This is a genomic window from Corynebacterium sp. HMSC075D04, assembly GCF_001815635.1.
Taxonomy (GTDB): domain Bacteria; phylum Actinomycetota; class Actinomycetes; order Mycobacteriales; family Mycobacteriaceae; genus Corynebacterium; species Corynebacterium coyleae.
In genome coordinates, this window is record NZ_KV821332.1 from 1 (window position 1) to 56,440 (window position 56,440).

A 56,440-nucleotide genomic window follows, 5' to 3' on the forward strand; every position below is an offset into this window, starting at 1 on the left:
GAGAGTAGGTTACCGCCGACCCAACAACTTCACAACACTAAAACATCCAGGACCAACCGCATGGTTGCTCCTGGGTGTTTTTCCGCATACCTACACTTCCTGTACCCCGACACGATTCGTTGGTGGACACCCACTAGTCCGCAAGGCAGAGTCAAGAACGTGATCGGGCGTGACTATGCCACCGCATAGTCGTTGGGGTCCACCCACTAGTCCGCAATGCAGAATCAGGAACAGTGCGGGCGTCACTATGCCACTGCATAGTCAATGGGTGTGCGCCAACTTGTCCGCAATGCAGAGTCGATCAAACGGTTATTCATTATGTTCGTGTGAGTGCTCTTCGAAATGTAGCCCACTGGCGCTCTTTGAAAAGTAGCCCACTCGAGACCCGGAATTCATTGGTGTGCACCCACTTGTCCGCAATGCGGAGTGAGAAAGTCCGCAACCAGGCCGCCGACAGCGGAATCGTTGGGGTTCACCAACTTGTCCGCAATGCGGAGTAACAATGTCCGCAACCAGGTCGCCGGCAACGGAATCGTTGGTGAAAACCAATTTGTCCGCAATGTGAAGTGGGAAACAGAACGAGTTTGACTATGCCGCCGCATAATTGGTGTTTACCAATTAGTCCGCAATGCAGAGCCGATCAAACGGTTAATCATTGTGCTCGTTGAAAAGTAGCCCACTCGGTACCCAGAATTTGTTGGTGCACACCAACTAGTCCGCAATGCGGAGTAACGATGTCCGCAACAAGGCCGCTGGCAACAGAATCGTTGGTGGACACCCACTTGTCCGCAATGCGGAGTCAAGACTCGAACCTGCCGTAGACGCAGCCTCGCAGTTGGCGAACCGCCATCAATGCAAAATGACGCCTGATCGGCTGCAGGTTCTTACACTCCACCCAGGTCGGCGAAAGGTGTGATGTGCGGTTTTACACTCGAGGCCCGGTAAGCCACAAACGGTCGCTACGGAATAGAGCAGCAGGCCCGAGCCGGTGGCCGGGAACATCCCGCCTCTAATTCAGCGCGAAGGAGCGATCTTCGCCGGTCAATGGATCTACAAACCCTAAGCGGATGCAACGTAACCGCATGGGACGGGAGAAGTCTTCGGCGTCGGCGGGGAGTAGGACTGGGTAGATGGTGTCGCCAAGGATGGGGGCGGCTTCGGTCATCATTTGCAGTCGTAGTTGGTGGGTGCGGCCGGTTGTTGGGTGGAGAACGTAGCGTCCCAAAGGATCGGTGACGCCATAGAGTGACTGCAACTCCTGCTCCTCTTCAACAGGCAGCCGAGTAACGGAAGCTACCTCGGTGTGGGAGTTCGGCTCCTCACCCACGAGTACAGAACCAGCGGCTTCGCCAGCAACCTTGACCAGGTGGTGGGACCACTCCGTAGGCACAGGAAGAGAAACATACGGTGCGATCGCCTCGTACATCTTGTCCACCTCCCGGCGGGCAAAAAGTTCCTGGTAGGCGCCACGGACTTCGCGGCGTTTGGTCAACAGCAACAAACCAGAGGTGCCGCGGTCCAATCTGTGAGCGGGGGTGAGTTCTTCGTTCCCGGTGGCGCGACGGAGACGCACGGTGGCGGTTTCGGTGATGTGGGAGGCACGCGGCATCGTCGCCAGGAATGGTGGCTTGTCCACGACGAGGATGTTGTCGTCTTCGAAGACTGGAACGATGTCGTAGGGGACGGGGGTTTCGGGGGCGGGACGTCGGTAGAAGAAGACGTCGGTGCCGGGTTCGAGCCAGTCCTCGGGAGAGATTGGGGTGGTGTCGCGGTGAACGACGAGGGAGTCGTCGAAACGCTGTTGTACTGCGGAAAAGTTGTCTTCGGGGTGGCGGTGGCGCTGAGTGGAGACGAGGTGCCAGATGAAGTCGATGGCGCGGATGCCGTCGCCTTCGGGGACGCGGGCGCGGGATGCGCCGAGGCCGCCGCGGGGTGGCAGCGGCATTGCTGGTGGACCCTTCTTTCTCGCCATAGTGTGTAGTAGATTAGCCCGCATGGATTTAGGAGCATTGGTTGAGCCGTTGATGGGCTTCTTTTCGCAGGGCATTGGTAAAGCGATCGCGGACGCGTTGACCCTGATTTACAACTTGCTGTATCCGGCGAATGCGCCGGCAGCAACCCCGGTGGAGATTCCCCGCTAACTTGCGCTTGCGCGACTAGAATGTGGGTATAACCAGCTGTCTAGCTCAGAAAGGCTGAGATAATGACCCAGGAAGAGACCCGCGAAGACATCGTCGTTGTCGCTGTCGATGGCAGCCCCGCTTCAGATAATGCGGTGCGTTGGGCGGCGAATACGGCGATGAAGCGTGGTATTCCGCTGCGTTTGGCTGCGAGCTACACCATGCCGCAGTTCCTGTACGCGGAGGGCATGGTTCCGCCGGCGGAGATTTTCGACGAACTCCAGCGCGAGACGATGCAGTCCGTGGATCGTGCCCGCGATATCGCACTTGAAGTGGCGCCGGACCTGCACATTGGCCACGCGGTGGCTGAGGGTTCTCCGATTGACATGCTGCTGCGTATGTCGAATGAGTCCACGATGATCGTGATGGGCTCCCGTGGTCTGGGCGGCCTGTCTGGCATGGTGCTGGGCTCCGTTTCTGGTGCTGTGGTGTCGCACGCGAACTGCCCGGTTGTGGTGGTGCGCGAGGATAGCGCGGTGACCGAGGAGAACAAGTACGGCCCGGTCGTGGTCGGTGTGGATGGCTCTGAGGTTTCGCAGCGCGCAACAGAAGTTGCCTTCGAGGAGGCGGCGGCGCGTGGTGCGGAGCTGGTTGCGGTGCACACTTGGGTGGATACGCACATCCAGGGCCCTGGTGCTGGATACGCGGTGGCTGAGGATCACTGGGAAGCTGTGAAGCAGGATAAGCAGCAGCTTCTCGACGAGTTGTTGGCCGAACTGATCGAGAAGTACCCGGATGTCCAGGTGAAGAAGGTTATTGCACGTGACCGTCCGGTGCGCGCACTGACCAACGCGGCAGAGAACGCCCAGTTGCTGGTGACCGGTTCGCACGGGCGCGGCGGCTTCAAGGGCATGCTGCTTGGGTCCACTTCGCGTGCGCTGCTGCAGTCGGCGCCGTGCCCGATGATGGTGGTCCGTCCGGAGGAGTAATAGATTCGTTACCCAAAAGTCCGAAAAACGAGGGACAATGGTAGGGGTAACTGACAAAATCTATTTATAAGGACGGATTTCAACATGACTCCAACACTTGGTTTTATCGGCTGGATTATTATCGGCGGCCTTGCTGGCTGGATCGCATCCAAGATGCAGAACCGTGACGCACAGATGGGCATCGGCCTGAACATTCTGGTCGGTGTTATCGGTGGTTTCATCGGTGGCTGGCTGCTTGGCCTGCTCGGCTTTGATGTGGAAGGCGGTGGACGCTTCTTTAGTTTCCTGACCTGCCTGATCGGTGCGGTGATTCTGCTGTGGATTGTGAATAAGGTGACAGGTAGTCGTCGATAAGCAATCTGCTTTGAGCCCCCGGAGTGAGCTGCTCCGGGGGCTTTTCGCTGGAATAGACGAACCGTTTTGTCTATATTGAGATGGTCCTGTTTTAGGCGCGCGAAAGGAGTTCCTATTGGCCGCCGCCACGAGTAAGAAGAAGGCGCCTGCGCGCCGCCGCGATCGTCCGAGTCCTCGGCAGCGTCTGCTGGATGCCGCGACGAAGCTGTTTACAGAAGAAGGCATCCGCGTCATCGGCATTGACCGCATTTTGCGTGAGGCGGATGTGGCGAAGGCGTCGTTGTACTCGCTGCTGGGGTCGAAGGACAACTTGGTTGTTGCGTACCTGGAGGAGCTCGACGAGCAGTACCGTTCACGTTGGGGTGAGCGTGCGGCGAAGGCGCCGGATGCGGATTCGAAGATCCTCGCCTTGTTCGATATGGCGATCGAGGAGGAGCCCCAGAAGGAGTTCCGTGGCTCGCCGTTCCTCAACGCTGCGGCCGAGTACCCGCGCCCGGAGACGGAATCCGAGGAGCGGATTGTGGAGACCTGCAGGAATCACCGCCTGTGGATGCATTCCACGATCACGGAGTTGCTCAATGAGAAGAATGGCTACGATTCGTCCTCGTTGACGGATGAGCTGCTGATCTTCCTGGAAGGCGGTCTGGCGGGGGCGCGCATTTTGCGTGATAGCGCACCCCTGCACACTGCTAAGGCTCTGGCCAAGTCCAAGTTGGGCGCGCCGCCACCGGATTACTCCATTTAGTTATGGCTGGGAAGAATCGTGTCAGTGTCTCGCAGGTGATTGGCGAGGTCCTGCTGACGGTTGGCGTGCTGCTTTTGCTGTTCGCGTTTTATGAGTCCTATTGGACGAACTTGGCGTCGGCGAAGATGCAGGACGAGGTGCAGTCGAAGCTTGAGGAGCAGTGGGTGAACCCTCGTCAGGCAAAGCAGGCTGAGTTGGGGGACGCGCTTGCGAAGATGTATATCCCGGCGTTTGGGCAGGACTACCAGTTCGCCATCGTCGAGGGCGTGCAGGAGGCGCAGTTGCTCACGGGTCCGGGCCACTACCCGGATACGCAGTTCCCGGGCCAAGATGGCAACTTCGCGGTTGCCGGTCACCGTGTGGGCAAGGGTGCGCCGTTTAATGATCTTGGCGCGCTGAAGGCCTGTGACGCGATCGTTGTGGAGACGCAGAAGGAGTGGGTGACGTATCGGGTGATGCCGTTGTCGCCGGATCCGGCGGCTCGTCACGCGGAGGGCGCCGGATGCTTGCCGGAGCAGATGAATGAGCGCATCGCGTCGGGCGATTACCAGCACGTGCTTGGCCGGGAGATCACGCTGCCGGGCAACATTGAGGTGGTCAACCCGATGCCGGGGTCGAAGTCTACGAAGGTGGAGCCCGGCATGGAGGGCTTGATTACATTGACCACGTGTCACCCACAGTTCTCTAACGCCGAGCGCATGATCATTCACGCGGTGCGCACGGAAGTGACGCCGAAGGACCAGGCGGGCGCGCTCCCGCCGGCGATGACGGAGGTGGATTAGCCCATGTATGCAGCGTTGTGGCGTAAACTGCCCGGCCCGCCGGTGGTGAAGTGGCTGCTCACCGCCGTCATTTTGGTGTTGCTGTTCCTCCTGCTCATGGAGGTTATTTACCCATGGGTGTCGGCGCAGATGCCGTATAACGACGTCGCGGTGTAGCCCTTAGAGCCAGCGCGGTACCGGTGGGTGCCAGGCGCGCAGTGCTGCGATGAGTTCGTCGGGGTCGTCGGCGACGATGAGGTGTGCCCGGTCGGTGGCGCGCACAAAGCCGTGGGCGACCATGTGGTCCACCATGGCGATGAAGGGGGCCCAGAAGTCGCGGCCGAGCAGCCCGATGGGTTTGCGGTGGAGGCCGAGTTGTTGGTTGGTCCATTCGTCGAAAAGTTCGTCGAGGGTGCCGGCGCCGCCGGGCAGGGCCACGATGGCGTCGGAAAGTTCGCTCATGCGTGCTTTGCGCTCGGCGAGGGTGTCCACCATTTCGAGGCGCTCGAGCCCGTCGTACTGGATCTCGTATTGCGCCAGGTGGTGTGTGAGGACGCCAATGCTTTTCGACGACCCCCTCGCCACCTCACCCATCAACCCGAGCTTGGATCCGCCGTAGACCAGAGTGATGTCGTGGCGGGCCAGTGCCTCGCCGAAACTGCGGGCGAGCGTGGCGTTGTTCGGGTCGGTGCCCTCGCGGGCGCCGGCGAACACGGCGATGGCGTTGATGTTCGCGGGGGTTAGCGCGGGAAAGATTTGGGTGCGCAGCAGGGGCGCGATTTCAAAGTCGGCGTGGTTCGTGGGGTCGATCCAGGTGGCTTCGGCGATCTCGGCGGCGGGGGCCGGATCGGCGGGTAGGCCGGGGTGGAGGAACACCGTGGAGGTCACGCTGTGGCCGGGCTCGTTGGAGGCCTCGGCGGTAAACGTGCCCAGGTAGCTCAAGTGTTCGGGGTCGACGTCGATGCCGACTTCTTCGCGGGTTTCGCGCATGGCGGTTTGCAGGCGGGTCTCGCCGCCTTCCGGCTTGCCCCCGGGGAGTTGGTAGCGCGGGCTGGAGTGTTTGCGTACGCACAGGACGCGCCCGGCGTTGTCGGTGAATACGATGGCGGCGACGTTGATGGTGTTCATTACAGCCCTAGGTTAGTGATTGCTTCGGTGGCGACCGCTTCGGCTTTGACCGACTCGTCTTGGTTGGTAAACACCGTCACGGCCACGTTGCCTTTGGCCACGGAGTATGCGGCGCCGATGCGGTTGGGGACGTCCCCGCCGCCGTGGCGGCCGCCGTCCCAGCCTGCGGGGTGGTCGGCGGGTTGGGTGAGGTCCACTGGGGTGGCCCAGTCCACCACCGCCATGGCCTGTTCGGGGGAGTCCATGTGGCGCACGATCACGGTCAGTTGGGGTTCTTCGGGGTAGGACCAGAACTGGCAGGCGGGGGTGTCGAAACGGGTGTCGGTGCCCACCCCGGTGACACGTTGGCCGTTGGTGCGCGCTACCCACTCGGTGTCCAGGTAGGGGCATTCCTGCCATCCGTCGCGTGCGGTTTCCGGCAGTGCTTCGACGGGCAGGCCGGAATCGGGGGCGGGTGCGGGTTCGGGGGTGGGGGTGTCGTCGTTAAGCGATTGCTCCCCGCAACCGGCGAGGGCGAGCACGAGCAGCACGATGGGTAATCTCGAACGCATGAGCTCCAGATTAGTGCTGCTGGAGCAGCACCCCGGAAAACGTACCGAAAACAGCGCGCTTGATTCCGGCATCACCATTTTGGCCGTGTGCCTGATGGTGGTGTCGCTGGGCGCGCTGGCGCGGATGCCGCTGAACGAGGCGCTGCTGCACATTCTGCTGACTGCCGGGTTCGCGTTTCTGCTGTTCTACGGCATGGTGGAGATGTACCGATGGGGCAAATGGGGTCGCATCGTGTGGGCGTTTAGCGCGACTGCGCTGTGGGTGGCGGATACGACGGTGTCGCCGGTGGCAGTGTACTGGGTGTTTGTGCTGTTCTTCGTGTACCTGCGGGCGATGCGCGGCTGGCTCGGCTACGCCTGGGTGGTGGTGGGGCTGGCGATCAGTATCGCGGTGCAGATCCCGGCGGGGCTCACGCTCGGCGGGGTGATGGGACCGGCGCTGTCGGCGGTGGTGGTGATGGCGATTGATTGGGCGTTTTTCACGATCAATAAGGTCAGCCAAGAGCGCCAGCAGCTTATCGACGAACTCCTGGCCACCCGCGACCTTCTCGCCGAAACTGAGCGCGCCGCCGGTGTAGCGCAGGAACGCGAACGATTGGCTCACGAGATTCACGACACGGTGGCGCAGAACCTGTCCTCCATTCAGATGCTGCTGCACTCCGCCGAGCGCGACATCCAAGCGTTGGGTGTGGACGCGACGCAGCCGTTGCGCAAGATGGAAACTGCGCGGCGGGCGGCGTCGAACAACCTGGCAGAAACGCGGGCGATGATTGCGGCGTTGGCGCCGGCGCCGTTGACGGAGTCGTCGTTACGTGAAGCGCTCGAGCGGGTCGCGGGTGACTTTGCCGCGGCAGGCGAGTTGGACATTGAGGTGGAGACAGACGGCGAGGCTATCCAGCTGCCCATGCGCGTGGAGGCCGGCCTGCTGCGTATCGCGCAGGGGGCGGTGTCCAACGTGGTCAACCACGCCGAGGCCACCCGTACCCGCATCACGCTGACCTACGCGCCGGACGAGGTGCGCCTGGACGTGGTGGACAACGGACGCGGCTTCGACGTGGACGGTCAGGAACTCAAACCCAGTGGGTTGGGGCATTTGGGGCTGGACGCGATGCGTTCGCGTGCGGCAGAACTGGGTGGGAAGTTGGACATTGAGTCCGCGCCGGGCGGGCCTACGGCCCTTTCTGTCGCCGTGCCGGTTAATATCAACCAAAAGACGTAAACGAGGAGGTCCCCGGTGATTAGAGTCCTGCTGGCAGACGACCACGAGATCGTTCGCCTCGGCCTGCGTGCCGTGCTCGAAGAAGCGGACGACATCGAGGTCGTGGCAGAAGTTGCCACCGCGGAAGGCGCGATCGCCGCAGCGCAAGCCGGCGGCATTGACGTGGTGTTGATGGACCTGCGCTTCGGCGCCGGTGCGGAAGGCCAGCGTGTGACCACGGGTGCGCAGGCGACGGCGGAGATCCGTTCCCGGATGACCAACCCGCCGAAGGTGCTGGTGGTGACCAACTACGACACGGATGCGGACATCCTCGGCGCAATCGAGGCCGGCGCAGTGGGCTACCTGCTGAAGGACGCCCCGCCGGAGGAGTTGGTCGCGGCGGTGCGCTCGACCGCCCGCGGTGATGCCACCATGTCGCCGGTGGTGCGCGACCGTTTGGAAACCCGCGAGCGTGCGCCGCGTTCATCGCTCACACCGCGCGAGTTGGAGGTGCTGCAACTGGTGGCTGCTGGCTCGTCGAACCGCGAGATCGGCCACGAACTCATGCTGTCTGAGGCCACCGTGAAGTCCCACCTTGTCCACATTTACGACAAGTTGGGTGTGCGCTCGCGTACCTCTGCCGTGGCGTCGGCGCGCGAGCAGGGTGTGCTCTAACTAGCGGGAGAGGCGCTCCTGGACATCGCCGGCGAGGACGTTGAGGTCCTCGTCGATGGAGTTGTGGGCCAGGCGGCGCTGCTCCGGGTTGGCGTGTTCGGCGTTGCGGACGGCCTGCTCGAGCTCGTCGAGACGCACGCTCGCGTCACGCTTGAAGCTCTCGGTCAACTCGCCGGAGCCGGACACGCTTGCGCGGATCGCCTCGATGCGGGCCTTGAGCTCGGCGCCGCGGCCGGAGTGGCGCGCCAGATCACCTGCGGACAGGCCGAGGCCTGCTGCGTTGGCGTTCACCTGGTTCTGCTGCAGGGAGGTCAGCGCCTTGTAGATCAGCGGCAGCGCGACGGGGACAATGACGCGGGCGGCGCCGGTCCACTGCTTGGCCTTCTTCTTGGTAATGCCGGCTTCTTCGATGCGCTTCAGGTGCGCCTTGGCCAGGTCCTTTTCGTGCTTACGCTTGCGCTTGAGGCCCTTCTTCTCTTCCTTCAGCAGACGCTTTTCTGCCTTGTCCAGCAGTTCGGCGGTGCGCTTGTCGGCCTTCGCCTGATCCTTGGCCAGTTGGCGTGCGTGCACCTCAGCGGCCTTAATTTCGGCCTTGACGTTGCGGCGTGCTTTGCGGATGATGCCCAGGACACCCATGGTCGGTACTCCTTGCGTTTTCGTTTGCGTTAACTCCAAACAACTGTACCTGTCGGTCCGGCAACGCTGCCCGGGTATCGTGGCAGGCATTGTGAAACCTCCCACCGTGGGCGGGACTGCCCAACCAGCGCAGCCGGTGCGGGCATCCGATCTTGTCGGGTGCCGCTACCGGCTGCGTCAGCGACGCGCGCACCCGGATACGCCAGAGCTGCCGGATGCGCTGCTGCGCCAACCGCAGATTGATGCGGGGCGTGCAGCGGTGTTCGATGCGTTGCCGGTGAAGCGGGCGGTTGGGGATGGCCGCGGAAAGGCCTTTACGCGTATTGATATCGATCCGGGTGCGGGGGTGGATGCGCGGATCGTCGAGACGCGAATGGCGCTGAAGCGGCGCGCGCACCTGATCACCAACGCGGCGCTCGAGGGGGAGGTTGACGGGGTGCCCACCCTTGCGGAGGTCGACGTGCTGGTGCGCACCGAACGCGGGTACGCGCCGGTGATCATCTCGAACCACCGGGTAGCGCGGGAGCATCCGACGAACGAGATGTTGATGGTGCCCACCGCCAGGCTCGGATTGGGGCGCGCGATGACGGTGAAGGCGAAGGGCCGCCACCACACGGTGGACGGGTACCGCCTGGCCATGGCGCATGTCCTGCTGGGCACGCTTGCGGATGGTCGCGGCGGAGCGGTTGGGCAGGATCGGGCGCGCGTGTACGTCGTCGACCCCGCCCGCTACGTCCCGCAGTTGCATGAGGCGCTCGCCGTGGAGATCCCAGACGAGCCGAAGCGGATGAAGCAGTGCGCATCCTGCCGATTCTGGCCGCTGTGCAAGCCGCGCCTGGAGGAACTCGATGACATTTCGCTGCTCCTGCCGGGCGGCCGCGGGGACGTGTGGCGCGAGGAAGGGATCACCACGGTGCAGTCGCTTATCGACGACGGCCCCGCCGAACCCGCAGCCATCGCCCGCGCCTGGCGCGCCGGTATCCCGGTGCTGCGGCGTGAGAAGTTAGCGCCGGTGCCGCGCGCCGACGTGGAGATCGACATCGACATGGAGGCCTACCTCGACCAGGGCGCCTACTTGTGGGGCGCGTACGACGGCGAGGAGTACCGCGCGTTTGTCACCTGGGAAGACGTTGGTGGTGCGGCCGAGGAGGCGAACTTCAACGCGTTCTGGTCGTGGCTGATGCAGCGGCGTCGCGACGCGCGCGAGGCCGGCCAGACCTTCCGCGCTTACTGTTATGCGGCGGGTGGGGAGAACCACTGGCTGCGGTCGTCGGCACGCAGGTTTGCCTCGGTGGACGAGGCGGAGGTTGCGGAGTTCATCGCGTCTGAGGATTGGGTCGACGTGTTCGCCCTGGTGCGACGTTCGCTCGTCGGCACGGATGGGCTCGGCCTGAAAGTACTCGGGCCTGTGGTCGGCTTCGCGTGGGAAGACGACGACGTGGATGGGGAGCGCTCCGTGGCACTGCGCCGCGCGGGCAGGCTTGGCGATATCGACGCGCGCGACATGCTCATCCGCTACAACGAAGACGACTGCCTGGCCACCCGTGCCGTGCGCGACTTCCTCGACGCCGGCGCGCCGGGCGTGCCACGATTGGGCGAGGTTTAGCGGGGTTTAGCGGGGCTCCGCCTTCCACAGCGCCGCACCCGTGGCCACGAGGGCAGCAAGTAGCCCAGCGAGCACCCCGACGAAGCCTGCCCACGGCAACGCCTCGTACGCGCGCCCGGTGGCGGCGCCCAGGATCGACGAGCCCATGTAGTAGCAGAACACGTACATGCTGGAGGCCTCCGCACGGTCGCGCTCAGCGATGAGCCCAACCCAACCGGACGCCGTGGAGTGCAGCGCGAAGAAGCTGGCGGTGAACACCAACAGGCCAAGCAGCGTGACCCACAGCGATCCGCTGGCTGCGGCAAGCGCACCGAGGAGCATGAGTATCGACGATGCCAGCACCACCACCCCGTGCCCGTGGCGCTTCAGCAGCACTCCGGCACGCGCGCTCGACCAGGTGCCGGACAGGTACACCACGTACACCAGGCCGGACAGTGCGGCGGGTAGGCCGAAGTCGAGCACCGCGCGGAAGCCGAAGAAGTTGTACATGGACACGAACACGCCCATGGCCACGAACGCGGTGGCGTAGAGCACCAGCAGCCGGGGGTTGCGCAGGTGGCGGGCCATCGCGCGAATTCCCGCGCTCGGCCGGATGGAGAGTTTTGGTACGAAATTGCGCTGCTCCGGAAGCAGCCACACGGCAATCACTGCCAGCAGGAAGGCAACGAGGCCGCTGCCTAACAGCGCCCACCGCCAGGAGGTGACCTCCAAAAGCCCTGCCGGGATGAGGCGACCGGTGAGCCCGCCGATGCTGTTGCCGGCGATGTAGAGCCCCATCGCGCCGGGTAAGTCCCGCTGGTCGAGTTCTTCGGACAACCACGTCATGGCCACCGCCGGGGTGCCGGCGATCATCGCGCCCTGGAGGGCGCGCATGGCGATGAGTTGCTCGGCGTTTTGGGCGATGGGCAGGAGCAATCCGATGCCGGTGGCGGCCAGTGCGGAGATGACCAGGACGCGTCCGCGCCCGTACTTTTCCGACAGGATCGACGCTGGCACTACGCACAGCGCAAGGGCGCCGGTGGCGGCGGAGACCGTCAGTGCGGCGGTGGAGGGGGTGATGTCCAACTCGGTGGTGAGCGTGGGCAGCAGGGCCTGGGTTGCGTAGAGGGTGTTGAAGATGGCGAGGCCGAACGCCAGCATTGCCAGCGTGGCTTTGCGGTATTCAGGACTGCCTTTTCTCACCCTGCCTATGTTACGAAACTTCTCGCGGGGGAATTACGCAACAAAAACTTTGCGAAAATACTTGCAGTTAAGGCGACCCTAACTTAGACTGCTTCTTGAGTTCATGCGGACTCGACGTATCACAGGGAAAACAACAAGCGCCCGCCACCTCCGAAAGGAAGTGGCGGGCGCTTGTATTAGCTAGGTCGCTGCAGGTTTATGCAGAAGCCTTTGCGTAGCGCTCGTTGACGTCGTCCCAGTTGACAACGTTCCACCAAGCCTCGACGTAGTCAGCCTTGACGTTCTTGTACTGCAGGTAGAAAGCGTGCTCCCACATATCGAGCATCAGGACCGGGGTGAAGTCCACGGAGATGTTGCCCTGCTGGTCGGTCATCTGCTGGATGATCAGACGGCCAGCGATGTGGTCGTAACCAAGCACTGCCCAGCCGGAGCCCTGCAGGCCGTTAGCCACGGCAGCGAACTGCTTCTTAAAGCCCTCGAAGGAGCCGAAGTCGCGGTCGATAGCCTCGGCGATTGCGCCGGTCGGGTTGCCACCAGCGTTCGGTGCCATGTTCTTCCAGAAGATGGAGTGGTTCGTGTGTCCACCGAGGTTGAACGCAAGGTTCTTGGTCAGTGCGCGAATCTTGTCGGCGTTTGCGTCGCCGTTGCGCTCTGCCTCAAGAGCCTCGAGTGCAGTGTTTGCGCCGTTGACGTAGTTAGCGTGGTGCTTGTCATGGTGCAGCTGCATAATCTCTGCGGAGATGTGCGGCTCAAGTGCGTCGTATGCGTACGGGAGATCAGGAAGCACGTAAACAGCCATGATGGTTTCCTTTCGTTTGATTTCGTGTACGGCAACCATCGTAGAGAAAATTTGGGAACAGTGTTGTGCCCAAACTCGTTACAGCAAATATGGGATTTCTTTTCGCACCTGAGCCAAAGCTTGTCGACGACACCACGGCCCTTCCCGGCCGCCCCGAACCCGTCCTTGCCAACCCCCGCCCGCACGCCGTGCTGACCACCCCGATTACCGGCCCGTGGCGTGAGGGGCAGAAGCGCATCCTCATCGGGATTGGCTGCTTCTGGGGTGCGGAGAAGATGTTCTGGCAGCTCGACGGTGTTGAATCGACCTCGGTCGGCTACGGCGGCGGCATTACCCCGAACCCCACCTACCGCGAAGTCTGCTCCGGCCAGACCAACCACGTGGAGTTGGTGGAGGTGGTCTACGACCCGGAGGTGATCTCGCTGAAGGAGATCGTTAAGACTGCACTCGAGGCGCACGACCCCACCCAGGGTTACCGTCAGGGCAACGACGTGGGCACCCAGTACCGCTCCGCCTTCTACACCGACACAGAGGAAGAGGCCGAGCAGATCCGTGAGTGGATCCGCCAGTACGAGGCGGACCTGAACAGCGCTGGCTACGGCGACATCACCACCGAAGTGCGCGCCGGCGCGCCGTACTACCTCGCTGAGGAGGAGCACCAGCAGTACCTGCACAAGGTGCCCAACGGCTACTGCCCGCACCACTCCACCGGCGTGGCCTGCGGCATTTAGTAGCCGTGCTTGGAGGGGAACCCTCCGACGGGGCGGCGCAGTTTGGTGGCGTCGTTGTGGATCCAGGCAGCCGCGCGCTTGATCTCGTCCTTGGTCAGCGCGGCGTTTGCATCCTCGTCTGAACGCTCGCCGTGGATGACGCCGTTCCAATACGCCACGGTTTCCTCGTGGTAGTTGTGCCCATGGGGTGACGGGTAGTCCTTGGAGGACAACTGGTCGATGGCGACCTGCCAGTAGGTCACCAGCGGCATCCAACGCATGGTGTGCAGCGCGTCCAAGTGCTGCTTTTTCGGTGCCGGAACCCCGCGCGAGCCCGGCTCCTTCAGCCAGTCCGGCCGGCGCCACGCCAGGCTGTGGTCCCACCACACCACCGGATCAGAGGCGTGTTGGGCGAACACGACGCGCGGGGCCTCCCACTTCTGCGCGTAGGCGTCGCCTTGGAAGTCGTGGTTGAGGTGGTCGGGGTGGGCGGTGAAGCGGACGTGGAGGCCGTCGTCGATAAGCGGAAGGCGCTCCGGAGAACCTTGTTGGCGCTTCTTGGTTAACTCGCTGTGGTTGCGGGCGAAGCCGGGCGTGCCGGTGAACACGGCGCCGGAGGTGAGCTCGAAGAGTTCGTCGATGGACTCGAACGCGTCGGAAACCCCGTAGGCGCCGAGCGATTCGCCGCCGACGAAGAGTTTCGGGCGGGAGGATTCTGGGATGTTTTCCAGTTCGCGCAGGATGTACTCGATCAACATGCGCGAGGAGCGCACCGGGTTCGTGCGGTCCGCAAGGTACGAATACGCCGAGGGCAGATACGAGTACTGCATAGCGACGATCGCACTATCGCCGCCGGTGACAAACTCGAACCCGGACGTGTGGAAGTCGTTGATCCAGCCCGTGCCGGCTGCCGACATCACCGCGATGTGGGAGCGCTCAAACGCGCCGGTGCGATGCATCTCCTTAATAGCCAGGCGTGCCATCTGCTCAAAGTCCGGCTCGTCCTGCTCACGCTCCAGATCCAGGCCGACGAAGATCCGGATCGGCTCCCGTGCCTCCCGATCAAGGACACGCTCGATGTCCTCTTTGCGCGGGCCGCCGGAAACCACCGCGCGGCCCTGGCGGCCCATGAGGTTCCAATCCACCGAAGACTCCGGCGAACCCGAACGCTGCGGGCGATGCGGCTGCACCGCGCCACGCATGTACTCACGGTCCAGCTCAAAGGCACGCCGGCTCGCATTGGAGAGGAACCGACGCAGCACCACCCGGTCGCTCACTAACACCAGCAGCACACCACCGCCCACGATGGCGATTGGCCACGACGCCACCGGCGGCAACTTCTTGCCCAGCAGCTCGTTGAGTGCATCGATGAAGGACTGGATGCCGTCGCCGACCAGCAACACCGTGCCGTAGCCGAGCGTGCCCAGCATCACGCCACCCGCCAGGTCAGAAGCCCGGAACGTGTCGTCGCTTTGCACCAGGCGCTTCAGCCGTATGCGCCGGCGGATCGAGGTGGCGAACACCGCAACCGTGGTCGCCGTCATCGCAACACGCGCTGGGCGGGGCAAACGTCCAGTCCCGGTTGGTGGGGTCGTCGGCCCGAACACCCGCGCAAGGCCCGTCGCAACCCCGTGGCCGATGCCCTGGAGTACCGCCACGTTCGCCGCGGTCGCCCACCAGTTGTGTGGCAGCAACGACGGAGACACCGCACCCCACGTGGCCACTTCCGCGCCGACCAGGCCCGAGCGAAACGCCGGCGGCAGCCGGTGCGGGCCAAGCAGGCGGATCGCGGGGGAGAGATCCCCCAATACCTGCACCGCGCCGATCGGTACCGCCAGCCAGCCGTCGCGGCTGAACGAAAACCGCTGGCGTGCGCGCCATACCGCGTCGGGCAGTTTTGCGGTGATGTTGCGGATGGCGTTGCGGGTGTCGTCGATAAGCACGCTTGCTATTGTCCCAAACTTCTTACACTCGCGGGCGGGCACAAGGGCGAGTAGCCTGTGGGCCGTGAGCCACAACACCACACCAAAAATCGTCGCCCACCGGGGATTTTCCGGATCCTACCCAGAACTCACACAACGCGCGTTTGAAAAGGCGCTCGAACTTCCCATCCACGGCATCGAATGCGATGTACGGCTCACCCGTGACGGGCGAGTTGTCGTCTTCCACGACCCCACGCTGATCCGCACCGCGGGCGTGCGGGGGCGCATCGACTTCAACGACTACAACGACCTGCGTGAACTGAACGTGGGCACCAAAGAAGACCCGCAGCGCATCATGCTGTTGGAAGAACTGCTCGAACTCATGCAGGACTACCCCGACAAACACATCTACATCGAGACCAAACACCCCACCCCGCACGGGCCTGAGGTGGACGAACAGACCTTCCGCATGCTCAGGTACGCGCGTCTCGACGACTCGCCGAACATCCACCTCGCATCCTTCTCCCACCGCGCGGTGCGCTACTTCACCGACATGGCACCCGAGCTGGAAACCTTCTACCTGTTCCGCGTGCGCGAAATGAGGTGGAACAAAAAGAACCGCATGTTCTCCCGCCCCTACGGTGTGGGCCCTGCGCTGCAGCACCTGCAACTGCGCACTGAACTGCTGGGATATCGCGGGTTGAAGACGTACACCTGGACCGTAAACACGCCTCGCGGTATGCAGTGGTGCGCTGACAAGGGCGTGGATGTGATGGCAACGGACCTTCCGGACCTTGCGCTGGAGATCTTTGGCAACCACACCGCTGTTGTGTCTGACTAGCTTGTTGCCCGCCGGTGTCGTGCACGCCGGTACGATTGCGCGCATGGTGCAACGCAAACCGAAGAAAAAGAAGAACCGCGCAGACCTGCCCGAGGGCATGTCGCGCCGCGAGGCAAAACTCGCAGCCCGCGCCGCTGAGCGCGAGAAGTTCCAAAAAGATCCCCGCCCGTTCGGCGGCCTGGCAGCAGAAGCCGACCTGGTTGCGCTGCAGGAGTTCGTCCCCTCTGCCGTGACCACGGTTGATGTGAAGGGCACCCCGGTCAACATTGTGACCGTCTTGCCGGGCGCGGGAGCTGCGCTCGTGCGCGAGGAGGACCAGGGCGGCGAGCGTTTCGTCGCGCTTCAGGTCACCTCCCACTCCCAGAACCCGGGCCGCGACCTCGCGTACGCCCTGAACTGGGTTGTGAATGCGAAGCCGGGCGAGACGCTGCAGTCCACCGTCGCCGACGGTTCGCAGCCGGAGCTGTCGGAGCTTCTTAGCGACGACGCCACCCTGGACATCACCACCTACCAGGACTTCTCCTGGTGGTTCCCGGAGGGGGCTTCGGTCCCGCCGCAGATCCAGCAGGCGCTGCGCCAGGCCAACGACGCCGTCCTGCCGTCTGAGAAGATCGGCGAGAACCTGCCGGGCGCAATCTGGTGGGTTAACCCGGGCGGCGGCAAGGCACACATCCGCTGGGTGCGCACCGAAGATAACGAGGCGCAGATGCTGTCCGCACTGGCACGCATCGCGGCACGTGGCGAGCTGAACCTGGGCGAGGACACCAAGTTCGCCGGCGCATTCCGCACCCACGGCCTGGTTGTTCCGGTGTTCGACCTCGACCCGTCCGTGGCGGCCGACTCCTACGAGGCGGCGCTGGCGGAACTGGATAAGAAGATCACCGCCGAGTACGCCAACGACGCTGCATTATCTGCAGACGAGCGCAAACAACTGGACAATATTAAGTCCCGTCAGGTGACTATCTAGCTAGCCGTAGACCTTCTTGCCTGCCACCCAGGTCTGCCACGTCATAGGCATACCTGGGCGGTAGGCCAGGTTGATGGCGTTTTCCGCATCCAGGATGTGCAGGTCGGCGGCCGCGCCGGGCACCAGCGTGCCCTTGGCCGGGCGGCCCTGCGGGTCCTTGCCGTCGCCGACGTTGTGACGGCGCAGCGCCTTCGCACCGCCGGTGGTGGCAGCCTCGATCGCCTCGTCGAGCGTGAGGTACTGCTGCAGCACCGCGGTGGTCACGCAGAAGTTCATCGAGGACGTAAACGACGTACCGGGGTTGAGGTTGGATGCGATGGCGACGGTGGCGCCGGCGTCGATAAGTTTGCGGCCCGGTGCGAGATCCTCGCGCGTGGACAGGTCGCAGGCAGGCAGCAGCGTGGCCACGGTGTCCGAACCGGCCAGCAGCTCGAAGTCTTCATCGGAGAGGTAGTTGACGTGGTCCACACTGGCCGCGCCCATCTCCACCGCAAGCTTCACACCCGGGCCCTGCCCAAGCTGGTTGCCGTGCACGCGCACACCCAGGCCCACCTTCTTGCCGGCCTCGAGGACGCGCCGAGACTGTTCCTCGTTAAATGCGCCGCGCTCGCAGAACACGTCGATCCACTGCACGTGATCCTTCACCGCATCCAGCATCGGGCCGACGACCTCGTCGATGTACTCGTCAGCATCCGCTCCCGGCGGGACCAGGTGTGCGCCGAGGAACGTCACCTCGTCCACGTGACGGGCAGCCACGCGAGCCGCCTCCGCCTCGGACTCGACGTTTAGGCCGTAGCCGGTCTTGGTCTCAAAGGTGGTGGTGCCGCCCGCATGGCCTGCGGCGACGCGCTCCGCCACCAACTTATCCAGGCGCTCCTCGCCTGCGGAGCGGGTGGCTTCCATGGTCACGGCGATGCCGCCGGCGGCGTAGGACTCGCCGGCCATGCGGGCCTCGAACTCTTCGGCGCGGTTGCCGTCGAAAACCATGTGGGAGTGGGAATCTACCCAGCCGGGCAGGACTGCGCGCCCGCCAACATCGACGGTTTCGGCGGCGTTTGCTGCTTCCGCGGGGGCTTCGTCGGCGGGGCCGACCCAGGCGATCACGCCGTCGTCGATAAGCAATGCTGCGTTCTTAATGGTGCCCAGCTCGGAGACCGTGCGCAGCTCGGAAATGCCAGTAATAAAGGTGCTCATGGATGCCTTTCTTCGGAGGGCTCGTGGGGCCCAGAGTAACGAAAAGCGCTGACGCGCCCGTGAGGGAAACGTCAGCGCTCGCCGGCGCGGGATTAGTCGCGTGCCTGGAACTTCATCGGGATGCGCACGCCGCGCTCCTGCGCGACCTCGTTGGCGCGGGAGTAACCGGCATCCACGTGGCGGATGACGCCCATACCCGGATCGTTGGTGAGCACAGCCTTGAGCTTCGCCTCGGCGAGCTCGGTGCCGTCAGCCACCGTGACCTGGCCGGTGTGGATGGAACGACCCATGCCCACGCCACCACCGTGGTGGATGGATACCCAGGTCGCGCCGCCGGACACAGCGGTCATGGCGTTGAGCAGCGGCCAGTCAGCCACAGCGTCGGTGCCGTCGAGCATGGACTCGGTCTCGCGGTACGGGGAGGCCACGGAGCCGGAGTCCAGGTGGTCACGGCCGATGACGATCGGTGCCTTGACCTTGCCTTCCTTGACCAGGTTGTTGAAGATCACGCCGGCCTTGGCACGCTCGCCGTAGCCCAGCCAGCAAATACGTGCCGGCAGGCCCTCGAACTCCACGTACTCCTCGGCCGCATCGAGCCAGCGGTGCAGGTGCTCGTTGTCCGGGAAAGCCTCCTTGATGGCCTGGTCGGTGACCTTGATGTCCTCCGGGTCGCCGGAAAGTGCAACCCAGCGGAACGGGCCAAGGCCCTCGCAGAACAGCGGGCGGATGTAGGCCGGGACGAAGCCCGGGAACTCAAACGCGCGGGAGTAGCCGGCCTTGCGGGCCTCGTCGCGGATGGAGTTGCCGTAGTCGAACACCTCGGCGCCCTCGTCCTGGAACTCGACCATTGCCTGGACCTGTGCGGCCATGGCCTCGCGGGCCTTCTTGGTAAAGGTGGTCGGGTCGGCGTCTGCCTCGGTGTGCCAATCGGCGAACGGGATCTCGCTCGGCAGGTAGGACAGCGGGTCGTGTGCGGAGGTCTGGTCGGTGACGATGTCCACGGTGAACTCGCCAGCGCGGTGGCGGCGCAGCATCTCCGGGAAGACCTCGGATGCGTTGCCGACGAGGCCAACGGACAGGGCGCGCTTCTCGTTCTTCGCGTCGGTGACCAGCTTGATGGCTTCCTCGAGGTCGGTGGTGACCTCGTCGAGGTAGCGCTTGCCCTGGCGGCGCTTCAGGCGGCCCTCGTCAACATCGACGATGAGGCAGGCGCCACCGTTGAGGGTGACGGACAGTGGCTGTGCGCCACCCATGCCGCCGCAGCCGCCGGTCAGGGTCAGGGTGCCGGCGAGCGTGCCGTTGAAACGCTTCTTCGCCACAGCCGCGAAGGTTTCGTAGGTGCCCTGCAGGATGCCCTGGGTTGCGATGTAGATCCAGGAACCGGCCGTCATCTGGCCGTACATCATCAGGCCCTCGTCCTCGAGCTCGCGGAAATGCTCCCAGTCCGCCCAGTCGCCAACCAGGTTGGAGTTGGCGATGAGCACGCGCGGCGCCCACTCGTTGGTCTTCCATACGCCGACCGGCTTGCCCGACTGGACCAGCAGCGTCTCGTCGGACTCGAGGTCCTTCAGCGTATCGACGATCGCGTCAAAGGCCTCCCAGCTACGTGCCGCACGACCGGTGCCGCCGTAGACGACGAGGTCATCGGGGCGCTCCGCAACCTCGGGGTCAAGGTTGTTCTGCAGCATGCGCAGCGGGGCCTCGGTCTGCCAGGACTTTGCAGTGATCTCAGTGCCTCGCGGGGAGCGGACCTCGCGTGCACCTTCGGACCAGTTCTTCGCCATGGGAATCCTTTCTACGGCTCATTGAGTTTCGTGATGCAGGGCCACAATCCGACAGGAATGTAACCCGCGTTACATTGAGGATAAGGGAGCAATGTGGTTGCTGGAATACAGTTTTTGCCCGGTTTGTCTCGGATACGAGACAGACCGGGCAGTGGGGGTTAGAAGATCAGGTACGCAATCGGCACCGTCAGGATGATGGACAGCACCACGCGCTGGAACCAGATGATCACCATGTGGCTGATCTTCAACGGGATGTCCGTGGCCAGCACCGCCGGGATCATCGAGGAGAAGAAGAACACCTGGCTGATGGAGACCACACCAACGGTGAAGCGCAGTACGTCAGACTCGTTGCCAGCCGCCAGCGTTGCCGGCAGGAACAGCTCAGAGAGGCCGATGGCAAACGCCTCGGACGCGAGCCACGGATCCGGCAACTGGAACACCCACGCGAGCGGGTAGAACAGCGCGCCCAGAATCTTGAATGCCGGGGTGTAGAACGCCAGCGCCAAGCCGATGATGCCAACAGCCATGATGCCCGGGATGACCTGGATGGTCATGATCACGCCGTCTTTGAAGTTGCGCCAAATGGTCTTCGGCAGCGACTCCGCCTGCGCCAAAAACGCCTTTGCTTCCTTCCACGCGGCGGCGAACAGGTTGCCCTCCACGCGCTCCTCCGGCTGCGGGGTAGCGCCCGGGTAGTAATCGTCCGGGATCGTGCTCAACGGAGGGATGCGGACGACGACGATAGTGACTAGGAAGCACACAAGGAGCGTGACCGCGAAGTACACGCCCCAGATGTGCATCAGGTCCAGCGTTCGCGCCACAACCACCATGAACGTCGCCGATGCGGTGGAGAACCCAGCCGCGATGATCGACGCTTCGCGCGCCGTATAGCCGCCGGTGCGGTAGACGCGGTTGGTAATCAAAAGGCCCAGCGAGTATGACCCCAAAAACGACGCCACTGCGTCAACGGCCGACTTACCCGGGGTGCGATACACCGGCCGCATGAACCGCTGCACCATCACACCGATGAATTCCATTAGGCCGAATCCAACCAACAAACCCAAAAACACCGCGCCGACTGGGATAAGCAGGCCGACGGGGATGACGAGTTTGTTCAGGATGAAGGGGCCGAGGCGTTCGTCGAAAAGAAATGCGGGGCCGAAGTTGAACACGAGCATCGCGCACAACACCACCGCCAGCGCGGACAGGAACGCGAACACGGCACGCGCTTTATCCTCGCGCCACTTGCCGGTGGCGAATTGGTAGACGGCGCCGGCGGTGATCATCACCAAGGTGATGTACGGCAACGCCGGACCAAGCGCCGCTTGCAGCCAGCTCACAATGTGATCCAGCAGAATCGTGTTCTTCTCCCCGACAGTAAACGGGACGAAAAACGCAAAGGAACCGATCGCGCTGTAGAGGAAAAACCTCCACTTGTTCTTCGGCTCCAGGCTGTCCACCTCGTGCTCGGGCGGAAGGGACGGGACTGCGGCGATGTTGTCGCCCGGAATCCAACGGGTGCTGCCACCACGACGTGGGGTCTGTGTTTCATCCATGGTGCTGCTCCTTTACGGAACTCAGGTGGTGCGCGGATCTTCGCTCAACCAGGACTGGATACGTTCGTTGTCTTGCCCCAACTCCGGCGCCGGCGTCGGCTTTTCCATGCCGGCGAGCTTGAGCGGGGAGGCGAGGGTGCGGAACCCATCCGTTTCTTCAACCACCACACCGCGTTCCTGGGCGAACGGGCTGCGTAGTGCCTCGTCCAGGTCGTACACGCGGGCGGTGGGCACACCATGTTCTTCAAACAGGGCGATGGTCTCCGAGCGTGTCTTCGTGCTTAGCGCTTCTTCGATCAGTTCGCGCAGCGCAACCCGGTTGTCGGAGCGGGCCACCGGCTCTGCAAAGCGATGGTCGGTGGCCATCTCCGGGATGCCCAGCGCGTTGGCCAGGCGCTCGAACAGCCGGTTCGTGGTGATCGCGATGACTACGTCGCCGTCCTTGGTCGCATACGTGGAAAACGGCGCTGACAGGCCGTGGTCGTTGCCGATGCGGGTGGGCGGGGTGTCGTCGTAAAGCGCACGCATGCCTACGGACTCCATGACGGAGATGAGCGAGTCGTACATAGCAAGGTCCAAATGCTGGCCGGTACCGCTGGATTCGCGCTGGTAGAGCGCCGAAACCGTGCCGATTGCGGCGTAGAGGCCCGGGATGAGATCACCCAGCGAGATGCCCACGCGCGTCGGCTTGCTGTTCGGCCAACCCGTAATCGACATCAGGCCACTCATCGCCTGCGCAACCAGGTCGTACGCCGGTTCCTTGGCAAGCGAGCCCGTCTGGCCGAAGCCGGAGATACTCGTGACCACGAGGCGCGGGTTGATCTCCAGCAAATCCTTCGGCGCAAGGCCGAGCTTCTCAAGCACACCAGGGCGGAAATTTTCGACGACCACATCAGCGCGACGGACAAGATCACGCAGCACTTCCTTATCGTCGTCGTTTTTGAAGTCCAGCGTGATGCCCATCTTCGAGCGGTTGAACAGGCGATAGTAGGCGGACGTGCCGTCGACGAACGGGCCGAACTGACGCGAATCGTCACCCCACGGCGACTCCACCTTGATCACCTCAGCACCGAGGTCCGCCAAGATCATGGAGCAGAACGGTCCCGCGAGCACGCGGGAAAGGTCGAGGACGCGGATTCCAGAGAGTGGTGCATTCATAGTGTTGCCTCCTGCGTGGACTAGACGAAGGCCGATTCGCCCGTGATGGAACGACCGACGATGAGCTGGTTGATGTCGTAGGTGCCCTCGTAGGAGTAGATGGCCTCGGCGTCGTTGAAGATCTTCGCCATGCGGTAATCCGAGATCAGGCCGTTGCCGCCGAGGATCTCGCGGCCGAGCGCGACCGTCTCACGCATGAGCTTCGAGGTGAACGCCTTGGCCAGCGCGGACTGCTCGTTGTTCGCGGAACCGCGATCCTCCATGCGGGCCAACTGGGCCATCATCGACTCGGAGGCAACGAGGTTGCCCTGCATGGTGGCCAGCTTGTTCTGGTTGAGCTGGAACGAGGAGATCTTCTTGCCAAACTGGATGCGCTCATCCGCGTAGCCGAGTGCCACGTCGAGCGCGCCCATCTGCGTACCGACGGCCTGCCAACCCACCGTGGAACGTGCACTCTTGAACACCTTGTTGATGTCCTTGAACGAGTTCGCGCCCTCGAGCTTGTCGCTGTCCGGAACAAACACGTTGTCGAGCGTGATGTCGGCGTTTTGCACCGCGCGGATGGCAATGCGGTTTTCCATCAGCGTGGCCGTGTAGCCCTCGGACGTGGTGTCCACGATGAAGCCCTTGACCTGCTCGTCCTCCGGGTCGCGGGCGTAGACGGCGACGTAGTCGGAGAAGGTTGCGTTGCCGATCCAGCGCTTCGCGCCGTTGAGGATCCAGCCGCCATCCACCTTGGTGGCTGTGGTGCGCATGCCCTGGGCAACGTCGGAGCCAGCCTCCGGCTCCGTGATCGCAAGCACGCCGGTCTTGCGCACGGCGTAGAGGTCCGGCAGCCAGCGCTCCTTCTGCTCCTCCGAGCCGAGCAGCTCGATGCTGCCGGTGAACAGGCCGTCCTGGCCGGAGAAAAACGTGCCCACGGAACCGTCGGCGCGGTGAATCTCCGCCGCGACGAGGCCTGCGAGTAGGCGGGAGCGACCCTGGCCGCGTACGAGGCTGATGATGTTGAGCTCGCCAATCGACGGCAGCAGCTCGTGCGGGAACTCCGAACGGTTCCAGTAGTCCACCGCGATCGGGAGCACCTTCTCCTTCGCCCAATCGCGGACGTTGTAGAGGATGTCCTTTTCCTCCGTGGACAGTTCGCTTTCAAAGTCGTAGAAATCGCCATTCGGGTACCGGCCAGCCATAATGAGACTCCAATCACAATCTGCGGGGGTTAATGATGTAGGCGACAGTGTATGGAGTTTCCCGTGGTAACAAAGGGGGCAGTGTCGCCAGTTGTCTGGGTTCCCAGACTATTGGTGATGCGTAATAGAAAACAGGCGGCGCCGATGCTGCGGCGCCGCCCGTTGAGTAGTGCGGTTTAGCGAAGTGTGCCCACAACCGCCTCAACGGCCTGAACGTAATCCCCGCCTTTGACCAACTGGACGGAGTGCTCAATCTCCGGGGCCAGGAAACGATCGGTGCCCGGGCCCTCCACATGCTTACGCAGCGTGGCCAGAGCTGCACCGGTGCCGACGGACGGCTCACCCTCGCGCATGTCCAGCGCACGCGCGGCGGTGAGGATCTCCACTGCAAGCACGCGCTGCAGGCCATCGATGCTGCGGCGCAGCTTGCGGCCCGCCGACCAGCCCATGGAAACGTGGTCCTCCTGCATCGCGGACGACGGGATCGAATCCGCAGACGCCGGCACCGCGTTGCGCTTGAGCTCGCCGACAATGCCCGCCTGCGTGTACTGGGCGATCATGTGGCCGGAATCCACGCCCGGGTCGCCCGCAAGGAATGCGTTGAGGCCGCGGTTGCGTGCCGGGTCGAGGAAGCGGTCCGTGCGGCGCTCGCTAATCGACGCCAAATCTGCCACCACAATCGCCAAAAAGTCCAACACGTACGCCACTGGTGCGCCATGGAAGTTGCCGTTCGAGGCGACACGGCAGTCCTTGGCCACCACCGGGTTGTCGTTCGCGGCGGCGAGCTCGCGGTCCGCCACCGTGGTCACGTACGTCAGTGTGTCGCGGAAACCGCCGGCGACCTGCGGGGTGCAACGGATCGAGTACGCATCCTGCACGTCGTTAGCCTTGAAGCCCTCGAGCGCAGCTGTCAGAATCGGCGAATCTGCCGCCACGGTGCGGATGTTGTACGCGGCATCCGCCTGGCCCGGGTGCGGGCGCAGCTGCTGCAGGTCGTCGTCGAAAACAGACAGCGTGCCGTTGAGACCCTCCACGCTCATCGCGGTTGCGATGTCCGAAACCTTGGCCGCCTCGCGCAGGTCCGCGATGGCCAGGCACAGCATGCCGAGCATGCCATCGGTGCCGTTGATCAGCGCCAAGCCTTCCTTTTCGCGCAGAACCAACGGCTCGATGCCGGCCTGGGCAAGGGCGTCAGCGGCCGGAACGATTTCGCCACCCTTGACGCGGACCTCGCCCTCGCCCAGCAGGGCCAGGGCGCAGTGGGCCAGCGGCGCCAGGTCGCCGGAGCAACCCAGCGAACCGAACTCGCGCACCACGGGCGTGATCCCAGCGTTCAGCGCGGCGGCGTAGGTCTCCGCCACCACCGGGCGCACACCCGTGCGGCCCGTGCACAGCGTGGACAGGCGCAGCAGCATCAGCGCGCGAATGACCTCTTCTTCCACCTCCGGGCCGGAGCCCGCGGCGTGGGAGCGCACCAGCGATACCTGCAGCTGCGCGCGCATATCTTCCGGGATGTGCTTCGTGGCCAGGGCGCCAAAGCCGGTGGAGACGCCATAGACCGGGGTCGGGTCCGCAGCGAGCTCCTCGATGCGCTCACGGGTAGCGGCGATTTCCTCGAGCGCCGCCGGATCGATCTCAACGTTTGCGCCGTAGCGCGCGACGGCGACGACGTCCTCAACGGACAGCGCGCCGATGCCTACTGTGACGGGGGTAATAGTTGTCATGCGTGCGATGCTAGATCACACCGGTGTAGTGCTCAACGATTACCAAAAAACTGCGTGCGCAAGCGTGCCGAGGCATCCTCCAAAGCCCCCAAAAGTGCCTGCTTATCGGTGCTTCCCACCGGGAACGTCGCCGCAAGCGCCGCCGCCGGTCGCTCCAGATGGTCCAGCACCGCAACCGCCACGGACTCCTGCCCGCGCGAGACTTCCTCGCATTCGCTTTCCCAGCCGTGCTCGCGGACGTCGATAAGCTGCGCTTTGACCTCGCTGTACCGACGACGCTCGCCAGACGACGTGAACACCGCACGCAACTCCGCATCCGGCAAATACGCACACATGATGCGCCCCGACGCCGTAGCCAACGCCGGCAGGCGCACACCAACCTCCGTCACCAACGACACCGCCCCTGGAGCACGCACCTCGTGCAGGTACACAATCTCCGACCCGGCCAGGCGCGTCAGGTGAGCCGAACCCCCAGCAAGCGCAGCAATACGGGCGAGAGGCTTCGTCGCGAGCCGCACCAACGGCTGCTGCGTGGTGTACGCCTGCGACATCCGGTACGCCGCCAACCCCAACCCGTACGTGCCCGGGTTTTTCAAGTGCACCACAAAGCCGGAATCCTCCAACTCGCGCAGCAAGTGGTACGTCGTCGAACGGGGCAGCTCCAACTCGCGTTGAATACGGGTCGCAGAAATCGGCGCATCTGTAGTGGACAGCAGCGACAGGATGCGCAGCACATTGTGCGCAGCGGGAACCTGGGGCTTATTCATCGCCTCTCAGTATGCCCCGACGCTAGGCTCGTGTGGCATGAATACAGTCACAGCACCACTTTTCGCACCCGCACCCGACTGGACCGGCCGCGACGACGGCCCCGGCGCCGAGCACGCCCGCTGGCACAGCGAGGTCTCCACCAACGCCGAACCGCACGAAGGAGCCGTGCACCTCATCGGCTTTGCCTCCGACGAAGGCGTTGAGCGCAACGGCGGCCGCCAAGGCGCCGCCCAGGGCCCCGACGCGTTGCGCGCCGCACTCGGCTCCCTCGCTATTCACGACGAGCGCACGCTTATCGACGCCGGCACCGTCACCACCCAAAACGACGACCTCGAAACCGCGCAACGGACCCTTTCCGACAAGGTGTATGACCTCGTCACCGCGCAAGGCGCAGACGGCATGACCGTCGTGCTTGGCGGCGGACACGAAACCTCCTTTGCCACCCACCGCGGCGCCTACGAGGCCATCGGCCCGATGCACATCATCAACTTCGACGCCCACTTCGACCTGCGCACCGCCAGCCGACCCACCTCCGGCACACCCTTCCGCCAGATCGCCGACCTAGCGGGCAGCGACTTCGACTACTCCGTCTTCGGCATCTCCCAGCCCAACAACACCAAGGTGCTCTTCGACACCGCCGACGACCTCGGTGTGACCACCGTGCTGGACACCGAACTTGCTGAAATGTCGATGCGCGAAGCCGTCTACCGCGCCCTCGCCTCCGTCGACGGCGACCTGCCGATCCACCTCTCCATCGACCTCGACGTCCTTCCCGCCGCCGTCGCGCCGGGTGTGTCCGCCCCCGCGGGCTTCGGCGTGGACTACGCGAAACTGCGCGCCATGGTTTCCGCCGTCGCCGCCACCGGCCGCGTCGCGCTGCTGGATGTTGTCGAACTCAACCCCGATTTCGACGTAGATAACCGCACCGCCAAAGCCGCAGCACGGCTTATCGACGATGCGGTAACTGCGACGGCAGGGCGTCGTCGCTAAGCAAAAGCCCCTTAGAACAGCAGGTGGGCGACGGGCACCGTAATGATCACGGTGAGCACCACGCGGATGAACCAAATGATGACCATCTTCACGATGTTCAGCGGAATGTCCGTCGCCAACACCGCCGGCACCATCGCCGAGAAGAAGAAAATCTGGCTCACGCACACCACAGCAATGGTGAACTTCAACACCATGTCATCCGAACCCGCCGTCAACGTGGCTGGCAGGAACATCTCCGCCAAGCCGGTCGCCAGCGCACCCGAGGTTGCCCACGGATCCGGCAGGCGCAGCAACCACACCACCGGGTAGAACACCACGCCAACGGCCTTGAACACCGGGGTGTACGTCGCCAGCACCAGGCCAATCACGCCAACCGACATGATGCCCGGCGTGACCTGCACCGCCATGACCAAACCGTCGCGGAAGTTCGTCCACAACACCTTGCCCAACGAATCCGCACGGTTGAGCTCAATCTTCGCCTCACGCCATGCCGCCTTGAAACGGTTACCGGTGATCTCCTTCTCCGGATGCGGCGTCGCCCCCGGGTAATAATCCTCCGGAATGCGCGAAATCGGAGGGATGCGCACCGTAATCGCCGTCACGATAAACGTGATGATGAAGGCGATAAAGAAGTACGCGATCCAGTGCTCCATGATGTCGAGCGTCTTAGCGACGATCACCATAAACGTGGCCGACACCGTAGAAAAACCTGCAGCAACAATCGACGCCTCACGCCCGTTATAGCTGCCGTTCTTATACATACGATCCGTGATCAACAGGCCCAGCGAGTAGGAACCAAGGAATGACGCCACCGCATCCACCGCAGACTTGCCCGGAGTGCGGAACACCGGGCGCATGATCGGCTGCACCATCACGCCAATGAACTCCATCAGGCCAAAGCCCACCAGCAAACCCAAAAAGATCGCGCCGACCGGGATCAGCAGCCCGACCGAGATCACCAACTTATCCAGGATGAACGGGCCAATGTCCGGGTTGAACAACCACTCCGGGCCGAACCCAAACGTCAGCATCGCGCACAGCACAATCGCCAGCACAGACAGTGCCGCAAATGCCATGCGTGCGTAGTCCTCTTTCCAGCGACCGGAGACGAACTGGTAGATTGTGCCAGCGATGATCGCCGCCAGCGCCAGGAAACGGGTGCCCTCGCCGAGGGTCGTCGTGATCCACGTGACGATGTGATCCAGCAGGATCGTCGACTTCGAACCATTAATAGAAAACGGCACGAAAAACGCGAAGATACCGATGGCGCTGTACACAAAGAAACGCCACACCGCCTTCGCTTTCACATCCGCATCGGGGGTGGCGTCGGGATTGGTATCAGCCGGTTGGGTGGAGTCGTCGACAAGCACATGCGAACTTGCGGGCAAGTCCTTGACCGGCCAAGCAGGCGAATACCTACGCATACGATTCGTGCGCTTACCAGCGGGTTCCATAAACATCCTTTCAATACTGCAGCGGCGTCCGCAACGTCTGCCCAACAATTGGGGCCGAATATTTTTGGTGCCGAAGAATAATTTTTACACAAAAAGTGACACACAGCACAAAGTGATGGTCTAGATTCTCTAGTTACTTGAAACGACGTTCAAGAAAACCCCAGCACACAAACAAAAGGAGGGCGCCATGGAAGGGTTCATCGACACCCTCAATGGCCTCATTTGGTCCAACTGGTTGGTGTTCCTGTGCCTCGGCGCAGGCGCATACTTCACACTCGTCACCCTGTTCCTGCAGATCCGCTGCCTGCCGGACATGATCCGCCAACTCAAATCCGGCGAAAAGTCCGAGGAAGGCATCTCCTCGTTCCAATCCCTGATGATCTCCCTGGCCGGCCGCGTCGGCGTCGGCAACATCGCCGGCGTCGCCACCGCCATCGCCTTCGGTGGCCCCGGCGCAGTCTTCTGGATGTGGCTCGTCGCCCTACTCGGCTCCGCAACCTCGTTCATCGAGTGCTGCCTCGCCCAGATCTACAAGGAAACCGACCGCGACACCGGCGAATACCGCGGTGGCCCCGCCTACTACATCGAGAAGGCCTACAAGCACACCACCGCCGCACCATTCATGCTGGTCTACGCCATCATCTTCGCAATCTGCATGCTGCTGGCAACCTCCTACTTCCTCCCCGGCATCCAGGCCAACGGCGTAGCCGCAGCCGTGGACAACGCATGGGGCATCGACGTCAAGATCTCCGCAGCCGTCATGGCGATCCTCCTCGCCTTCATCATCATCGGCGGCGTGAAGCGCATCGCGAACTTCGCATCCATGGTCGTCCCGTTCATGGCCGCCATCTACATCATCATCGCCATCGTCGTCCTCTTCGCCAACGCCTCCGACATCCCCGAAGTCTTCGGCATCATCTTCCGCTCCGCCTTTGACAAGGAAGCAGCATTCTCCGGCATGCTCGGCGCAGCCATCATGTGGGGCGTCAAACGCGGCATCTACTCCAACGAAGCAGGCCAGGGCACCGGCCCGCAGTCCGCAGCAGCCGCCGAAGTCTCCCACCCGGCCAAGCAGGGCTTCGTCCAGGCATTCGCCGTCTACATCGACACCCTCTTCGTCTGCTCCGCAACCGCCTTCATCATCATCTCCACCGACATGTACAAGGTGTTCGAAGGCCAGTCCGAAGACGGCGCCGTAGTCTACGACGGCTCGCTTCCCGACGGCGTGCCCGTCGGCCCCGGCTTCGTCCAAGAAGGCCTGAACTCCTTCTCCGCCGGCCTCGGCCCATCCTTCATCGCGCTGGCCATCATGTTCTTCGCCTTCACCACCGTGCTGGCGTACTACTACATGGCAGAAACCAACTCCGTCTACCTCAACCGCTGGGTAAAGAACGAAGGCGCCCGCAAGGCCATCATCTGGGGCCTACGCGTCCTGATCATCGCTGCCGTGTTCATCGGCGCAACCACTACCCCGGGCAACGCGTGGGCACTCGGCGACATCGGCGTGGGCGCAACCGCATGGCTCAACATCGTCGCCATCCTCTTCCTGCAGGTCCCGGCCCTCAAGTGTCTGTGGGACTACCGCCGCCAGAAGAAGGCCGGTATCGACCCGCACTTCGACCCCGAGGCCCTCGGCATCAAGAACGCCGACTTCTGGGTTGAGCGCAAGAACGAGCTCATCGCCGCTGGCAAGTGGCCCGGCGTTGAGGGCACCGCAGGTGCTGCTGGTGCTGGCTCTGGCTCGACGGTCGTGCGACCAGACGAGCAGTAAGCGCTTACTGCTCTAAGCCGGTCCCCGGGTTTGCGCCCGGCGGCCGGCTTTTTCGTGCGTGGCGGGGTGGTTCGGTTGGGTGCTGGCCCCAAACGGTACATCCAACACAGCTCATTTCGCTGATTTTCGACGAAATGCACCGTCTAGGAGGCGCCGTTTAGCTTTGCGACGCCGCCCCCACCGACCCCACCACCACAGATGGTGAGAACGCAACGGAGAGCTTGCGAGTTTTTACGCGTCTTCACCGTTGTGTTCTCACCATGTGTGGGAGGGGCGGGGGCGGGGGAAAGGAGGCGCAGCCGGCCCACCCGCCAACCGGCCGCCAACCAGCCGCTACCGCAGCCGGGCGAACAGGGCTTCGGCTGCCTCGTCGTCCCAGAGCACCACGTTGCCCACTTCGGTGTCGTCGAAGCCGCCGATGGGCACGGTCTCGGTGTCAAGGCCGCCGCGCATAGCGAAGGCGATGCGGGCGAGGTTCCAAACGTGGTCGCCGGAGCCGACGGTGAGCAGCGTTGGGGCGACCCACAGCAGGCGCCCGACCCGGAACGGGTTGAGGAACACCGCAGGTGAGAACACTCGTGAGGTCAATGCGCTGAGGAATTCGCGTTGGCGGACGACGCGGTCCAGGTCGCCTTGGGCGGTGGCGCGGGTGCGTACGTAGCCGAGTGCGGTGGGGCCGTCCATCTCTTGGCAGCCGGGCTCGACGAACAGGTTGGCGAGGGGGTCGTCGATAGGTTCGGCGACGCAGATTTCCACGCCTCCGACGGCGTCGACAACGCCGGCGATGCCGCCCATGCCGATTTCGGCGTAGCGGTCGATGTGTAGCCCGGTGTTTTGCTCGACGGTCTGCACGAGGAGTTCGGGGCCGCCGAGGGCGAACGCGGCGTTGATTTTGTCGTAGCCGTATCCGGGTACTGGCAGGTAGGAGTCGCGCGGGATGGACATCAGGGTTGCTTTGCCGCGCAGCGGCAGGTGGAGCAGCATGATGGTGTCGGTGCGTGTGGAGCCGATGTCACCGCCGGTACCGAGTCGTTCGACGTCCTGTTCGCTCAGGCCCGTGCGTGAGTCGGAACCGACGAGGAGCCAGTTGGTGCCGGCTGTATTGCCGATTTGTTCGTCGGGGAGTGCGGCGACGCGGTTGAGGCGGGCGTCGGTAAGGAGGACGGACGCGAGCGCGATCACGATGATGAGGGCGATGATGCTGCCGCATCCAGGGCGTTTTGCTTGACGACGACGCCCCGCCGACCTTTCCCTCCTCTTGGACACCTGCAGCGGCATCGGCCGTTCATCACGGGGTGCCTGACGCTGCGCGGGCCTGTACTGGCCCTGCGCTGGGCGCTGTCCGGGCCGGTACTGCGCCGGACGGGCAGGCTCGCGCGGAGGGTACTGGGGCGCGCGGCGTGGCTCGTAGGCGGGGCGTGGCTCGAACACGGTGTGGCCGGGTTCGACGCGGCGTTCTTCCCGGCGCCACTCGTCGCGGCGCGGGGGTCGCTCGGCGGAACGTGCGGGCCGCTCCGTATGGGAATCCGCAGGCCGTGCGGTCTGTGAGGGCCGGCGGCGGACGGGCCGGCCGTAGCGGTCGACGATGGGTTTTCCGTCTTTGCCCAGGACGAACTCGCCCGCGTTGTCGCGGGGGTCGTTGGAGTGGGGCGTCGTTGACATGAAAACAGTGTAACCAGTGTGACGCGTGTGGTTAGATTCCGAGCCACGACAGGTCGAGGAGCGGGTAGGCGATAAACGCCACGGCGTCGATGAGGAAATGGGCGATGATCAGCGGCCAGATGCGCCCCGTTTTGTGGAAGTACCAGGCGAACACCACGCCCATGACGATGTTGCCCAGCCCCGCCGAGATGCCCTGATACAGGTGGTAGGATCCGCGCAGTACGGCTGAGGCGGCGATGAACTGCCAGGGCTTCCAGCCGAGTTGGCGCAGGCGGGTGACCAGGTACATCACCACGACGATTTCTTCGCCGAAGCCGTTGGCCAACGACCACAGCAGGGAGGTCGGGACCTGCACGGCTTCGGTGGTCGGTACGACAACTTTGGACAGGCCGAGGTGTACGGCGGCGACGTAAAACGCGAGCCCGGGCAGGCCGATCAGGGCTGCGAATCCGGCGCCGCGGGCGAGGTCGGGGAGGCGAGGTAGGCGCGGTGGGTGCGTTCGGTCGTCGAGAAGAAACCATGCGAGTCCACCCCACGCGAACAGGGTCAGCGCCGAGCATGCCTGGAGGGCGAGGTCGAGCCACGGGATGGTGGAGGTGGCGTCGTAAATTGTGGTGGTTTGTTGGTTGAGCGGGGCTTTGAGCAGCGAGTCGATCAGGCGCAGGGCTGCGCGCAGGCCCGCGGTGCCGAATGTGACGGCGAGGACCAGCAGGATCTCTATCTTCAGGCGCCGTTGCATGCGGTAACTTTAGCGCCATGCACGAAATGTGGGCGCGCACTGTCGTCGAGGTCGTCGGCCGGGAGTATCCGGCGGCGATGCACCACGCGAGCCTCGGGCCGGCCGACACGGATGTCACCCCGCGCCGCCTGCACCCGGCGTTTTGGGGGTCTTTCGACTGGCATTCGTGCGTGCACATGCTGGCCAGCGGGGTGAAGTTGCACAAGCTAGTCGACGACCCCTCGCTCACCGACCTGCTCAACCAGCGCCTGACCGCCGACAACATCGCCGCCGAGGCTGCCTACCTGCGCGAGCACCCGCTGTACGAGCGGCCGTATGGCTGGGCGTGGGCGCTGCAGTTGTGCAAGGTCACGCGTGGCACCCCGTGGGAGGCCGCGATGGCGCCGCTGGCCCGCCAACTGGAGGAGAACATCACCGCCTGGCTTGGCACTCAGCAGTTGCCGGTGCGCCACGGCGTGCATAGCAACTCGGCGCTCGCTTTGCTGCTGATCATCGACGCCGCCGACGCACTCGGCCTCCACAAGCTCCGCTTGCTTTGCGACGACACCGCCCGCGCCTGGTTCCACAACGACCACGCCTACCCACACACCTGGGAACTGTCCGGCCACGACTTCGTCCCCAACGGGCTGGCGCAGGCAGCCCTGATGCAGCGCGTACTCGGCGAGGATTTCCCCGCCTGGCTAGACTGCTTCTTCACTCCGGGTGCGCTGGAGTTCTACGCCACCCCGCTCCAGGTCAACGACCCCGAGGACGGCCAGCAGGCCCATCTGCTCGGGCTAATGCTGACGCGGGCGTGGTTGCTGCGGGCCATCGGTAAGCCAGAGGGCACGCAGATGCTTATCGACACCACCGTGCCCCACCTCACCGGCACCAACTTCATGGCCACACACTGGCTGATCACCTACGCGCTACTCGCTGAAGAAACAGCACAGGAGAAGAAATGACACGAATTGCGTATCTCGGGCCCGAGGGCACCTTCACCGAGGAGGCGGCGCGCCGCTTCGACTCCACAGGCCAAGCCGAGTTCGTCCCGGTTGACTCGCCTGCGGCGGCGCTCAAAGCGGTCGCGGAAGGCAAGACCGATTGGGCGGTGTGCGCGATTGAGAACTCCGTCGACGGTGCGGTGACCACCACCGCCGACGCGCTCGTCGACACCCCCGGCGTGCAGATCTACGCCGAGACGGAACTGTCCATCGCGTTCGCCATCATGACACGCGCGGGCGAAACACTGGGCAGCGCCCGCCGCTTGGCCACCCATCCGGTGGCGTACAGCCAGGTCAAACGCTGGGTTGGTGAGCACGCGCCGGGCGTGGAGTTCGTCCCGGCGTCCTCGAACGCGGCCGCGGCGAAGATGGTCGCGGACGGCGAGGCGGACGTGGCGGCCGCGCCCGAGCGCGCTGCGGACCTGTTCGGCCTGGACATCCACGCCCGCGGGGTGGCGGATATGGAGACGGCGCGGACTCGGTTTGTGCTCGTCGGTAAGCAAGGCAAGGTACCTGCCGCAACAGGCAACGACCGCACCGCCATCGTCTTTCGCACCCCCAACAAACCAGGCACCCTGGTCGGCGCGCTACAAGAGTTCGCGGTGCGCGGGGTGGACATGTCGCGCATCGAGTCACGCCCGACCCGCAAAGAGCCCAACACGTACAACTTCTTCGTCGACCTGGTGGGCCATATTGACGACGAGCCCATCGCCCAGGCGATTGCCGCCGTGGGGGAGCAGGCGACGCAGATACGCATGCTCGGAAGCTGGCCGAAGGCCTAACCCCAGCCGAGGGCGTGCAGCTCGTGCTCCTCTAACCCGAAGTAGTGGCCGACCTCGTGCAGGACAGTCACCTTCACCTCGTGGCGCAACTGCTCCTCGTCAGCGCAGATGGCTTCGAGTGCGTTTTTGTAGATGAACACCGCATCGGGAAGGAACCCGGAATGGTTGGAGTGCTGCTCGGTCAGCGGCACGCCCTCGAACAGGCCCAACAGTGTGGGGTCGTCGGGGTTGAAGTCGCGGGCCAAAATCACCATGTTCTGCATATGTTCGGCGAAGCGGTCCGGGATGGTGTCCAACGCGTCGTTGATCATCTCCTCGAACAGTTCGTCGCTGACCGGGGCCATCATCAGAACTGCACCGGAGCCTCAGGTGCAGGCGCAGGCGCTTCGGGGGCAGGCGCTTCGGGGGCAGGCGCTTCCGGCGCAGGTGCGGGAGCCTCAGGGGCTGGAGCCTGCGACTGGTTCGCCTGCTGCTCAGAGCGCAGTGGGCGTCGTTCGGGGCGTTCGGGTGGCGGGGCGTCGTCGATACGCAAATGCTCGCGACCCTGCGTTGCAGAGCCGGTGAGGTTGGCAAACTGGCCCTCCGGGCGCGAGAACATCAACGCACAATTGGCGCTGCGGGAACCGCCCTCCCAGGCGGCCGGGGTCTGCGAGGTCCAGAAGGGGCGCAGCGCGATCTGGTACAGCGCCTCCTCGCTGCCCAGGTAATCCTGCGCGGCCTGGGTGCACACGTCGCCGAGGTACTTGTCCTGCTCCTCGACGGATGGGGTGTGGTCCGCGAAGTGCTTCGCCAGGTTGACGCGGCTGGTGATCTCCAACTGGTGCGGCTTGTCGCATGGCACCACCGACAGGGAGTTGGCGGCGTCGATGGCCACGCACTCGCCGGCCTCAAACACGCGGGCCTGGTCCGCGTCCGCAACCTTGCCGGAGGTGAGCACCGGCTCGCCGTTGCTGTCGGTTTCTTGCAGGCCGCACAGCATGGTGCGGTCCCCGTTTTGCCACGCGTCGGCCGGCGGCAGGATCGGAGCGATGGAGTAACGCCCGTTCGGGTCGTACTTGCCGTCCAGGTAGCGCAGGGTCGCCGCGCCGCAGAGCTCCTCGCGCAGTTGGGCCTGGCGGGTCTGGTTTGGCAGCGGCGCCTCGGGCCCGAACTCGGAGGTGGGGTAGGTGGCCAGGTCCTCGCGCGCGGCAACCTCGAAGCGGTGCTCGCCGGCGCAATCCGCCTGCTCAAAGTTGGTATGGGTGCCGTCTTCGGCGACCTGCCACGTCAAACACGAGCCGGCGTCGGCGGTGGTGAACGACGCCGCCTCCGCAACAGAACTCGAGGTAGACGAGCCGCCCGCCGGGTTCGCGGAGCTGGAACTATCGGCGGTCAGTCCGTAGGTGCCAGCGCCCACTGTGCCCGCCAGGGTGGCGATGAGGAAGGCGCGCAGCGCGGTCTGTTTCGAAGCCATGGCGCACCATTATTCCACTTCGCGGGCGACCCGTGTAGTCAGCCGGTAGCGGTCCGTGCGGTACACCGAGGAGCAATACTCCACGTTGCTGCCGCCACTGCGGGCGTAGCGCAGGATGTGGAGCAGGGCGGTGTCCGGGGTGACGTCGAGAAGCGGTGCGTTGTCGGGACCTGCCGTGACGGCGGTGACGGTCTGCTCCGCTTCTGTGATGCCCAGCCCGTATTCGTTTTCCAGCAGGGTGTACACGGAGTGGTAGACATCGTTTTCCAGCAGGTCAGGCACAAGGATGGAGTTGTACCAGGCATCGTCGACGGCGTACGGTTCGCCGTCGCCAAGCCTGAGGCGCCGCAGGCGGATGTGCTCAGTTGTGGGCGGGGTGCCGAAGAACGTCGCCACTGCATCCGGCGGGGTGGTGCGCTCAGAGAGCAAGATTCTCGACGACGCCTCCACCCGCTGCGCCCGCATCTCGTCCGAAAAACTCGCCAGGTGCAGGCGGCTCACCAGCGGGGCAGGCGCCACAAACGTGCCTTTGCCGCGCACCCTGCGCAAACGTCCAGCGGACACAAGATCCCCGATCGCGCGGCGCACCGTGATGCGGGACACGCCGTAGGCCTCTTCTAATGCCCGCTCGCCAGGCAGGGGGTCGCCGGGGGAGAGCTCGGTGGAGATCAGCTCGTCGATAATCGCGCGCAGCTGCTCATGCTTGGGCACGGGGCCGTCTGTGATCCGGGTGGGCATAAGGCCACCATAGCGCACTGGTTATGACCGGATTGCGGATCGGCGTACCCGCGTCGGCGGACAAGGTAAGGTATGCAACTGTGATTGATCTGAAGCGTGTGCGCGAAAACCCCGAGGCAGTCCGTGAGTCCCAGCGAGCTCGCGGAGAGGACCCAGCGCTTGTCGACGAGCTCTTGGCCGCCGACGAAGCCCGACGCTCTGCGATCCAAGCAGCGGATGAGCTGCGCGCCGAGCAGAAAGCGTTCGGTAAAAAGATTGGCCAGGCCGCTCCGGAGGACCGCCCGGCACTGCTGGAAGGCTCTAACGAGTTGAAGGCCCGCGTGAAGGAAGCTGAGGCAGCGGAAGCCGAGGCGCAGGAGAAGCTGGAGAAGCTGCAGTACTCCATCGCCAACGTCATCGAGGGCGCCCCGGCTGGCGGCGAAGAGGACTTCGTGGTCCTCGAGCACGTCGGCGAGGTCCCCGAGTTCGACTTTGAGGTCAAGGACCACCTGGACCTCGCCGAGCCGCTCGGCCTGATCGACATGAAGCGCGGCACCAAGGTTGGCGGCGCGCGCTTCTACTACCTCACCGGCGACGGCGCCTGGATGCAGCTGGGCATGCTCATGCTCGCAGCTCAGAAGGCACGCGAGGCTGGCTTCAAGCTCATGATTCCGCCGGTGCTGGTACGCCCCGACATCATGCAGGGCACGGGCTTCCTCGACGCGCACGACGAGGAGATTTACTACCTGGAGCGCGACGATATGTACCTCGTCGGCACCTCCGAGGTCGCGCTTGCCGGCCTGCACCAGGACGAGATCATCGACCTGTCCGACGGCCCGCTGCTCTACGCCGGCTGGTCCTCCTGCTTCCGCCGCGAGGCCGGCTCCTACGGCAAGGACACCAAGGGCATTCTGCGCGTCCACCAGTTCGACAAACTCGAAATGTTTGCCTACTGCAAGCCGGAAGATGCGGAGGAGATCCACCAGAAGCTCCTCGGCCTGGAGCGCGACATGCTCGCCGCCGTTGAGGTGCCGTACCGCATCATCGACGTCGCAGCCGGCGACCTGGGCTCCTCTGCAGCCCGCAAGTTTGATACGGAAGCGTGGGTGCCGTCGCAAAACACCTACCGCGAACTGACGTCTACCTCGAACTGCACCACCTTCCAGGCTCGCCGCCTGCAGACGCGCTACCGCGATGCCGACGGCAAGACCCAGATCGCCGCAACCCTCAACGGCACCCTGGCCACCACCCGCTGGCTCGTCGCCATCCTGGAGAACAACCAGCAGGCCGACGGTTCCGTGCGCGTGCCTGAGGCGCTGCGTCCGTGGGTGGGCAAGGAAGTGCTCACGCCCTAATGAAACTGCGCGCCTACCGCGGATTCAACGTCCCGCACCGCTTTACTGCAAGCCCGGCCCACCGTACGGAGGCGGTGGAGCGGTTCTACCAGGGCCTCGTGGGTACGCTGCGGCGCGCGATGCGGGCGTTGAACATCGACGTCACCGTCATCGGCGCCGAACACGTCCCCACCGAGGGCGGCGCGCTCATCGCCGGTAACCACACCGGCTACGCCGACTTCATCCTCATGGGCACCGGCCCCTACCTGCGCGGCGAGCGCCTCGTGCGCTTCATGGCCAAACAGGAAGTCTTCGACGTACCCGTCCTCGGGCGTCTGCTGCGTAAGATGCATCACGTGCCGGTCAACCGCGCCCACGGCAGCACTGCCATCGCGCCCGCCGTGGAGCGACTTCGCAGCGGCAACTTGGTGGGTATCTTCCCGGAAGCGACCATCTCCCGCTCGTTCGAACTGGCCAGTTTTAAAACCGGTGCCGCGCGCATCGCCCACCAAGCCGGTGTGCCGCTCATCCCGTGCGTGATCTGGGGATCGCAACGTATTTGGACCAAGGACCTGCCGAAACACTTCCGTAATGTGCCGGTCATCGTCCGCTACGGCGCACCCGTCGAACTCACCGGTGACGCCGAGGCCGACACCGCGGAACTCAAACGCCAGATGCAATTGCTTCTCGACGAATCCCGCACCGAATACACCGCACTCGCCGGCCCCGGCACAGGTGAGCCCTGGATGCCCGCCTCCCTCGGCGGCACCGCACCCACCATTGAGGAGGCCGACCGGATCCACGCCGAAGAGCGCGCCGCGAAAGCCGCGAAGAAGGGGCGGAAACCATGACCACCTCGCTGCCGGAAACCGCACCCCGCCTGATCATCTCTGACATTGACGGCACCTTCATCACCTCCGCCGGCCGCGTCACCCCGCGCCTGCGCAACGTGGTCTCCCGCGCGATTTCCAGCGGCGCTCACTTCGGCCTGGCCACCGGCCGTCCCCACCGTTGGCTCATCCCGGTGCTCGAGCAGCTCCCGGTCGCACCCGTGTGCGTCTGCGCCAACGGTGCCGTGGTTTACGACCCCACCGAGGACCGCGTCCTCCACGCCCACGAACTCGCCCGCGACACCATGGGCGAAATCCTCCACGACGTCGAACGCGCACTTGCTGGCGTTTACCACGGCTACGGCGTTGAACGCGTCGGTTCGTCGGCCCTCGACCCGGAGGACGAATGCTTCCTGATCACGCCGGAGTACAACCCGGATGCGTGGGATAGTCGGTTTGGTGTCGTCGATAAGCAAACGCTCATCGAGGTGCCCGCCGCGAAACTGCTGGTCCGCTGCCCCGACATGACCTCCGCCGAGATGTACGACATCATCGCACCGCTTATCGACGACACCGTCGCCCACCTCACCTACTCCATGGACGAAGGCCTCATCGAAATCTCGCGACCCGGCGCCAACAAAGCCACCGGCGCCCAATACCTCGCCGACCGCTACGGCCTCACCGCCGCCGAGACAATCGCGTTCGGCGACATGCCCAACGACCTGGAGATGATCCAGTGGGCGGGCACCGGCGTGGCCATGGCTAACGCCAAACCCGAACTCAAGGACGCCGCCGACCACGTCACCGCCACCAACGACGAACACGGCGTGGCCGCCGTCCTCGAGCGCTGGTACTAGGGCTGTTCTGTTATGCCGCGCGTTGTTCTAACTCCTCCAACCAGTCGCGATAGTTCACGTCCACCCGATTCGGTAACTCCCTCACGCCGGGGCTGCTGTCGATCACAGTCTGCAGCGACGCGATGAACTCGGTGGACGTTGCACGATCCCACCTCACCCGCCTGACAACTGCGCCCTGGTTTTGAAGCTGGGTTTCGCGCTCGCGTTCGTCGCGAAGCATGCTCGCTGCATCTCCCATTACCCCGCTCGTCTTCTCGAGACCGTCTGCCTCCACAACGAGAAACCCATTGATCAGTATGTCCGCCCAGGCCATCATCGGGTGGCCGTCACGTTCCCGAATCCGCAGGCCAACCTGGAACTCGAGCGTGACCACCCCGGTAAGCGTTCCGTCTGCGATCGCACGCAGGATTGCGTCGCGCACAATCGTCTCCAACGCACTCGCTGACGTATCCGTCGCGTGTTCGATGAGTTTTCGGAACCCCGCGATTCCGCGTGCTTTCGGCAGCGTTTCCGTTTTATCCAGCAGGTATTCCGTGGTCAGGTGGCGGTGCTTCCACCTCGCCGACTCGATCTGTACCAGCGCCTCGGTGCGCCCGTGGTACCTGAACGAGTCGAACATCGCCCTGATCGCCGTCGCCGTGCGAACCCCCTTGTGTACGAGGTACTCCTGTTCAGCGAGGATTCCACTTCTGTAAATGCGATGGGCATCGCCGCGCTTCCACGGCCTCGTTTCTCCTGGTAGTGCGAGGTCGACTGTGGTGACCCAGTTGTATGTCGAGAGTCCTAGCCACCTGGCCGCGGCTGGACCTGTGATCACTGCAGATTTGGACTTTGCTGCGACGTCTTGAATGAGTTCGAGTTCTGCTTCGCGTTTCTTCTGTAAATCCCCCATGTAGGCAATATTGCACCCGACTGCTGCGCTGTAAAGGGGGTCTTTGCGCAATATATTGTGCATTTTGAGGGAACCGGGGCGCGCTGATCGTCTAGTTCGGCTCATCGTCTAGCTCCACCTCGAATCCAGCTAGACGGCCTCGGGGAGGGCCGGGTATTTCCCCAGGTGATGATGAACACGGTTTTCAGTAATTAGCTGATCGTCTGGTTCGACAAAAATGCAGCTAGACGATCAGCGGAAGCTAGACGATAAGCAGTGGAAACGAGCCAGAAAGCGCCAGGAAAGCACCGGAAACGAGCCAGAAAGCGCCACAACAACCCAACCGGCACCACCGCCCACCGTAGAATCACGCGCATGGCTTTGATTGCGGCGATTGACCAGGGTACGACGTCGACACGTGTGTGCATCACGCGCACGGACGGGAAGGTCATCACCCAGGCGCAGTTTGAGCACGAGCAGATCATGCCGCGCAAGGGGTGGGTGGAGCACGACCCGATGGAGATCTGGCGTAACACACGCCGGGCGCTCAGCGAAGCACTTGCTGACAAGGACATCGCTGAGCAGGACATTTACGCTCTCGGGCTGACCAACCAGCGCGAGACTGCCGTGATTTGGGACAAAGCAACCGGCAAGCCGATCTACAACGCGATCGTGTGGCAGGACACCCGCACGAACCACGATGGGGACGCCACGAAGTACCTGAGTAAGACCGGGCTTTTGCACAATTCGTATCCTGCGGCGCCGAAGTGGGCGTGGATCCTGGACAACGTCGAAGGCGCTCGTGAGCGCGCCGAGAAGGGCGAACTCCTGGCGGGCACGATGGATACGTGGCTGATCTGGAACCTCACGGGCGGGGCGAAGGACAAGGACAAGGCGTTGCATCTGACGGATGTGACCAATGCGTCGCGCACGTTGCTCATGGATTTGGAGACCCTCGATTGGGACAAGCAACTTTGCGACGACCTCCGCATCCCGCCCCGAATCCTTCCCGAGATCCGGCCGTCCGTGGGCAACTTTGGCAAGATTCGTCCCCGGGGTCCGCTGGCGGGCGTGCCGATTACGGGCGTGCTCGGCGACCAGCAGGCCGCACTGTTCGGCCAAGGCGGCCTGCATGAGAACGACGCGAAGATGACGTACGGCACCGGCCTGTTCATGCTGCTCAACACGGGTGCCGAGCCGAAGTTCAGCGACCGTGGCCTGCTGACCACCGTCGCCTACCAGGTGCAGGGCCAGCCGCCGGTGTACGCGCAGGAGGGCTCGGTGGCCGTGGGCGGGTCGTTGATTCAGTGGCTGCGCGACCAGCTCGGCATCCTGAGCACCGCCGCTGAATCGGAAACCCTCGCGGAGCAGGTCGAGGACAGTGGAGGAGTGGTGATTGTGCCTGCGTTTTCCGGCCTGTTCGCGCCGCGGTGGCGTCCGGATGCGCGGGGTGTGATTGTGGGGTTGACGCGGTTCGTCGATAAGCGGCACATTGCTCGCGCTGCGCTGGAGGCGACATGCCTGCAGGCGCGCGAGGTGGTGTGTGCGATGGGCGGCGACCCGACGACGCTGAAGGTCGATGGCGGCATGACGGAGAACAACCTGTTGATGCAGATGCAGGCCGACATCCTCGGCGTGACGGTGGAGCGGCCCGCGAACACGGAGACGACCGTGATGGGGGCGGCGTCGGCGGCGGCGATGGGCATTTCGCTTATCGACGAACCCTTATCCCTCGGCACCTCCACCACCTGGGAAAGCGAAATGGCCGGCCCCGAACGGGACCGGCTGGTTACCGCGTGGGAAGACGCGGTGGAGCGCAGTTTGGATCTTGTCTAGGCCTGAGCCTGCGAGGGCCTAGCGGGTGGAGATGTCCACCGCGTTGGTGACCGGGTTGTAGGTGATGGAGCCGCCTTCGAAGTCGACGCGCACGACGTCGGTGGTCGGGTAGTACTCGCGGGTGATCGGCATACCCAACGGGCCGGCGTCGAGGCCTTGCTGCAGCCAGGTCTCCGCAATCTTGCCGACGAGCGAGATGATCTCGCCCTGGTCATTACGCGCGGCGATGCCGTTGGAGTAGAAGGTGATTGCCGGGCCGGTCGGTCCGCCAACGCCTGCGATGAGTTTGCCCAGGGTGGGCTCGAGCGCGGTCCAGACGGCGGCGGCCTCGGTGGCACCGAAGGCGTTGAGCGCTGGGCCGACGGCCGGGCCAATCTTTTGGGCCAACTCCGAGACCTGTGCGAGGTTGAGGCCCTGGAAGACCTCCACCCCCTGGCGTTCGCTGACGCCGGGGAGCATGTCGCGTGCAGCCAGGAACAGCAGGATTGCGCCGATGACGGTGCCGGCCGCGGTGGCGATGGCGATCGGGTCGCCGGAGGTCAGGCCGGTGAGAACGCCTGTGGCGTTGTTGCCGGTGTTGCCCTGATTGCCGGTGTCGCCTGGCAATGCCGGGGACTGGGCGGTGGTGGTGACAGCGGTCGACTCGGTGCCGCGGTTGCCCAGGCCTGCGCGGTTGCCGGCCTTGAGCGTGCGGTACTTCGCTGCGGCGGTGGCGCGGATCATGGGCAGTTTGGAGTACAGGTTGTCGCCTGGGCAGGTGCTGTAGTGGAAGTCACGGTGAGCGTTGATGTTGCTAAACGATGCACCCTGGCCAGCCGAGTACTTGGAGCCCTTGAAGCTGAATTCTGCCTGGTGGTAGCTGTAGCCCATTGGGTTGAAGTCGGCGACGGCTGCCTTCCAGCCGATGATTTCGCCCATGGCGCGCAGTGCTGCGGTGGTGGGCTGGGCGCTTTGGTAATCGCCAAGCATGGAGACGCCCCAGGTGTTTTGGTTGAATCCGCCGACGTGTGCGCCTTGCGGTCCGCGGTCCATGCCGCCTGCGCGGCCTTCGTAGATGTTGCCGTACTTATCCACGAGTGCGTGGTAGCCAATGTCGCCCCAGCCCAGGGTGCGGGCGTGGTAGGTCCAGATGCCGCGGACGATGCCGGGCGCTTCAGACTCGGTGTAGTTGTTCGAGCCGGCGGTGTGGTGCACGGTCGCTGCGGTGGTTGGTTCGGAGTAGTACGGGGCCTGGCTGGAGCCTGCACCCCACTGTGCGCGGGTGATCACCTTGGGCATGCCCCAGGTGTAGGAGTCCGCGACCGGGTTGATGCCGCCTTGGGTTTGGCCTTCGCCGCCGTCGAGGAAGACGGCCTGGAGGTCCTTGGCGGTGGTGGGTGCGCCGGAGTCGGTGCGGCCGCCGTCGAGAAGATCAACGCCGCCGGTGGAGACCTGGACGCGCTTGGTTTTGCCCACGAAGATCGGTTCGGTGCCGAACTTGTCGCTGCCCTTCGGCGGGTCGATCGGGTCCATTTCGAACCATTCGGACCAGGTGCCGTCGGCCTTCTGGGAGCGGACGAATGCGGCAATGTCGCGGTCGCCGGTCCAGGTCAGGCCGACGATGGAGAAGTCGCGGTCGTTGGTGAACTCCTTGACCACGCGGCGTACTTCGCCTTCTTCGCCGCCTTGGGTGCGGATGGCGGCGTCGTCGACAGTGATGTTCGCGCCGGACGCGAAGGACTCGGACGCGGTGTACACCTCGGGTGCGCCGGCGCCGAGGGATTGGACGTGGAGGATGCGGTTGCCGCTGAACACTTGCGTAGCGACGAGAGCCACCACGAGGAGAACGGACACCACGGCAGGCAGGACTACGGCCCGGCGTGGTCGGACCGCACCGCCCTGAAGACTACGGCGTTGTTGCACGGTAAAACTCCTGACACTTCTTGTGAAAATAGTGGCAATTGTGACTGGAACGCAGTGTAGTGCAATTTAAAGTCTCAAGAAAGACTTGAGGCTTTTGTGGCGTGTCGCGGCGTGGTGTCGTCGATAAGCAACTGTGCGAAAATAGACCGCATGGCATACGACCTCATTGTTGTTGGATCAGGGTTCTTCGGCCTTACCGTGGCCGAGCAAGCGGCGAGCGAGCTGGGCAAACGCGTGCTGGTGGTGGAAAAGCGCAACCACATCGGCGGCAACGCCTACTCGGAGCAGGAGCCGGAAACTGGCATCGAGGTGCATAAATACGGCGCGCACCTCTTCCATACGTCGAACGAGCGCGTGTGGGAATACGTCAACCGCTTCACCTCGTTCACCGACTACCAGCACCGCGTGTTTGCGATGCACGACGGCACCGCCTACCAATTCCCCATGGGCCTCGGCCTGATCAATCAGTTCTTCGGCAAGTACTACTCGCCGGACGAAGCGAAGAAGCTCATCGAACAGCAGCGTGAAGGCCTCGACCCAGCCGCCGCGACCAACCTGGAAGAGCGCGGCATCGCCCTGATCGGCAAGCCGCTCTACGAGGCGTTTGTCAAGCACTACACCGCCAAGCAGTGGCAAACCGACCCGACCGACCTGCCGCCGGAGATCATCTCCCGCTTGCCAGTGCGCTACACCTTTAACAACCGCTACTTCAACGACAAGTACGAAGGCCTGCCCGTCGACGGCTACGCCGCCTGGCTGGAGAAGATGGCGGAGCATGAGCTTATCGACGTCCGCACCGACACCGACTGGTTCACCGTCCGCGACGACATCCGCGCCGAAAACCCCGACGCACCAGTGGTCTACACCGGCCCGCTCGACCAGTACTTCGACTACGCCGAAGGCCACCTCGGCTGGCGCACCCTCGACTTTGAGCAGGAAGTGCTGAACACCGGCGACTTCCAGGGCACCTCGGTGATGAACTACAACGACGCCGACGTCCCCTACACCCGCATCCACGAGTTCCGCCACTTCCACCCGGAGCGCACCGAGTACCCCACCGACAAGACCGTCATTGTCAAGGAATACTCCCGCTTCGCCGAGGGTGACGACGAGGTGTACTACCCGATTAACACCCCCGAGGACCGCGCGAAGCTCGAGGCTTATCGACGACTCGCCGCCACCGAATCCGAACAACACAACGTCCTCTTCGGCGGCCGCCTGGGCACCTACCAGTACCTGGACATGCACATGGCCATCGCGTCTGCGCTGACCCTGTTCGACAACCAGCTCCGTCCGTTCTTCGAGTCCGGCGAGCCACTGTCCCAGCCGCGCGGCCACTAGGAGGTACTTGTGAGCGCTGAGATTTTCGTTCACCCCGACTGCCCCGACTGCACGGACGTGATCGCGCAGTTCAAGGCAGACCCGCAGGTGTTCGGTGACGCCGAACTTCTCGACGTCACCAACCTGCGCAACCTCAAACGCTTCCTCACCCTGCGCGACTCGCTTGACGGGTTCGCTGACGTGCGCGCCGCCGGCAAGATCGGTGTGCCGTCCAAGGTGATCGACGGCACGACGGTCGAGTTATAAACAACCCAAAACAACTCCAAACAACTATGCTGACCTGCTCGGATGGGCTGATTTCGGGCGAGTTTTGCGGTAAGTTGTTTCGGAGTTGTTTCAAACAACTTTGAAACAACTTTTGTTATTCTGAGCCCATGCTCGATTCGGGTTTTGAGGGTGTGGAGGAAGCGCTGTCGGCAATTGAGGCCGGAGATAGCGCTGGGAGCTGGGAATCCCAGGTACTGGATTTCAAGGAAGATCCTGCTGTCCACCCGATGAACAAGAACCCCGATGCGGGGCTTGTGGAGTTTCTTGTCGACGAGGTCATTTGTTTCTCCAACGCCGACGGCGGTGTCGCCTACATCGTCCTTGGCGTCAATGACAAGAAGGCAGGCCCTGCTGCGTTCACTGGCACCGATCGCTCATGCGACTGGTTGGTGGAAAAGATTTACAGCAAGACGCAGCCTCATATTCAGGTCGAAGCTTCTGAAATCGAGCGCTGCGGCAAGCGTTTGATTGCATTGCGCATCCCACGGGGGATGGCGCTGTATCAGCGTTCCAAAGGCCAAGCCAGTAAACGTGTCGGGAAAAACTGCGTCCCTCTGGGCGAGGATGAGCGTCGCAGTATTCACCTGTCCCGTTCGAACCCTGACCTGAGCGCTACTGCGTCTCGACGAAGCCCTGAAGATCTCGATCCTAAGGCAATCGAGCAGGCTAAAGCACTCCTTGCCAACCGGAAGCATGCCTTGGGTGATGACTCTCCTGTACCCCAGACGAGTCTTGAACTCTGCAGTGAGTTGGGATTGTTTACGCCCGATGGCGCGCTGACCTTTGCGGCAGAAATTCTCTTCATGCAGCCGCTGCGCAACCGGACGGTCGTGCGACACTTGCTTCGCGACGTGCCCAGTGGCGATCCGAAAGTCACCGAGATCTCCGCACCGTTGATTACTGCATCAGAACAGCTTCGTGCGTTGATTAAGGCTCACACGTCGCAGGAAATTGCGCGAGTGCAACTCCCGAACGGGCAAGAGTTTCCCATTCCGGCGTTTCCTGCGGCTGCTGTAGACGAAATTGTTTCCAACGCATTCGCGCACCGCGACTGGGGAGCGACCACTGCAATCGTTGTTGATCAGTCTCCGACCAGTCTGACCGTTTGGTCTCCTGGTGGTCTCCCTGTCGGCGTGCCTGAGGAAAGGATTCTGACCACCCAATCGATCCCGCGTAACCCGATTCTGATGGGTGCATTGCGGCGGTTGGGCCTCGCTGAAGAGTCTTCGCGAGGCTTCGATCGCATGTGGGTCTCCATGCTCGCCAGTGGTAGACAAGCGCCTAGTCTGAATGCCGATGGACCGTTTGTGGAGGTCACGTTGCCCGCCGGAAACGTCGATTCGGCTTTTATTAAGTCGCTGTACCTGCTGCGTGCTGAGTTCGGAGAGGCGATATTCAATAGCGTAAATGGGCTCTTAGTGGCGCGTCATCTGGCGAACAACCAGATTTTGATGACGTCCACGGCGGCCCGACTCATGCAAGTCCCGGAAGCGCAGGCCCAAGAATACTTGGGGTGGTACGCAAGTCAGGGCTTCCTAGAACCTTTGCGGGATGCCCCCGAGTGGATATTGTCTGCTCGAGCACGGACGGCGTTTGAGGAAAACGGTTCCACTGTGATTGCATCCGTGACTACCGAGGACTGGATCGTTGCTCAGTTGCGCGAGGGGAAGTCCCTGAACGCTCGTGAGGTTGCGAATGAACTCGGCGTCGAGCGTGAATCAGTGAGCCGAATCCTTCGCCACCTTCGGGACCTAGGGAAAGCGAAAATCGCCGACGGGAGCCCAACGCGAGGCCCGAGTGTCCGTTGGGTTTCGGTATAAACAACTCAAAACAACTCGAAACAACTATTGTGACCTGCGTCGATGGTTTAATTTCGGGTGAGTTTTGCGAAGAGTTGTTTCGGAGTTGTTTCAAACAACTCCGCAACCGGGTGGCTAGGCGCTCGGGACCGGGGCGACGAAGGCGGACACGAGGTACCGGTTGATGTCAGGGCGGTTGATGATGCCCGCGCCCGTGCCGTCACCGGTCTTAAAGGCGACTAGCCGTTTGGCCGGCTACACGGGCGCCGGGACTGCTCACCTCAATGCTTTCCTTAGGATAGGCAAGCCTATATAGTTTGCGGGGTGAGTTTTAGACCTTTCCTTGCAACCGTCGTCCGCAGTGAACGCATTGCGCCGAGTTTCCAGCGGGTGACGTTCACCGGGGTCGACGACATGGGACCCGCCGTTCCTATCAGGGATTTGCGTATCAAGCTACTGATCCCGCCTGTCAGTGGTCTGTTCGAGCTTCCGGAAGAGGGGTGGTGGGAGACGTGGCGTGCGATGCCGGAGCATATGCGCGGACACCTGCGTACCTATTCCATTCGGGAGTTCCGGCGAAGTGCTGACAGCCCTGACGAATTGGATGTGGATTTTGTTTTGCACAGCGATAGTCCCGGTCCTGCCTCGGCGTGGGCGCAAGACGCACACCCTGGACAGCAGCTGCTGATTATTGGACCAACACGCGACGATGATTCCGGTGTTGGTATTGAATTCAACCCCGGATCTGCTGTGGTTGCCCGTCTTTACGGCGATGAAACCGCGTTGCCCGCAATAGCTCGTATCTTGGGGGATTGGCCCGAGGGGCTCACCGGTTCGGTTGATATCGAGGTGCCCGCCGGCAATTACCTGCCCATCGACTCTCCTTCACAGGTTGATATCCGTTGGCACTTTCGTGAAGAGGGTGACTTCGACTACGGAGGCTTGCTTCTTGCGCAGCTGAAACAGGAAGTTGGATCCCGTTGTGCCTCCGCTTCGTTGGAAACTGGAAAAACTGGCCTTGTGGATGAAGCCCAGCTCGATGAAGTCTGGGAGACACCCACGTATTCCAGCAGTGGTGAGTCCATAGCTTCCACGCCGGATACCGTGGGACATACCTATTACTGGATCGCTGGGAAGAATACGGCTGTGACGGCGATGCGGCGGCTTCTGGTGGGTGAGGCGGGAGTGCCTCGTCACCACGTGTCGTTCATGGGGTACTGGCGGTAACGGAGTTACAGCGTGACTAAACGTGTTGGGCTTGTCGCCCTCCTTGTGATTTCCACTGTGTGTGCAGCGCTGGTGTCGCTGTTGATCGGGGCGCGCGAAATGGGTTTCGAGGCGACGGTGAGCGCGGTTCGTGATGGACTCATGCTGGCGTTCTCGGGCGCAGACGAACAGCCTGAGGCGTCCAGCGATGAGGCGAAGATCATCGCGCAGCTCCGTGTTCCGCGCACTCTGCTTGGTCTGCTGGTGGGAGCAGCGTTGGGCACTGCGGGCGCACTGCTGCAGGGACACACCCGAAACCCGTTAGCAGACACAAACCTGCTGGGCGTCGGGCCTGGCGCGGCGCTTGCTGTGGCAGCAGCCATTTCCTTTCATGGGTCAATGACGGTATTGGGCACTGTCGGGGTGGGATTTCTCGGGGCGATACTTGCGGTAGCGCTTGTGTTCGTGCTCAGCATGAGAAGCCTGGGATCTACGCCGATCACGGTGGTGCTTGGTGGTTCCGCGTTGGGTGCGGTTTGTTCTGCGCTGACGAGCGGCATCGTACTGACGCATACGCGAAGCCTTAATGAGATGCGGTTTTGGACAGCGGGTGCTATCGCCGGACGCGATATGCAGGTGGTCACGGTCCTTGCTCCCGTGATTGTTCTTGGGCTCGTGGGCGCCTTTGCTTCAGCGAATCAGCTAAACCTCCTGAACTTGGGGGATGACGTGGCAAATGCACTTGGCGTCCGAGTTTCTATCGCGCGGACCTTGGGTATCGTCCTGGTTGCATTGCTTACTGGCGCAGCGGTGGCTGGAGCCGGACCGATCGGGTTCGTTGGCCTGGTTGTTCCGCACCTCGTGCGTAGCCTCACCGGCCCGGACTACCGCTGGGTGCTGCCGTGTTCCGCGCTGGCTGGGGCGACGTTGCTCTTGCTTGCTGACGTTATTGGTCGCGTCATCGCGCGCCCTGGAGAATTACAGGTGGGCATCACACTCGCCTTCGTTGGGGCCCCATTTGCACTGCATATCTTGCGGAAGGGGACGAAACTCTGATGCGGGTTTTTGCGATAAACACTGCTCTTGCGGTGCTGGCCCTAGCCGCTGCCCTCGGGGGCGTGATGGTTGGAGATTTCGAGCTATCGGTTCGAGACGTAGTTTCCGCTCTCATGGGCCAAACGGCAGAGTTGACCCGGACTGTAGTTCTCGAGTGGCGCCTGCCACGAGTGGTCACGGCGCTGGGGGTAGGTGCTGCGCTGGGCTTTGCCGGGGCAATTTTCCAGACCATTACAAGGAACCCACTGGCGAGTCCGGACATCTTGGGGGTCACCTCGGGTGCCTCCGCTTTCGCGTTGACCGCGCTACTCGCTGGTGGAAGTGCCGGGATGATGCTGCGTGTATTGGGCGTGCCGCTCAGTGCATTCCTCGGGGGACTGACCGTATCTGCGGCAATCTGGTGGCTGAGTCGTGGTGCTGGACTAGGGTCTTTCCAGCTTGTCTTCGCCGGCATCATCATCAATGCGCTGGCGATGGCCTACAACTCGTTCCTGCTTGTTCGTGCTGACTATCGAGATGTAGGCAAGGCGCAGGCGTGGGTGACCGGTTCGGTGGGTTCTTCTAGTTGGCACGACGCCATCGCTGTACTCATTGCACTGGCGGTCGTCATTCCACTATTGCGGTGGGTAGCCTTCAAGCTTGAGGCACTCTCTTTGGGGGAGGACACTGCTGCTGGTCTCGGGGTAGAGCCCCGGCGTACCCAGCTGATCCTCATGCTAATGGCTGTAATGCTGGCATCGATGGGCATTGCGGCATCTGGGCCGATAGCCTTCGTGGCGTTTGTCGCACCACAGATCGGACGCAAGATCACACATGCAGCAACGCCGCCATTAGGAACCGCGATGCTTACTGGCGCGGCGATCGTATCCGTCGCTGACTTGGCGGTGCGAACCCTGGTGCCGGGGAATCTGCCGGTGGGAATAGCCACAACTGCAATTGGTGGCGCAGTGCTGCTTTACACGCTGTTGCGTGCAACACGAAAGGTGTCCATATGATGCTTCAGGTCCGAAATCTTAAGGTAAGTTATGGCGCTTCCGTCATCCTCAAGGGCATTGATTTCGACGTGTCCAAAGGCGGAATCACCACAATCATCGGCCCAAACGGTTGTGGCAAGTCAACGCTGTTGCGTGCTGTGGCAGGGCTTCTTACACGTGACTGCGGCACGGTAACGCTGAACGGCGTGGACATGGCGAATCTGAAGCGCCGCGAGATTGCGCGTCAGCTTGCAGTGTTGCCACAGACTCCGGTGGCTCCCGAGGGGCTGACAGTGCATGATTTGGTTGGCCGTGGACGCCACCCACATCGATCTTGGTTGCGACAGAGCTCGGCTGAGGATTCACGTGTGGTCGATGAGGTGATGGAACTGACCAATATCACGGAGTTTGCAAACCGTCCGCTCGAGCGACTTTCTGGTGGTCAGCGTCAGCGCGCTTGGATTGCGATGGTCTTAGCTCAGGAGACTCCGCTCGTGTTCTTGGACGAGCCGACGACTTACCTAGACTTGTCTCACTCTGTCGAAGTCTTGTCGCTCGTACGTCAACTCGCCGATCAGGAGGGTAGAACCGTGCTTATGGTGCTGCATGATTTGAACCTCGCAGCACGCTATTCGGATCAACTCATCGTGATGCAGCGTGGCGAGGTGGAAGCGGTCGGTGCGCCCGCCGAGGTGCTCACCGAGTCCTTACTGGACCGTGTTTTTCATCTGCCTGCTGTCGTGGCAACAGACCCGGTAAACGGGGGGCCACTGGTTGTACCCCGGTAAGCACCACTTCTGCCTGGTGTTCTAGAGCTGCTTTTTGAATTGATCGATTGCGTACGGGATCGTGAGGGGGTTCGGCATGCTCATTGCGTTGGCGGTATCTGTGTCTAACCAGTAGACCCCGCCACGCTTATTCACATCGAGGTCCATGAAGGTGGCGTCGTTCTTCAGAGCATCGATTGCGCCGTAGTAGTCCAGCACGAAGAGGTAATCCACGTCGTTGAAGTCGGCGTAGTTCTCGGGGGACCAGTCAAGGAAGAAGCTGGAGCCATCGCCGTTGAACTTCTCCGGGATCTTGAACCCTAGTTTTTCGATGAAGGAGCCGCGGCCGTCGCCCGAGGTGTAGACGCCAAACTTTCCGTCGTAAGGCATGCCGATTACCGCTGTTTTGCCTTGCAACTCGGGGTGCGCTTCACGGAAATCCTGGAAGGCCTTCTCGGAGTCGGCGATGAGCTTTTCGCCTTCGGCCTCCTTATTCAACGCCTTGGAGATTTCCTTAATCTGTTCGTCCCATGGCACCTGCCAATCTTGGTACTCATCCGAGTGGAAGGTGGTTGGTGCAATCTGCTCGAGTAATGCCCTCTTATCGGCTTCGAGGCCGCTATTCACTGCAATGATCTTTGTCGGGTTGAGCGAGGCAACTTGTTCGGCAGTGTCAGTACTGAACTCGGTGGTCGTGTCCCGGAGCGGGTTTGGTTCGACTGTGAGCTTGTCCTTGGCCCACGGTCCAAGTCCGGAAGGGTCCCCCGTACCTTCCTGTTGCCAGGTGGCGTAACCAACCGGTTGTTCGCCCAGGGCAAGAACCGTATCGACGTCGCCGAGGCCCATTGTCACAATGCGCTCCTCTGACCCGTTGGCATCGGAAGTTTCGGGAGCGGTTGTTGAATCGCTTGATCCGCTGGAGCAGCTGGCAAGCATGAGCGCCGCAGTGAACGTGGCTGCGATCCCCTTCAGGGCGCGAGAGGTAAAGAGTGCCAAGGTTGCACCTTTCGTAGGTGGTCAAAAAGTTTCACGTTAGGTCTCCCTGACCTAACGTGATTACTCTAAGGCATGCCTTGCCTAAGTGACAATCCTTGTCTGGGCGCTCGGGACCGGGGCGACGAACGTCGAGACGAGGTACCGGTTGATGTCGGAGTCGCCGATGACATCCAACACGTCGCCGGCGGAAGCCGATATCGGATTTCTGTGAATTCAGCAGATGGGCGAGGAACCAGCGTCAGCGTCGTAAGCTGAGCCAGCGTGGGAACGTTTATTGCGCTAATCGGATTGTTGCTGGCCACCGTCATTGTCGCTGCGGTTGGTGAGCGCACGGGCATTCCGTGGCCGGCGCTGCTGACCATCGTGGTGGCGCCGGTGATTTTCATTCCAGGCATTGACACGGTGTCCATTGACACACACCTGATCTTGCCGATCTTCCTGCCGCCACTGCTGTGGTCGCTGGCCAGGCGCACGAGTTGGGGTCAGATCGGCTCGCAGCTCAACGTGGTGCTGACCATGTCGGTCATCCTGGTGTTCCTTACTATCGCGGCGCTGACGGCGACGGCGATGTGGATCCTGCCGGGTGTGAGTCTGGCTACCGCGATGGTGTTGGCGGCGGCGATCGCCCCGCCGGACCCAGTCGCGGTCGACGCGGTGGCGGGACCGGCTGGCATTCCGAAGCGCATCACCGGAACGTTGCAGACGGAGGGGCTGTTTAACGACGCCGCCTCGATTGTCACCTTCAACATCGCCATGGCTGCGGTGATTGCAGAGGGTGAAGTGGACTTCACCAAGGGATTCGTTGAGTTCCTTTATGCCGCGGCGGTTGCTGTGGTGGTGGGGTTGATCGTCGGCAGGCTAGCTGCGCTGTTTGCAAACTCCGTGCCAGATTCCGTGATCCGTACCGCGTTTACATGGGTGCTGCCGTTCGCCATCTATGCGGGTTGTGAGGCGATCCATGCTTCGGGCGTGATCGCGATCGTGATCGCCGCGGTGGAGTTGTCGTCGCGCTCCACGATGACAGCGGAGGACCGCCTGACCGGTCACTCGTTCTGGGAAACAGTGGAGCTGCTGTTCACGGGCGTGGCGTTCGGGTTGATCGGCATGAGCGTGCGTGATGCTATCGACACCGCCGGCACCTACATTTGGCCCGCCGTACAAGTCGGCGTGGTGCTCTCCGTCGTCGCATTTGTGGTGCGTCTGGCCTGGATGTGGGTGCTGTACAAGTTGAACGTGCGCAAGGGTCGCACGCACGTGTCGCCACTGCGCCTGCAGGAGGTGCTCCTGATGGCGTGGTCTGGCATGCGCGGTTTGGTCACGTTGGCGCTGGTGTTGGCTATCCCGCCGTCGGCAACCGAGTACCACCACGAACTGTCCGTCATTGCGTTGACGGTGCTGACCTGCACGATGGTGATCCCCGGCCTCATGCTGCCATGGCTGGTGCGGAAGATGGACCTGCAAAAAGGCCCAGAAGCAGACCGGGCAATTGAAGAATTGAACCAGCGGGCGTACGCGGCGGCGCACAAGGCGGTGCGCGAACACGGCGAGGAGCATGCGCCGGAGGCGTACACGATGGTGCAGGAGTGGTTGAACTCGATTACGGAGCAGCGCCTGCAGGATCCGGAAAGCACTGACGAGCGCATGGCAGCTTTCGAGCGCGCTCGCGAAAGCGCGGTTGAAATGCAGAAGGTTGCGCTTAAGGCGGCGAGCTCCGAGTTGCACCGGGCGCGCAGGGAGCGCCAGTACAACCCGGCGGATGTGGACGCGGTGCAGGCTGACCTGGACCGTCTTATCGTGGCCAGCAAGCGCAACGTGCTCGCACGCCCAAGCCAGATGGTGAAGTGGGAGTCCTAGTTGCTAATCGACGACCACATCCGCCATCGCATATAACGTCTCCCGCGCCGCCTTGAACGCCTCCGGTGTGGCGGCGAACTCGGCTGCACGCGCAATGGCGGAGTTGAGCAGCGCGATATCCACGGCTGATACGCCAGGGCAAAAGTCCGCCACGATGGTGCGGAATCCGGCGTGGGAGCGTTGCACGTTGTCGTCGGCAAACGCCTCCGGGAAGTTCTTCGCCGCCGCCATGAGTGGGCCGTGGCCACCATGCGCGAAGAGGTCCAGGGTGGCGTCCACGTAGGCACGCATGCGCTGGTGGGGTTCCGGAGGGGCGTTTTTAATCTTGGCCTCGAGTTCGGCGTTCCACTCGTCGGTGGCCGCGATGAGGAGCTGGACCAGCAGGTCGTGTTGGGATTTTGCATACCGGTACACGCTGGGTCGCGCGAGACCGACCGCGGCAGCCACCTCCGCCAGGGTGGGCACCTTGCCGTGGTTTTCGACGATGAGGCGCTCGGCGGTGTCAAGCACCGCGCGGTGTTGTACGGCGCGGTGCTCGGCGACGGTGTCCTCAGTAATCTTCGGCATGCCCCTGAGTCTACGGAGTGGTTATTTCGTTTCGGTGAGACATGTTTCCGCCGACTATCTCGCAGAATTTCAAAGTGCGGAACGAAATCGTTTCAGAATGTCGAACAAAACTGTTTCAAAGTGTCGAATATGCTGGTGGGAGGTATAGTTTTGGCATGTCAAACTCATACATTCCAAGGCTTGCGGATGGCCAACTCGAAAGCGCTCTTCGTCGCCAAGGTGGAGTGCTCATTCAAGGGCCGAAGGGCTGCGGGAAAACGGAAACCGCGAGCCGGCAGGCCGGGAGTGTCTTGAATGTTGAAACTGATCCGAGCGTCCCGCTGGCGATGGCGACCGATCCACGTGTACTGCTCGAAGGTGGCACCCCTCGCCTCGTCGACGAGTGGCAATTGCAACCGCGTCTTTGGGATTTTGCGCGGCACGAGATTGATTCTCGTAAGGCGAAGGGACAGTTCATCTTCACGGGTTCCACCGCTCCGGGAGTGGACGCAACCCGCCACTCTGGTGCTGGAAGATTTGCGCGCCTAACGATGTCGACGATGACCCTGTTCGAGTCGGGAGAGTCAGAAGGTTCTGCATCCCTCAGCAAGATTGCTGCGGGCAATGCGCCTCAGTTTGCAACTCCTGCCTTGACGCTGACTGAGCTTGCTGAGCGAATGTGTCGCGGAGGCCTTCCTTACAACGCGGACCTTTCCTTGGATGACGCGATAGAGAACGTCCGTGATTACGTGCAGACGGTCGCCGATGTGGATATCCACACTGTGGGTGAAGTCTCGCGAGACTCGGAGCGTGTGCGCAGAATGATGCAGTCCATCTCTCGCGCGGTTGCTACAGAAATTGATCTGCAAACAATTGCGACTGATATCGACATGCATCG

The 56,440-nt window shown here is 63.0% G+C and carries 53 protein-coding genes (1 of these 53 cut by a window edge); 29 read left to right on the forward strand and 24 right to left on the reverse strand.

Translation table 11 applies throughout. From position 1 onward, the window contains the following. Positions 1 to 1,009 precede the first annotated feature (1,009 nt). A complete protein-coding gene (locus HMPREF3048_RS04340) occupies positions 1,010 to 2,059 on the reverse strand; it encodes a pseudouridine synthase (RefSeq protein WP_141758853.1) in 1,050 nt (349 codons plus the stop codon). Here HMPREF3048_RS04340 and HMPREF3048_RS12255 point away from each other — a divergent pair. The 6 genes from HMPREF3048_RS12255 to HMPREF3048_RS12260 all read left to right on the forward strand — a co-directional run bounded on the left by HMPREF3048_RS12255 (position 1,995) and on the right by HMPREF3048_RS12260 (position 5,146). After that, the gene (locus HMPREF3048_RS12255; RefSeq protein WP_167594476.1) at positions 1,995 to 2,141 is read left to right on the forward strand and encodes a hypothetical protein; all 147 of its coding nucleotides are present in this window, start codon (positions 1,995 to 1,997) and stop codon (positions 2,139 to 2,141) included. The two genes, HMPREF3048_RS04340 and HMPREF3048_RS12255, sit on opposite strands and share 65 nt — an antisense overlap. Positions 2,142 to 2,203: 62 nt before the next feature. Then, positions 2,204 to 3,109: a universal stress protein gene (locus HMPREF3048_RS04345; protein WP_070422661.1), complete on the forward strand. Its 906-nt coding sequence runs from the start codon at positions 2,204 to 2,206 to the stop codon at positions 3,107 to 3,109. Between the two features lie 84 nt (positions 3,110 to 3,193). Beyond that, the gene (locus HMPREF3048_RS04350; protein ID WP_070422660.1) at positions 3,194 to 3,463 is read left to right on the forward strand and encodes a GlsB/YeaQ/YmgE family stress response membrane protein; all 270 of its coding nucleotides are present in this window, start codon (positions 3,194 to 3,196) and stop codon (positions 3,461 to 3,463) included. 115 nt (positions 3,464 to 3,578) lie between these two features. Next, positions 3,579 to 4,208: a TetR/AcrR family transcriptional regulator gene (locus HMPREF3048_RS04355; protein WP_070422659.1), complete on the forward strand. Its 630-nt coding sequence runs from the start codon at positions 3,579 to 3,581 to the stop codon at positions 4,206 to 4,208. 2 nt (positions 4,209 to 4,210) lie between these two features. Continuing rightward, positions 4,211 to 4,990, forward strand: coding sequence for a class E sortase (locus HMPREF3048_RS04360; RefSeq protein WP_070771300.1), 780 nt, complete (start codon positions 4,211 to 4,213; stop codon positions 4,988 to 4,990). Positions 4,991 to 4,993: 3 nt separating this feature from the next. Next, complete coding sequence (locus HMPREF3048_RS12260; protein ID WP_167617510.1) at positions 4,994 to 5,146, forward strand: hypothetical protein; 153 nt, start codon at positions 4,994 to 4,996, stop codon at positions 5,144 to 5,146. A 3-nt stretch (positions 5,147 to 5,149) separates the two neighbouring features. Here HMPREF3048_RS12260 and HMPREF3048_RS12510 read toward each other — a convergent pair whose 3' ends face one another. Together HMPREF3048_RS12510 and HMPREF3048_RS04370 are read right to left on the reverse strand one after the other, a co-directional pair. Next, positions 5,150 to 6,097, reverse strand: a complete 948-nt coding sequence (locus tag HMPREF3048_RS12510) for a TIGR00730 family Rossman fold protein (RefSeq protein WP_083316733.1) — start codon at positions 6,095 to 6,097, stop codon at positions 5,150 to 5,152. Further along, positions 6,097 to 6,648, reverse strand: a complete 552-nt coding sequence (locus tag HMPREF3048_RS04370; protein ID WP_070568920.1) for a DUF2020 domain-containing protein — start codon at positions 6,646 to 6,648, stop codon at positions 6,097 to 6,099. The genes HMPREF3048_RS12510 and HMPREF3048_RS04370 overlap by 1 nt, the downstream gene beginning before the upstream one ends. On the opposite strand from HMPREF3048_RS04370, the gene HMPREF3048_RS04375 reads away from it, so the two are divergent. Together HMPREF3048_RS04375 and HMPREF3048_RS04380 are read left to right on the forward strand one after the other, a co-directional pair. Further along, the gene (locus HMPREF3048_RS04375; protein ID WP_070771301.1) at positions 6,647 to 7,867 is read left to right on the forward strand and encodes a sensor histidine kinase; all 1,221 of its coding nucleotides are present in this window, start codon (positions 6,647 to 6,649) and stop codon (positions 7,865 to 7,867) included. The genes HMPREF3048_RS04370 and HMPREF3048_RS04375 overlap by 2 nt on opposite strands. Positions 7,868 to 7,882: 15 nt before the next feature. Next, positions 7,883 to 8,521, forward strand: a complete 639-nt coding sequence (locus HMPREF3048_RS04380) for a LuxR C-terminal-related transcriptional regulator (protein WP_070483198.1) — start codon at positions 7,883 to 7,885, stop codon at positions 8,519 to 8,521. On the opposite strand, the gene HMPREF3048_RS04385 is transcribed toward HMPREF3048_RS04380, so the two are convergent. Next, positions 8,522 to 9,157, reverse strand: coding sequence for a DUF6474 family protein (locus HMPREF3048_RS04385; protein WP_070453376.1), 636 nt, complete (start codon positions 9,155 to 9,157; stop codon positions 8,522 to 8,524). It lies immediately after the preceding gene. A gap of 91 nt (positions 9,158 to 9,248) precedes the next feature. Here HMPREF3048_RS04385 and HMPREF3048_RS04390 point away from each other — a divergent pair, with 91 nt between their 5' ends. Continuing rightward, positions 9,249 to 10,763, forward strand: a complete 1,515-nt coding sequence (locus tag HMPREF3048_RS04390; RefSeq protein ID WP_246818844.1) for a TM0106 family RecB-like putative nuclease — start codon at positions 9,249 to 9,251, stop codon at positions 10,761 to 10,763. Positions 10,764 to 10,769: 6 nt separating this feature from the next. On the opposite strand, the gene HMPREF3048_RS04395 is transcribed toward HMPREF3048_RS04390, so the two are convergent. Together HMPREF3048_RS04395 and HMPREF3048_RS04400 are read right to left on the reverse strand one after the other, a co-directional pair. Continuing rightward, a complete protein-coding gene (locus tag HMPREF3048_RS04395; RefSeq protein ID WP_083316737.1) occupies positions 10,770 to 11,903 on the reverse strand; it encodes an MFS transporter in 1,134 nt (377 codons plus the stop codon). 238 nt (positions 11,904 to 12,141) lie between these two features. Next, on the reverse strand, positions 12,142 to 12,744 hold the full coding sequence (locus tag HMPREF3048_RS04400) for a superoxide dismutase (RefSeq protein WP_070422653.1): 603 nt from the start codon (positions 12,742 to 12,744) through the stop codon (positions 12,142 to 12,144). A gap of 89 nt (positions 12,745 to 12,833) precedes the next feature. On the opposite strand from HMPREF3048_RS04400, the gene msrA reads away from it, so the two are divergent. Next, a complete protein-coding gene (gene msrA, locus HMPREF3048_RS04405; protein ID WP_070453367.1) occupies positions 12,834 to 13,475 on the forward strand; it encodes a peptide-methionine (S)-S-oxide reductase MsrA in 642 nt (213 codons plus the stop codon). Here msrA and HMPREF3048_RS04410 read toward each other — a convergent pair. Continuing rightward, positions 13,472 to 15,397 carry an alpha/beta-hydrolase family protein gene (locus HMPREF3048_RS04410; protein ID WP_246818845.1) on the reverse strand — a complete coding sequence of 642 codons (1,926 nt, stop codon included), beginning with the start codon at positions 15,395 to 15,397 and terminating at the stop codon, positions 13,472 to 13,474. The genes msrA and HMPREF3048_RS04410 overlap by 4 nt on opposite strands. Positions 15,398 to 15,461: 64 nt before the next feature. Between HMPREF3048_RS04410 and HMPREF3048_RS04415 the strand changes: the two genes are divergently transcribed. Together HMPREF3048_RS04415 and HMPREF3048_RS04420 are read left to right on the forward strand one after the other, a co-directional pair. Then, complete coding sequence (locus HMPREF3048_RS04415) at positions 15,462 to 16,217, forward strand: glycerophosphodiester phosphodiesterase family protein (RefSeq protein ID WP_070771303.1); 756 nt, start codon at positions 15,462 to 15,464, stop codon at positions 16,215 to 16,217. A 43-nt stretch (positions 16,218 to 16,260) separates the two neighbouring features. Continuing rightward, positions 16,261 to 17,184: a DUF5926 family protein gene (locus HMPREF3048_RS04420; RefSeq protein WP_070771304.1), complete on the forward strand. Its 924-nt coding sequence runs from the start codon at positions 16,261 to 16,263 to the stop codon at positions 17,182 to 17,184. Here the strand turns inward: HMPREF3048_RS04420 and hutI are convergent, their stop codons facing one another. The 7 genes from hutI to HMPREF3048_RS04455 all read right to left on the reverse strand — a co-directional run bounded on the left by hutI (position 17,185) and on the right by HMPREF3048_RS04455 (position 26,554). Continuing rightward, entirely contained in the window at positions 17,185 to 18,378 is a 1,194-nt protein-coding gene (gene hutI / locus HMPREF3048_RS04425; protein ID WP_070771305.1) for an imidazolonepropionase, read from the reverse strand. A gap of 92 nt (positions 18,379 to 18,470) precedes the next feature. Further along, positions 18,471 to 20,162 (reverse strand): urocanate hydratase, encoded by a 1,692-nt coding sequence (gene hutU / locus HMPREF3048_RS04430; RefSeq protein ID WP_083308984.1) that lies wholly within the window; start codon positions 20,160 to 20,162, stop codon positions 18,471 to 18,473. A gap of 158 nt (positions 20,163 to 20,320) precedes the next feature. Beyond that, positions 20,321 to 21,718, reverse strand: coding sequence for a YjiH family protein (locus tag HMPREF3048_RS04435; protein ID WP_141758854.1), 1,398 nt, complete (start codon positions 21,716 to 21,718; stop codon positions 20,321 to 20,323). Between the two features lie 21 nt (positions 21,719 to 21,739). Continuing rightward, entirely contained in the window at positions 21,740 to 22,876 is a 1,137-nt protein-coding gene (locus tag HMPREF3048_RS04440) for a CaiB/BaiF CoA transferase family protein (protein ID WP_070771306.1), read from the reverse strand. Positions 22,877 to 22,896: 20 nt separating this feature from the next. Further along, positions 22,897 to 24,063, reverse strand: coding sequence for an acyl-CoA dehydrogenase family protein (locus tag HMPREF3048_RS04445; RefSeq protein WP_070422648.1), 1,167 nt, complete (start codon positions 24,061 to 24,063; stop codon positions 22,897 to 22,899). Between the two features lie 176 nt (positions 24,064 to 24,239). Then, on the reverse strand, positions 24,240 to 25,787 hold the full coding sequence (gene hutH, locus HMPREF3048_RS04450; RefSeq protein WP_070771307.1) for a histidine ammonia-lyase: 1,548 nt from the start codon (positions 25,785 to 25,787) through the stop codon (positions 24,240 to 24,242). A gap of 32 nt (positions 25,788 to 25,819) precedes the next feature. Beyond that, the gene (locus HMPREF3048_RS04455) at positions 25,820 to 26,554 is read right to left on the reverse strand and encodes an IclR family transcriptional regulator (protein ID WP_070771308.1); all 735 of its coding nucleotides are present in this window, start codon (positions 26,552 to 26,554) and stop codon (positions 25,820 to 25,822) included. A 37-nt stretch (positions 26,555 to 26,591) separates the two neighbouring features. On the opposite strand from HMPREF3048_RS04455, the gene hutG reads away from it, so the two are divergent. Next, positions 26,592 to 27,545 carry a formimidoylglutamase gene (hutG, locus tag HMPREF3048_RS04460; protein WP_070483180.1) on the forward strand — a complete coding sequence of 318 codons (954 nt, stop codon included), beginning with the start codon at positions 26,592 to 26,594 and terminating at the stop codon, positions 27,543 to 27,545. Between the two features lie 11 nt (positions 27,546 to 27,556). Here the strand turns inward: hutG and HMPREF3048_RS04465 are convergent, their stop codons facing one another. Continuing rightward, positions 27,557 to 28,999, reverse strand: a complete 1,443-nt coding sequence (locus HMPREF3048_RS04465; RefSeq protein WP_246818846.1) for a YjiH family protein — start codon at positions 28,997 to 28,999, stop codon at positions 27,557 to 27,559. Between the two features lie 187 nt (positions 29,000 to 29,186). On the opposite strand from HMPREF3048_RS04465, the gene HMPREF3048_RS04470 reads away from it, so the two are divergent. Next, positions 29,187 to 30,770, forward strand: coding sequence for an alanine/glycine:cation symporter family protein (locus tag HMPREF3048_RS04470; RefSeq protein WP_083279457.1), 1,584 nt, complete (start codon positions 29,187 to 29,189; stop codon positions 30,768 to 30,770). Between the two features lie 333 nt (positions 30,771 to 31,103). On the opposite strand, the gene HMPREF3048_RS04475 is transcribed toward HMPREF3048_RS04470, so the two are convergent. Continuing rightward, on the reverse strand, positions 31,104 to 32,432 hold the full coding sequence (locus HMPREF3048_RS04475) for an LCP family protein (protein ID WP_083316739.1): 1,329 nt from the start codon (positions 32,430 to 32,432) through the stop codon (positions 31,104 to 31,106). Between the two features lie 31 nt (positions 32,433 to 32,463). Beyond that, complete coding sequence (locus HMPREF3048_RS04480) at positions 32,464 to 33,171, reverse strand: CPBP family intramembrane glutamic endopeptidase (protein WP_070422644.1); 708 nt, start codon at positions 33,169 to 33,171, stop codon at positions 32,464 to 32,466. Between the two features lie 17 nt (positions 33,172 to 33,188). Here HMPREF3048_RS04480 and HMPREF3048_RS04485 point away from each other — a divergent pair, with 17 nt between their 5' ends. Next, on the forward strand, positions 33,189 to 34,115 hold the full coding sequence (locus tag HMPREF3048_RS04485) for a DUF2891 family protein (protein WP_070771309.1): 927 nt from the start codon (positions 33,189 to 33,191) through the stop codon (positions 34,113 to 34,115). Next, positions 34,112 to 34,936 carry a prephenate dehydratase gene (gene pheA, locus HMPREF3048_RS04490; RefSeq protein ID WP_070771310.1) on the forward strand — a complete coding sequence of 275 codons (825 nt, stop codon included), beginning with the start codon at positions 34,112 to 34,114 and terminating at the stop codon, positions 34,934 to 34,936. The genes HMPREF3048_RS04485 and pheA overlap by 4 nt, the downstream gene beginning before the upstream one ends. Here the strand turns inward: pheA and HMPREF3048_RS04495 are convergent. From HMPREF3048_RS04495 to HMPREF3048_RS04505, 3 genes are read right to left on the reverse strand one after another with little or no spacing between them, the layout of a single operon-like run. Further along, the gene (locus HMPREF3048_RS04495) at positions 34,933 to 35,280 is read right to left on the reverse strand and encodes a metallopeptidase family protein (protein WP_070568884.1); all 348 of its coding nucleotides are present in this window, start codon (positions 35,278 to 35,280) and stop codon (positions 34,933 to 34,935) included. The genes pheA and HMPREF3048_RS04495 overlap by 4 nt on opposite strands. A 2-nt stretch (positions 35,281 to 35,282) precedes the next feature. Then, on the reverse strand, positions 35,283 to 36,389 hold the full coding sequence (locus tag HMPREF3048_RS04500) for a septum formation family protein (protein ID WP_070771311.1): 1,107 nt from the start codon (positions 36,387 to 36,389) through the stop codon (positions 35,283 to 35,285). Between the two features lie 9 nt (positions 36,390 to 36,398). Continuing rightward, a complete protein-coding gene (locus HMPREF3048_RS04505; protein WP_070483168.1) occupies positions 36,399 to 37,127 on the reverse strand; it encodes a GntR family transcriptional regulator in 729 nt (242 codons plus the stop codon). Between the two features lie 80 nt (positions 37,128 to 37,207). Here HMPREF3048_RS04505 and serS point away from each other — a divergent pair, with 80 nt between their 5' ends. Genes serS through HMPREF3048_RS04520 form a run of 3 tightly spaced genes read left to right on the forward strand, consistent with a single transcriptional unit; the run spans position 37,208 to position 40,127 of the window. After that, positions 37,208 to 38,461 carry a serine--tRNA ligase gene (gene serS / locus HMPREF3048_RS04510; protein ID WP_070771312.1) on the forward strand — a complete coding sequence of 418 codons (1,254 nt, stop codon included), beginning with the start codon at positions 37,208 to 37,210 and terminating at the stop codon, positions 38,459 to 38,461. Further along, complete coding sequence (locus tag HMPREF3048_RS04515) at positions 38,461 to 39,291, forward strand: lysophospholipid acyltransferase family protein (protein ID WP_070771313.1); 831 nt, start codon at positions 38,461 to 38,463, stop codon at positions 39,289 to 39,291. The genes serS and HMPREF3048_RS04515 overlap by 1 nt, the downstream gene beginning before the upstream one ends. Beyond that, complete coding sequence (locus HMPREF3048_RS04520; RefSeq protein WP_070771314.1) at positions 39,288 to 40,127, forward strand: Cof-type HAD-IIB family hydrolase; 840 nt, start codon at positions 39,288 to 39,290, stop codon at positions 40,125 to 40,127. The genes HMPREF3048_RS04515 and HMPREF3048_RS04520 overlap by 4 nt, the downstream gene beginning before the upstream one ends. A 10-nt stretch (positions 40,128 to 40,137) precedes the next feature. Here HMPREF3048_RS04520 and HMPREF3048_RS04525 read toward each other — a convergent pair whose 3' ends face one another. After that, the gene (locus HMPREF3048_RS04525) at positions 40,138 to 41,019 is read right to left on the reverse strand and encodes a hypothetical protein (protein ID WP_141758855.1); all 882 of its coding nucleotides are present in this window, start codon (positions 41,017 to 41,019) and stop codon (positions 40,138 to 40,140) included. A 354-nt stretch (positions 41,020 to 41,373) separates the two neighbouring features. Here HMPREF3048_RS04525 and glpK point away from each other — a divergent pair, with 354 nt between their 5' ends. Then, positions 41,374 to 42,834, forward strand: coding sequence for a glycerol kinase GlpK (glpK, locus tag HMPREF3048_RS04530; RefSeq protein WP_070771316.1), 1,461 nt, complete (start codon positions 41,374 to 41,376; stop codon positions 42,832 to 42,834). A gap of 18 nt (positions 42,835 to 42,852) precedes the next feature. On the opposite strand, the gene HMPREF3048_RS04535 is transcribed toward glpK, so the two are convergent. Further along, complete coding sequence (locus tag HMPREF3048_RS04535; protein WP_246818847.1) at positions 42,853 to 44,736, reverse strand: N-acetylmuramoyl-L-alanine amidase; 1,884 nt, start codon at positions 44,734 to 44,736, stop codon at positions 42,853 to 42,855. 150 nt (positions 44,737 to 44,886) lie between these two features. Between HMPREF3048_RS04535 and glf the strand changes: the two genes are divergently transcribed. From glf to HMPREF3048_RS04570, 7 genes are all read left to right on the forward strand, one after another. Continuing rightward, positions 44,887 to 46,077 (forward strand): UDP-galactopyranose mutase, encoded by a 1,191-nt coding sequence (glf, locus tag HMPREF3048_RS04540; RefSeq protein WP_070568868.1) that lies wholly within the window; start codon positions 44,887 to 44,889, stop codon positions 46,075 to 46,077. A 9-nt stretch (positions 46,078 to 46,086) separates the two neighbouring features. Continuing rightward, entirely contained in the window at positions 46,087 to 46,323 is a 237-nt protein-coding gene (locus tag HMPREF3048_RS04545; RefSeq protein WP_070771317.1) for a hypothetical protein, read from the forward strand. A 128-nt stretch (positions 46,324 to 46,451) separates the two neighbouring features. Beyond that, complete coding sequence (locus HMPREF3048_RS04550; protein WP_070453310.1) at positions 46,452 to 48,164, forward strand: RNA-binding domain-containing protein; 1,713 nt, start codon at positions 46,452 to 46,454, stop codon at positions 48,162 to 48,164. Positions 48,165 to 48,467: 303 nt separating this feature from the next. Beyond that, on the forward strand, positions 48,468 to 49,370 hold the full coding sequence (locus tag HMPREF3048_RS04555) for a siderophore-interacting protein (RefSeq protein WP_070771318.1): 903 nt from the start codon (positions 48,468 to 48,470) through the stop codon (positions 49,368 to 49,370). Positions 49,371 to 49,382: 12 nt separating this feature from the next. Then, positions 49,383 to 50,405: a FecCD family ABC transporter permease gene (locus tag HMPREF3048_RS04560; protein ID WP_070568860.1), complete on the forward strand. Its 1,023-nt coding sequence runs from the start codon at positions 49,383 to 49,385 to the stop codon at positions 50,403 to 50,405. A 65-nt stretch (positions 50,406 to 50,470) separates the two neighbouring features. Beyond that, a complete protein-coding gene (locus tag HMPREF3048_RS04565) occupies positions 50,471 to 51,400 on the forward strand; it encodes a FecCD family ABC transporter permease (protein WP_244268758.1) in 930 nt (309 codons plus the stop codon). Further along, complete coding sequence (locus HMPREF3048_RS04570; protein ID WP_070483148.1) at positions 51,397 to 52,167, forward strand: ABC transporter ATP-binding protein; 771 nt, start codon at positions 51,397 to 51,399, stop codon at positions 52,165 to 52,167. Before HMPREF3048_RS04565 ends, HMPREF3048_RS04570 begins: the two co-directional genes overlap by 4 nt. A 21-nt stretch (positions 52,168 to 52,188) precedes the next feature. Here HMPREF3048_RS04570 and HMPREF3048_RS04575 read toward each other — a convergent pair whose 3' ends face one another. Beyond that, a complete protein-coding gene (locus HMPREF3048_RS04575) occupies positions 52,189 to 53,142 on the reverse strand; it encodes an iron-siderophore ABC transporter substrate-binding protein (protein WP_245167960.1) in 954 nt (317 codons plus the stop codon). A gap of 261 nt (positions 53,143 to 53,403) precedes the next feature. Between HMPREF3048_RS04575 and HMPREF3048_RS04580 the strand changes: the two genes are divergently transcribed. Further along, the gene (locus HMPREF3048_RS04580) at positions 53,404 to 54,996 is read left to right on the forward strand and encodes a cation:proton antiporter (protein WP_070771319.1); all 1,593 of its coding nucleotides are present in this window, start codon (positions 53,404 to 53,406) and stop codon (positions 54,994 to 54,996) included. Between the two features lie 3 nt (positions 54,997 to 54,999). Here the strand turns inward: HMPREF3048_RS04580 and HMPREF3048_RS04585 are convergent, their stop codons facing one another. Then, positions 55,000 to 55,563: a TetR/AcrR family transcriptional regulator gene (locus tag HMPREF3048_RS04585; RefSeq protein ID WP_070771320.1), complete on the reverse strand. Its 564-nt coding sequence runs from the start codon at positions 55,561 to 55,563 to the stop codon at positions 55,000 to 55,002. 41 nt (positions 55,564 to 55,604) lie between these two features. Between HMPREF3048_RS04585 and HMPREF3048_RS04590 the strand changes: the two genes are divergently transcribed. Then, positions 55,605 to 56,440, forward strand: the 5' portion of a protein-coding gene (locus HMPREF3048_RS04590) for an ATP-binding protein (RefSeq protein ID WP_246818848.1). It continues 499 nt past the right edge of the window; only the first 836 of its 1,335 coding nucleotides appear in the window; its start codon is at positions 55,605 to 55,607; its stop codon lies off the right edge, out of view.

Coding starts and splice junctions, on each gene's coding strand:
- HMPREF3048_RS12255 (WP_167594476.1), top strand. CDS start 1,995: ATGGATTTAGGAGCATTGGTTGAGCCGTTGATGGGCTTCTTTTCGCAG.
- HMPREF3048_RS04345 (WP_070422661.1), top strand. CDS start 2,204: ATGACCCAGGAAGAGACCCGCGAAGACATCGTCGTTGTCGCTGTCGAT.
- HMPREF3048_RS04350 (WP_070422660.1), top strand. CDS start 3,194: ATGACTCCAACACTTGGTTTTATCGGCTGGATTATTATCGGCGGCCTT.
- HMPREF3048_RS04360 (WP_070771300.1), top strand. CDS start 4,211: ATGGCTGGGAAGAATCGTGTCAGTGTCTCGCAGGTGATTGGCGAGGTC.
- HMPREF3048_RS12260 (WP_167617510.1), top strand. CDS start 4,994: ATGTATGCAGCGTTGTGGCGTAAACTGCCCGGCCCGCCGGTGGTGAAG.
- HMPREF3048_RS12510 (WP_083316733.1), bottom strand. CDS start 6,097: ATGAACACCATCAACGTCGCCGCCATCGTATTCACCGACAACGCCGGG.
- HMPREF3048_RS04375 (WP_070771301.1), top strand. CDS start 6,647: ATGAGCTCCAGATTAGTGCTGCTGGAGCAGCACCCCGGAAAACGTACC.
- HMPREF3048_RS04370 (WP_070568920.1), bottom strand. CDS start 6,648: ATGCGTTCGAGATTACCCATCGTGCTGCTCGTGCTCGCCCTCGCCGGT.
- HMPREF3048_RS04385 (WP_070453376.1), bottom strand. CDS start 9,157: ATGGGTGTCCTGGGCATCATCCGCAAAGCACGCCGCAACGTCAAGGCC.
- HMPREF3048_RS04395 (WP_083316737.1), bottom strand. CDS start 11,903: ATGCTGGCGTTCGGCCTCGCCATCTTCAACACCCTCTACGCAACCCAG.
- HMPREF3048_RS04400 (WP_070422653.1), bottom strand. CDS start 12,744: ATGGCTGTTTACGTGCTTCCTGATCTCCCGTACGCATACGACGCACTT.
- msrA (WP_070453367.1), top strand. CDS start 12,834: ATGGGATTTCTTTTCGCACCTGAGCCAAAGCTTGTCGACGACACCACG.
- HMPREF3048_RS04420 (WP_070771304.1), top strand. CDS start 16,261: ATGGTGCAACGCAAACCGAAGAAAAAGAAGAACCGCGCAGACCTGCCC.
- hutI (WP_070771305.1), bottom strand. CDS start 18,378: ATGAGCACCTTTATTACTGGCATTTCCGAGCTGCGCACGGTCTCCGAG.
- hutU (WP_083308984.1), bottom strand. CDS start 20,162: ATGGCGAAGAACTGGTCCGAAGGTGCACGCGAGGTCCGCTCCCCGCGA.
- HMPREF3048_RS04435 (WP_141758854.1), bottom strand. CDS start 21,718: ATGGATGAAACACAGACCCCACGTCGTGGTGGCAGCACCCGTTGGATT.
- HMPREF3048_RS04440 (WP_070771306.1), bottom strand. CDS start 22,876: ATGAATGCACCACTCTCTGGAATCCGCGTCCTCGACCTTTCCCGCGTG.
- HMPREF3048_RS04445 (WP_070422648.1), bottom strand. CDS start 24,063: ATGGCTGGCCGGTACCCGAATGGCGATTTCTACGACTTTGAAAGCGAA.
- hutH (WP_070771307.1), bottom strand. CDS start 25,787: ATGACAACTATTACCCCCGTCACAGTAGGCATCGGCGCGCTGTCCGTT.
- HMPREF3048_RS04455 (WP_070771308.1), bottom strand. CDS start 26,554: ATGAATAAGCCCCAGGTTCCCGCTGCGCACAATGTGCTGCGCATCCTG.
- hutG (WP_070483180.1), top strand. CDS start 26,592: ATGAATACAGTCACAGCACCACTTTTCGCACCCGCACCCGACTGGACC.
- HMPREF3048_RS04465 (WP_246818846.1), bottom strand. CDS start 28,999: ATGGAACCCGCTGGTAAGCGCACGAATCGTATGCGTAGGTATTCGCCT.
- HMPREF3048_RS04470 (WP_083279457.1), top strand. CDS start 29,187: ATGGAAGGGTTCATCGACACCCTCAATGGCCTCATTTGGTCCAACTGG.
- HMPREF3048_RS04475 (WP_083316739.1), bottom strand. CDS start 32,432: ATGTCAACGACGCCCCACTCCAACGACCCCCGCGACAACGCGGGCGAG.
- HMPREF3048_RS04480 (WP_070422644.1), bottom strand. CDS start 33,171: ATGCAACGGCGCCTGAAGATAGAGATCCTGCTGGTCCTCGCCGTCACA.
- HMPREF3048_RS04485 (WP_070771309.1), top strand. CDS start 33,189: ATGCACGAAATGTGGGCGCGCACTGTCGTCGAGGTCGTCGGCCGGGAG.
- pheA (WP_070771310.1), top strand. CDS start 34,112: ATGACACGAATTGCGTATCTCGGGCCCGAGGGCACCTTCACCGAGGAG.
- HMPREF3048_RS04495 (WP_070568884.1), bottom strand. CDS start 35,280: ATGGCCCCGGTCAGCGACGAACTGTTCGAGGAGATGATCAACGACGCG.
- HMPREF3048_RS04500 (WP_070771311.1), bottom strand. CDS start 36,389: ATGGCTTCGAAACAGACCGCGCTGCGCGCCTTCCTCATCGCCACCCTG.
- HMPREF3048_RS04505 (WP_070483168.1), bottom strand. CDS start 37,127: ATGCCCACCCGGATCACAGACGGCCCCGTGCCCAAGCATGAGCAGCTG.
- HMPREF3048_RS04515 (WP_070771313.1), top strand. CDS start 38,461: ATGAAACTGCGCGCCTACCGCGGATTCAACGTCCCGCACCGCTTTACT.
- HMPREF3048_RS04520 (WP_070771314.1), top strand. CDS start 39,288: ATGACCACCTCGCTGCCGGAAACCGCACCCCGCCTGATCATCTCTGAC.
- HMPREF3048_RS04525 (WP_141758855.1), bottom strand. CDS start 41,019: ATGGGGGATTTACAGAAGAAACGCGAAGCAGAACTCGAACTCATTCAA.
- glpK (WP_070771316.1), top strand. CDS start 41,374: ATGGCTTTGATTGCGGCGATTGACCAGGGTACGACGTCGACACGTGTG.
- glf (WP_070568868.1), top strand. CDS start 44,887: ATGGCATACGACCTCATTGTTGTTGGATCAGGGTTCTTCGGCCTTACC.
- HMPREF3048_RS04550 (WP_070453310.1), top strand. CDS start 46,452: ATGCTCGATTCGGGTTTTGAGGGTGTGGAGGAAGCGCTGTCGGCAATT.
- HMPREF3048_RS04565 (WP_244268758.1), top strand. CDS start 50,471: ATGGTTGGAGATTTCGAGCTATCGGTTCGAGACGTAGTTTCCGCTCTC.
- HMPREF3048_RS04570 (WP_070483148.1), top strand. CDS start 51,397: ATGATGCTTCAGGTCCGAAATCTTAAGGTAAGTTATGGCGCTTCCGTC.
- HMPREF3048_RS04585 (WP_070771320.1), bottom strand. CDS start 55,563: ATGCCGAAGATTACTGAGGACACCGTCGCCGAGCACCGCGCCGTACAA.